This window comes from Eionea flava (assembly GCF_055393785.1).
The window spans coordinates 2734557-2792227 of sequence record NZ_AP036018.1; the positions used below are offsets into that span (position 1 = coordinate 2734557).

The 57671-nt window shown below is 43.4% G+C and carries 56 protein-coding genes and 1 pseudogene (1 of these 57 only partly in view); 16 read left to right on the forward strand and 41 right to left on the reverse strand.

Going from position 1 to position 57671, the window contains the following annotated elements:
* Positions 1-2: 2 nt before the first annotated feature.
* The 10 genes from pyrC to ftsY all read right to left on the reverse strand — a co-directional run bounded on the left by pyrC (position 3) and on the right by ftsY (position 9233).
* Positions 3-1037 (reverse strand): dihydroorotase, encoded by a 1035-nt coding sequence (gene pyrC / locus ACZ5O6_RS11845; RefSeq protein WP_447092737.1) that lies wholly within the window; start codon positions 1035-1037, stop codon positions 3-5.
* 17 nt (positions 1038-1054) lie between these two features.
* Positions 1055-2305, reverse strand: a complete 1251-nt coding sequence (locus ACZ5O6_RS11850) for a PQQ-dependent sugar dehydrogenase (RefSeq protein WP_447092738.1) — start codon at positions 2303-2305, stop codon at positions 1055-1057.
* 66 nt (positions 2306-2371) lie between these two features.
* Complete coding sequence (gene folE2, locus ACZ5O6_RS11855; protein WP_447092739.1) at positions 2372-3322, reverse strand: GTP cyclohydrolase FolE2; 951 nt, start codon at positions 3320-3322, stop codon at positions 2372-2374.
* Between the two features lie 76 nt (positions 3323-3398).
* Positions 3399-3818, reverse strand: coding sequence for a phosphoribosyl-AMP cyclohydrolase (gene hisI, locus ACZ5O6_RS11860; RefSeq protein WP_447092740.1), 420 nt, complete (start codon positions 3816-3818; stop codon positions 3399-3401).
* A 24-nt stretch (positions 3819-3842) separates the two neighbouring features.
* Positions 3843-4550, reverse strand: a complete 708-nt coding sequence (gene trmB, locus ACZ5O6_RS11865; RefSeq protein WP_447092755.1) for a tRNA (guanosine(46)-N7)-methyltransferase TrmB — start codon at positions 4548-4550, stop codon at positions 3843-3845.
* 53 nt (positions 4551-4603) lie between these two features.
* Complete coding sequence (locus tag ACZ5O6_RS11870) at positions 4604-4987, reverse strand: DUF423 domain-containing protein (protein ID WP_447092741.1); 384 nt, start codon at positions 4985-4987, stop codon at positions 4604-4606.
* Between the two features lie 118 nt (positions 4988-5105).
* Positions 5106-5966, reverse strand: a complete 861-nt coding sequence (rpoH, locus tag ACZ5O6_RS11875) for an RNA polymerase sigma factor RpoH (protein ID WP_447092742.1) — start codon at positions 5964-5966, stop codon at positions 5106-5108.
* Positions 5967-6195: 229 nt separating this feature from the next.
* The gene (gene ftsX / locus ACZ5O6_RS11880; protein WP_447092743.1) at positions 6196-7311 is read right to left on the reverse strand and encodes a permease-like cell division protein FtsX; all 1116 of its coding nucleotides are present in this window, start codon (positions 7309-7311) and stop codon (positions 6196-6198) included.
* Positions 7308-7997: a cell division ATP-binding protein FtsE gene (ftsE, locus tag ACZ5O6_RS11885; RefSeq protein WP_447092744.1), complete on the reverse strand. Its 690-nt coding sequence runs from the start codon at positions 7995-7997 to the stop codon at positions 7308-7310. Before ftsE ends, ftsX begins: the two co-directional genes overlap by 4 nt.
* A 12-nt stretch (positions 7998-8009) precedes the next feature.
* Entirely contained in the window at positions 8010-9233 is a 1224-nt protein-coding gene (gene ftsY / locus ACZ5O6_RS11890) for a signal recognition particle-docking protein FtsY (protein WP_447092745.1), read from the reverse strand.
* A gap of 151 nt (positions 9234-9384) precedes the next feature.
* On the opposite strand from ftsY, the gene rsmD reads away from it, so the two are divergent.
* A complete protein-coding gene (rsmD, locus tag ACZ5O6_RS11895; protein WP_447092746.1) occupies positions 9385-10020 on the forward strand; it encodes a 16S rRNA (guanine(966)-N(2))-methyltransferase RsmD in 636 nt (211 codons plus the stop codon).
* A gap of 35 nt (positions 10021-10055) precedes the next feature.
* Here rsmD and ACZ5O6_RS11900 read toward each other — a convergent pair whose 3' ends face one another.
* A complete protein-coding gene (locus ACZ5O6_RS11900; RefSeq protein ID WP_447092747.1) occupies positions 10056-10796 on the reverse strand; it encodes a DUF1223 domain-containing protein in 741 nt (246 codons plus the stop codon).
* A gap of 142 nt (positions 10797-10938) precedes the next feature.
* Between ACZ5O6_RS11900 and coaD the strand changes: the two genes are divergently transcribed.
* Positions 10939-11418, forward strand: a complete 480-nt coding sequence (coaD, locus tag ACZ5O6_RS11905) for a pantetheine-phosphate adenylyltransferase (protein WP_447092748.1) — start codon at positions 10939-10941, stop codon at positions 11416-11418.
* Positions 11419-11613: 195 nt separating this feature from the next.
* Here coaD and ACZ5O6_RS11910 read toward each other — a convergent pair whose 3' ends face one another.
* The 7 genes and pseudogenes from ACZ5O6_RS11910 to ACZ5O6_RS11940 form a co-directional block, all read right to left on the reverse strand.
* The gene (locus ACZ5O6_RS11910; protein ID WP_447092749.1) at positions 11614-12174 is read right to left on the reverse strand and encodes a YbhB/YbcL family Raf kinase inhibitor-like protein; all 561 of its coding nucleotides are present in this window, start codon (positions 12172-12174) and stop codon (positions 11614-11616) included.
* A 90-nt stretch (positions 12175-12264) separates the two neighbouring features.
* A complete protein-coding gene (locus ACZ5O6_RS11915; protein WP_447092750.1) occupies positions 12265-13068 on the reverse strand; it encodes a helix-turn-helix transcriptional regulator in 804 nt (267 codons plus the stop codon).
* Positions 13069-13133: 65 nt separating this feature from the next.
* Positions 13134-13349, reverse strand: a complete 216-nt coding sequence (locus ACZ5O6_RS11920) for a DUF6552 family protein (RefSeq protein WP_447092751.1) — start codon at positions 13347-13349, stop codon at positions 13134-13136.
* Positions 13350-13393: 44 nt separating this feature from the next.
* Positions 13394-15511: a RelA/SpoT family protein gene (locus tag ACZ5O6_RS11925; RefSeq protein WP_447092752.1), complete on the reverse strand. Its 2118-nt coding sequence runs from the start codon at positions 15509-15511 to the stop codon at positions 13394-13396.
* A 288-nt stretch (positions 15512-15799) separates the two neighbouring features.
* Positions 15800-16012, reverse strand: a pseudogene (rpoZ, locus tag ACZ5O6_RS11930) (DNA-directed RNA polymerase subunit omega); the annotation flags it as partial.
* A 145-nt stretch (positions 16013-16157) separates the two neighbouring features.
* Complete coding sequence (gene gmk / locus ACZ5O6_RS11935) at positions 16158-16772, reverse strand: guanylate kinase (RefSeq protein WP_447092413.1); 615 nt, start codon at positions 16770-16772, stop codon at positions 16158-16160.
* A 7-nt stretch (positions 16773-16779) separates the two neighbouring features.
* The gene (locus ACZ5O6_RS11940; RefSeq protein ID WP_447092414.1) at positions 16780-17649 is read right to left on the reverse strand and encodes a YicC/YloC family endoribonuclease; all 870 of its coding nucleotides are present in this window, start codon (positions 17647-17649) and stop codon (positions 16780-16782) included.
* 176 nt (positions 17650-17825) lie between these two features.
* On the opposite strand from ACZ5O6_RS11940, the gene rph reads away from it, so the two are divergent.
* On the forward strand, positions 17826-18545 hold the full coding sequence (rph, locus tag ACZ5O6_RS11945) for a ribonuclease PH (protein WP_447092415.1): 720 nt from the start codon (positions 17826-17828) through the stop codon (positions 18543-18545).
* 98 nt (positions 18546-18643) lie between these two features.
* On the opposite strand, the gene ACZ5O6_RS11950 is transcribed toward rph, so the two are convergent.
* From ACZ5O6_RS11950 to ACZ5O6_RS11965, 4 genes are all read right to left on the reverse strand, one after another.
* Positions 18644-19849, reverse strand: a complete 1206-nt coding sequence (locus ACZ5O6_RS11950; RefSeq protein WP_464283517.1) for a sensor histidine kinase — start codon at positions 19847-19849, stop codon at positions 18644-18646.
* Positions 19850-19884: 35 nt separating this feature from the next.
* Positions 19885-20589, reverse strand: a complete 705-nt coding sequence (locus tag ACZ5O6_RS11955) for a response regulator transcription factor (protein ID WP_447092417.1) — start codon at positions 20587-20589, stop codon at positions 19885-19887.
* A gap of 15 nt (positions 20590-20604) precedes the next feature.
* Positions 20605-21393, reverse strand: a complete 789-nt coding sequence (locus tag ACZ5O6_RS11960) for a MipA/OmpV family protein (protein ID WP_447092418.1) — start codon at positions 21391-21393, stop codon at positions 20605-20607.
* A 180-nt stretch (positions 21394-21573) separates the two neighbouring features.
* Positions 21574-22353 carry an exodeoxyribonuclease III gene (locus tag ACZ5O6_RS11965; protein WP_447092419.1) on the reverse strand — a complete coding sequence of 260 codons (780 nt, stop codon included), beginning with the start codon at positions 22351-22353 and terminating at the stop codon, positions 21574-21576.
* A 175-nt stretch (positions 22354-22528) separates the two neighbouring features.
* Between ACZ5O6_RS11965 and pyrE the strand changes: the two genes are divergently transcribed.
* Together pyrE and ACZ5O6_RS11975 are read left to right on the forward strand one after the other, a co-directional pair.
* Entirely contained in the window at positions 22529-23167 is a 639-nt protein-coding gene (pyrE, locus tag ACZ5O6_RS11970) for an orotate phosphoribosyltransferase (protein WP_447092420.1), read from the forward strand.
* A gap of 79 nt (positions 23168-23246) precedes the next feature.
* Complete coding sequence (locus ACZ5O6_RS11975; RefSeq protein ID WP_447092421.1) at positions 23247-23858, forward strand: hypothetical protein; 612 nt, start codon at positions 23247-23249, stop codon at positions 23856-23858.
* Positions 23859-23893: 35 nt separating this feature from the next.
* Here ACZ5O6_RS11975 and slmA read toward each other — a convergent pair whose 3' ends face one another.
* The 4 genes from slmA to coaBC all read right to left on the reverse strand — a co-directional run bounded on the left by slmA (position 23894) and on the right by coaBC (position 29416).
* Positions 23894-24505 carry a nucleoid occlusion factor SlmA gene (gene slmA, locus ACZ5O6_RS11980; RefSeq protein WP_447092422.1) on the reverse strand — a complete coding sequence of 204 codons (612 nt, stop codon included), beginning with the start codon at positions 24503-24505 and terminating at the stop codon, positions 23894-23896.
* Positions 24506-24649: 144 nt separating this feature from the next.
* Entirely contained in the window at positions 24650-25552 is a 903-nt protein-coding gene (gene argB, locus ACZ5O6_RS11985; protein WP_447092423.1) for an acetylglutamate kinase, read from the reverse strand.
* A gap of 100 nt (positions 25553-25652) precedes the next feature.
* Positions 25653-28184, reverse strand: a complete 2532-nt coding sequence (locus tag ACZ5O6_RS11990; protein ID WP_447092424.1) for a phosphomannomutase/phosphoglucomutase — start codon at positions 28182-28184, stop codon at positions 25653-25655.
* A 5-nt stretch (positions 28185-28189) separates the two neighbouring features.
* Complete coding sequence (gene coaBC, locus ACZ5O6_RS11995) at positions 28190-29416, reverse strand: bifunctional phosphopantothenoylcysteine decarboxylase/phosphopantothenate--cysteine ligase CoaBC (RefSeq protein ID WP_447092425.1); 1227 nt, start codon at positions 29414-29416, stop codon at positions 28190-28192.
* A 187-nt stretch (positions 29417-29603) separates the two neighbouring features.
* Here coaBC and radC point away from each other — a divergent pair, with 187 nt between their 5' ends.
* The 3 genes from radC to rpmG all read left to right on the forward strand — a co-directional run bounded on the left by radC (position 29604) and on the right by rpmG (position 31084).
* On the forward strand, positions 29604-30278 hold the full coding sequence (gene radC, locus ACZ5O6_RS12000) for a RadC family protein (protein ID WP_447092426.1): 675 nt from the start codon (positions 29604-29606) through the stop codon (positions 30276-30278).
* 378 nt (positions 30279-30656) lie between these two features.
* Positions 30657-30893, forward strand: coding sequence for a 50S ribosomal protein L28 (rpmB, locus tag ACZ5O6_RS12005; RefSeq protein WP_447092427.1), 237 nt, complete (start codon positions 30657-30659; stop codon positions 30891-30893).
* Positions 30894-30928: 35 nt separating this feature from the next.
* Complete coding sequence (gene rpmG / locus ACZ5O6_RS12010) at positions 30929-31084, forward strand: 50S ribosomal protein L33 (RefSeq protein WP_009669105.1); 156 nt, start codon at positions 30929-30931, stop codon at positions 31082-31084.
* 96 nt (positions 31085-31180) lie between these two features.
* On the opposite strand, the gene ACZ5O6_RS12015 is transcribed toward rpmG, so the two are convergent.
* Positions 31181-31882 (reverse strand): lipoprotein intramolecular transacylase Lit, encoded by a 702-nt coding sequence (locus ACZ5O6_RS12015; protein WP_447092428.1) that lies wholly within the window; start codon positions 31880-31882, stop codon positions 31181-31183.
* Between the two features lie 119 nt (positions 31883-32001).
* Here ACZ5O6_RS12015 and mutM point away from each other — a divergent pair, with 119 nt between their 5' ends.
* Positions 32002-32820, forward strand: a complete 819-nt coding sequence (gene mutM / locus ACZ5O6_RS12020) for a bifunctional DNA-formamidopyrimidine glycosylase/DNA-(apurinic or apyrimidinic site) lyase (RefSeq protein ID WP_447092429.1) — start codon at positions 32002-32004, stop codon at positions 32818-32820.
* A 153-nt stretch (positions 32821-32973) separates the two neighbouring features.
* The gene (locus ACZ5O6_RS12025) at positions 32974-33357 is read left to right on the forward strand and encodes a RidA family protein (RefSeq protein ID WP_447092430.1); all 384 of its coding nucleotides are present in this window, start codon (positions 32974-32976) and stop codon (positions 33355-33357) included.
* 42 nt (positions 33358-33399) lie between these two features.
* Here ACZ5O6_RS12025 and ACZ5O6_RS12030 read toward each other — a convergent pair whose 3' ends face one another.
* Positions 33400-33690 (reverse strand): YciI family protein, encoded by a 291-nt coding sequence (locus ACZ5O6_RS12030; RefSeq protein WP_447092431.1) that lies wholly within the window; start codon positions 33688-33690, stop codon positions 33400-33402.
* Positions 33691-33711: 21 nt separating this feature from the next.
* Positions 33712-34587 carry an NAD-dependent epimerase/dehydratase family protein gene (locus ACZ5O6_RS12035; protein WP_447092432.1) on the reverse strand — a complete coding sequence of 292 codons (876 nt, stop codon included), beginning with the start codon at positions 34585-34587 and terminating at the stop codon, positions 33712-33714.
* 191 nt (positions 34588-34778) lie between these two features.
* On the opposite strand from ACZ5O6_RS12035, the gene ACZ5O6_RS12040 reads away from it, so the two are divergent.
* From ACZ5O6_RS12040 to ACZ5O6_RS12060, 5 genes are all read left to right on the forward strand, one after another.
* A complete protein-coding gene (locus tag ACZ5O6_RS12040) occupies positions 34779-35705 on the forward strand; it encodes a hydrogen peroxide-inducible genes activator (protein ID WP_447092433.1) in 927 nt (308 codons plus the stop codon).
* Positions 35706-35736: 31 nt separating this feature from the next.
* Positions 35737-37905 carry an ATP-dependent DNA helicase RecG gene (recG, locus tag ACZ5O6_RS12045; RefSeq protein WP_447092434.1) on the forward strand — a complete coding sequence of 723 codons (2169 nt, stop codon included), beginning with the start codon at positions 35737-35739 and terminating at the stop codon, positions 37903-37905.
* 81 nt (positions 37906-37986) lie between these two features.
* A complete protein-coding gene (locus tag ACZ5O6_RS12050) occupies positions 37987-39405 on the forward strand; it encodes an HDOD domain-containing protein (protein WP_447092435.1) in 1419 nt (472 codons plus the stop codon).
* Positions 39406-39561: 156 nt separating this feature from the next.
* Positions 39562-40170, forward strand: coding sequence for a chorismate--pyruvate lyase family protein (locus tag ACZ5O6_RS12055; RefSeq protein WP_447092436.1), 609 nt, complete (start codon positions 39562-39564; stop codon positions 40168-40170).
* A 61-nt stretch (positions 40171-40231) separates the two neighbouring features.
* Entirely contained in the window at positions 40232-40573 is a 342-nt protein-coding gene (locus ACZ5O6_RS12060) for a hypothetical protein (RefSeq protein WP_447092437.1), read from the forward strand.
* Between the two features lie 74 nt (positions 40574-40647).
* Here ACZ5O6_RS12060 and ACZ5O6_RS12065 read toward each other — a convergent pair whose 3' ends face one another.
* The 5 genes from ACZ5O6_RS12065 to ACZ5O6_RS12085 form a co-directional block, all read right to left on the reverse strand.
* Positions 40648-41646, reverse strand: coding sequence for a hypothetical protein (locus ACZ5O6_RS12065; RefSeq protein ID WP_447092438.1), 999 nt, complete (start codon positions 41644-41646; stop codon positions 40648-40650).
* A gap of 318 nt (positions 41647-41964) precedes the next feature.
* Positions 41965-42381 (reverse strand): hypothetical protein, encoded by a 417-nt coding sequence (locus ACZ5O6_RS12070; protein WP_464283518.1) that lies wholly within the window; start codon positions 42379-42381, stop codon positions 41965-41967.
* The gene (locus tag ACZ5O6_RS12075; RefSeq protein ID WP_447092440.1) at positions 42368-44473 is read right to left on the reverse strand and encodes a putative bifunctional diguanylate cyclase/phosphodiesterase; all 2106 of its coding nucleotides are present in this window, start codon (positions 44471-44473) and stop codon (positions 42368-42370) included. Before ACZ5O6_RS12075 ends, ACZ5O6_RS12070 begins: the two co-directional genes overlap by 14 nt.
* Before the next feature lie 227 nt (positions 44474-44700).
* Entirely contained in the window at positions 44701-46911 is a 2211-nt protein-coding gene (uvrD, locus tag ACZ5O6_RS12080) for a DNA helicase II (protein WP_447092441.1), read from the reverse strand.
* Between the two features lie 135 nt (positions 46912-47046).
* Positions 47047-47544, reverse strand: coding sequence for a methylated-DNA--[protein]-cysteine S-methyltransferase (locus tag ACZ5O6_RS12085; RefSeq protein WP_447092442.1), 498 nt, complete (start codon positions 47542-47544; stop codon positions 47047-47049).
* Between the two features lie 185 nt (positions 47545-47729).
* Here ACZ5O6_RS12085 and ACZ5O6_RS12090 point away from each other — a divergent pair, with 185 nt between their 5' ends.
* Positions 47730-48584 (forward strand): SIS domain-containing protein, encoded by an 855-nt coding sequence (locus tag ACZ5O6_RS12090; RefSeq protein WP_447092443.1) that lies wholly within the window; start codon positions 47730-47732, stop codon positions 48582-48584.
* A 29-nt stretch (positions 48585-48613) separates the two neighbouring features.
* Here the strand turns inward: ACZ5O6_RS12090 and ACZ5O6_RS12095 are convergent, their stop codons facing one another.
* The 7 genes from ACZ5O6_RS12095 to atpA all read right to left on the reverse strand — a co-directional run.
* The gene (locus ACZ5O6_RS12095; RefSeq protein WP_447092444.1) at positions 48614-50167 is read right to left on the reverse strand and encodes a methyl-accepting chemotaxis protein; all 1554 of its coding nucleotides are present in this window, start codon (positions 50165-50167) and stop codon (positions 48614-48616) included.
* A gap of 229 nt (positions 50168-50396) precedes the next feature.
* Positions 50397-52226: a glutamine--fructose-6-phosphate transaminase (isomerizing) gene (gene glmS / locus ACZ5O6_RS12100; RefSeq protein ID WP_447092445.1), complete on the reverse strand. Its 1830-nt coding sequence runs from the start codon at positions 52224-52226 to the stop codon at positions 50397-50399.
* Positions 52227-52240: 14 nt separating this feature from the next.
* The gene (gene glmU / locus ACZ5O6_RS12105) at positions 52241-53608 is read right to left on the reverse strand and encodes a bifunctional UDP-N-acetylglucosamine diphosphorylase/glucosamine-1-phosphate N-acetyltransferase GlmU (protein ID WP_447092446.1); all 1368 of its coding nucleotides are present in this window, start codon (positions 53606-53608) and stop codon (positions 52241-52243) included.
* A gap of 109 nt (positions 53609-53717) precedes the next feature.
* Positions 53718-54143, reverse strand: a complete 426-nt coding sequence (locus tag ACZ5O6_RS12110; protein ID WP_447092447.1) for a F0F1 ATP synthase subunit epsilon — start codon at positions 54141-54143, stop codon at positions 53718-53720.
* Between the two features lie 135 nt (positions 54144-54278).
* Positions 54279-55676 carry a F0F1 ATP synthase subunit beta gene (atpD, locus tag ACZ5O6_RS12115; RefSeq protein ID WP_447092448.1) on the reverse strand — a complete coding sequence of 466 codons (1398 nt, stop codon included), beginning with the start codon at positions 55674-55676 and terminating at the stop codon, positions 54279-54281.
* Positions 55677-55791: 115 nt separating this feature from the next.
* Positions 55792-56652, reverse strand: a complete 861-nt coding sequence (gene atpG / locus ACZ5O6_RS12120) for a F0F1 ATP synthase subunit gamma (RefSeq protein WP_447092449.1) — start codon at positions 56650-56652, stop codon at positions 55792-55794.
* Between the two features lie 118 nt (positions 56653-56770).
* A protein-coding gene (gene atpA, locus ACZ5O6_RS12125) for a F0F1 ATP synthase subunit alpha (protein WP_447092450.1) crosses the window boundary here: on the reverse strand, positions 56771-57671 show its 3' portion. It continues 644 nt past the right edge of the window; only the last 901 of its 1545 coding nucleotides appear in the window; the start codon falls outside the window, past its right edge — the gene reads right to left on this strand; the stop codon is at positions 56771-56773.

The window sequence follows — 57671 nt, forward strand, 5'->3', positions numbered from 1 at the left end:
CTTTACACCAATTTCCACTGCAAGGTTTTACCCGCAAAAAAGGGTACGATGGGGCTGTCGTTAGGGAGGGTGATTTGTTCAGGGACTTGCCATTCTTGCTTTTCTAGGGTGATGGTGCCGGTATTACGAGGTAAGCCATAGAAGTCGGGGCCGTGGTGGCTGGCGAAGCCTTCGAGTTTGTCGAGTACATCTAGCTCGTCAAATACTTGTGCATACAATTCAATCGCACTCCACGCGCTATAGCAACCGGCACAGCCACAGGCGGATTCTTTGCGGTGTTTTTCGTGGGGAGCGGAGTCGGTGCCGAGGAAGAATTTTTTGTTACCGGTGGCCACCATTTCGCGTAGTGCTTGCTGGTGAGTATTGCGCTTGAGTACCGGCAGGCAATAATTGTGAGGATGCACACCGCCGACCAGTAAATCGTTACGGTTAAGTAATAAATGCTGTGGGGTGATGGTCGCGCCGACGTTATCGGGCGATTCGGCTACAAAATCGACGGCATCTTTGGTGGTGATATGTTCAAACACAATTTTTAGCGTCGGAAAACTCGCCACAATAATTGCCAAGTGGCGGTCGATAAAGGCTTTTTCGCGGTCGAAAATATCGATGTCGTGATCGGTAACCTCACCATGAATCAGTAGCAGCATGCCCTCTTCTGCCATGGTTTCAAAAATAGGCTGTAGCTGATCCAAAGCACTCACGGCCGCATCAGAATTGGTGGTTGCACCTGCAGGATACAACTTAGCCGCAGGAATACCTGCACGCTTGGCTTGGCGAATATCGTCGGGGGTGGTGGCGTTAGTGAGATACAGGGTCATTAACGGCTCAAAATCGGTGTTATCGCTAGGGCGTGCCGCTAAAATGCGTTCTTTATAGGCAAGCGCCATATCTGCGGTGGTGACTGGCGGCACAAGGTTGGGCATCACGATCGCACGACGAAAACAGCGGGCTGTGGCAGCAACGGTTTCTTGTAAAATATCGCCATCACGGAAATGTAAGTGCCAATCATCGGGGGTGCTTAGAGTTAGTGTGGTCATGTTGTTCTCGTTCGGTCTCATTGGGTCTGGGGAGAGTCATCGTCATGGTTCTGACCCTCATGTAAAAAGTGTAAGGGGAATTGTATCAGCTTGCCTTGGTCAGCGTCGGTCAGTAAGTAGAGGAATTCACCGTTAACGCGTACGTCACGAATACGACCCAATTGTTGTTCAAAGTAGCGTTGCTCGCTAAAACGCTGAATCAGTTTTTGTTCTTTTATGGCTGATGATTTTTGCGAAGCGGATGGCGCTTGGCTCTTAACAATATCGGCTTCGGAGCTTAGTGATGGTTGTGGCAACGGCGACAGCACCGACAATAACTGATATTTAAGTGCGCCTATCAACCACTGATTGTTATAAAACGCTAGACCCGATGGCGCGATCGATGGATCCCACATGTATTGAGGCTGTTGCAACCCCGGTTTATGCGTGCCTTCACCAATAGCAGTAGCAATACCGTAATTAACCCCATAGGTGATCACTGGCCAACCGAAGTTTTGCCCGGCTTGAATATGATTGAGTTCATCTCCGCCTTGCGGGCCATGCTCATGCGACCATAGGTCGCCGGTGACAGGATGCAGCGCTAAACCTTGAATATTACGATGCCCATAAGTGTATATTTCGGGCAACACTTCTGGCGTATTGACAAATGGATTATCAGCGGGGATAGCGCCGCTATCAAGCAAGCGTATTAGGCTACCATGGTGGTTATCACGCTTTTGAGACAGCGATTTAACGCCCCGGTCTCCCAAGCTCAGATAGAGATACGTCTGATTTTGCTGCTGCGTTAACAGCAAACGACCACCAAAATGTCGACCGCCTTTGGTTTTCGGCTGTGCGACAAACACGGTGTCGATGTTGATCAACGATTGCTGGTCTTGTGTTAGCGTACCGCGCAGGACTTCTGTGCTATAGCCTTGCACAGCACTACCCGCAACGTAGCTGAGATACACCCATCGATTGATTGAAAAGTTTGGATGTAATGCTACGTCCAGCAAGCCGCCCTGCCCTACAACGGCAATTTTTGGCAAACCGGTTATTGGCGGAAAGACCTCACCCGATGCTGATATACGGCGTAACTGCCCTGTACGTTCGGTGACTAAAAAGTCGCCATTAGGTAGAAATGCGAGCGACCATGGGCGGTCTAGTTGGTTGGTAATAACACGAGGAGTAATTTCAGCGGTTGCCACAACATCTGCGAACGGCGCAGCCAGAGGAAGGCTACAACAGAAGCTAACAACAAGCCGTGTAACTAATCGCCTGAATAACATAGTCCGACCCTTGCGCTGGGTAAACACCGTGCGAGTGTGAAATGGCTTTCGTGCAAAGGGCTCAAATTATCGATGCAATAATGGGCTATAGCCGCCAGCAATACCCTTGGTCGCAACCGCAACCGCATCATGGGCGTGCAAGCTTTCAATATGTTCGATGCGTACCCAAAAATCATCAACAGTAGTTTGTTGATTCAGTGCATGCTTAACGCGACGTGCGGCATCTTCGCAAAACATTTGGTTGGCGCCATTTAGGCGAGCAAATTCTTGTTCGTCTTCACGCTTTACTGCGGTCTGTACGGCGGTTTGCAAGACTTGTTCGATCGCATTAATAGTGGCACTGATCGGCAGATCATCGCACGAGGCATTTAATTGAATACGTACATCGGCATAACTACGCTGGCTATGTGGTGTAGCGACACTGCCACGGTCTGAGCGCAGCCACTGTTCCACAGTGGCTTTGTCAATGCTGTCGGTCTCGGCAAAGTCTTCAGAAAATGCCTGCTGCATTAATTGACGAGAAAGCGCTGCCGAACAAGGGCATGTTGAGGAGTAAGGCACTTTAACGCCGAGTTCGACCTTTACATCACGACCATCCCAGATGGCTTTTAGTGTTACGGGGTAGTCTTTCCAGCCACTATATTCACTTTTAAGTGCGGGCTGGTTGATCAGATAATCAAACTCAATGCTCAGGCAGGTTTGGCTACTGATTCCGTCGTGGCTAGCCAGTTTATCTTTAAGAAATGCTTTTAAAGTATCCATAGTCAACACATGCTGACGTGAGAACTCTGCCAACAATAGGTACAAGCGTGACATATGAATGCCCTTGACGTCGGGCTTTGCAAGGTCGACATAGGTCTCTACAAACGTATGCGCTTGATAATTACCTAAGTCCTGATCATTAATCACGAGTGGGAGGGCGATACGGCTCATACCGACCCAATCGAGTGTGCCATTGAACTGCGCTTTTTGCTGAGCAGCAACATCGGGCATGTCAGGCTTTTGTCGTGTTGTCATAGTCTTTTCTGCTTTGTGAAAATTTGTATATGAAATATATGGGGTCAGAGTCACGACTCTGACCCCATATATTTCTTTAATCAGTCATTGGTACGGAAATCGTTGAGAGTTGGTCGTCTTCTACCTGAAAATAGAAGCAATTTCTTCGATTGGTGTGGCAAGCGGGACCTTTTTGATCCACCAAGCACAATAGAGCATCACCATCACAGTCGATGCGCATATTCATCAACTGTTGCGTATTGCCCGAACTTTCACCTTTACGCCAAAAACTTTGGCGAGAGCGCGACCAGTAACATACCCGCTTGGTTTTCAAGGTTTCATATATGGATTCGCGGTTCATCCATGCCATCATTAATACTTCGCCAGTATCGTATTGTTGGGCAATAGCAGGAATGAGGCCGTTGCTATCGAATTGCAAGTGCTCAAGCGCTTTTTCCAGCGCAATGGTGTCATTAAGGCCGCTTTGCTCTAGATCCAAGAAAAAAGGGTTTTTCATAAAGATAACCTAAAAAATAATAACTTAAGGTGTTGCGGAACAACGGTCACTGCGCGTAAATAGCAAATCCCAAACACCATGCCCTAGCCGTTCGCCTCGTTTTTCGAATTTAGTTAAGGGACGATAATCAGGGCGGGGGGCAAAACAGTACTCCCCTTGTGGGTTGCTAAAGCCTTCTGCCGCTGACATCACTTCCATCATATAATCGGCGTAAGGTTCCCAATCGGTCGCCATGTGACTAACACCGTTCGCCGATAGCTTTTGACGGATCAACTGCATAAATTCGGGCTGCACAATGCGTCGTTTGTTGTGCTTTTTTTTGTGCCAAGGATCGGGAAAATACAATTGAAAGCGCTGAATACTGGCGTCGGTAAAGCAATCCTGTAATACATCAACAGCGTCGGCCATATAAACCCGCAAGTTAGTTAAACCCGCTTTTTCTGCGTTATTAATTAAACGCCCTACACCCGGCGGATGTACTTCTATACCAATAAAATCGCTCTCTGGCTGAGATTGCGCCATTTCTAGCAGTGAATCACCCATGCCAAAACCCACTTCAACCACTAATGGCGCTTGCCGCCCAAATACGGTTTGCGCATCAAAAACGCCATCGAACAAACTAAGACCGTAAGTAGCCCATGCACGGTCAAAGGCATTTTTTTGACCATCGGTCATGCGTCCACCACGAATCACATAACTGCGTATGGGCTTATCTTTATATTCGGGTTTCATTTCAAAGGTATCTGACATACCGCTCTCTATGTATCAGGATAAATAAAGGAAAACTACAATGATGATTGTGCAATGCCGATAGCGAAACACAACCACCCTATGATCAATAACACACCACCCATTGGCGTAATTGGTCCAAACCAGCTTGGTGCGCCTAAGGCTAAACCGTAGAGGCTACCGCTAAACAACACTATGCCTGCCATCCACAAACAACCCGCTGCTATCAACGCAGTAGGAACACCTTCAGATAGCCGCAATATCAATAGTGACAAGCCCAATAAACTCAACACATGAATAAAGTGGTAGTGCGTACCGGTTTGATAAGCGGCTAATAGCACAGGACTAATTTTAGCCTTGAGCGCATGCGCCCCAAATGCTCCTAACACCACCGCTAACATGCCGTTGATGGCTGCAAATAATAAAAATAGCTTTGTCATAAAAACGGTATTGTTGCCATTGAAGAGTTGGGGGAAATAAAAAAAGCCGCATTATAGCGGCTTTTTAGTAGCAAGGGGGCAATGAAGGTGAGTAAAAGAGTGCCCTAGCGTAGAAACCTTAAGCGGCTTCCATCGCTGTTTTAACCTTTTTCATCGCATTTTTTTCAAGCTGGCGAATACGTTCAGCCGATACGCCAAACTCGGCAGCAAGTTCGTGCAAAGTCGACTTGTTGTCGTCATTTAACCAGCGGCGCTGAATAATCACTTGGCTACGCTCGTCTAGCTTTTCAAGAGCTGCACGCAGGCGACTGGTATTGTCGTCACTCCAATCACTCGCTTCGATTTGCTGTGCTGGGTTGTAACGATGATCTTCTAGATAGTTTGCTGGTGCTTTGTAAGCTGACTCGTCATCTTCATCGTTGTCTGCATCAAAAGCGGCATCATAAGCCGATAGGCGGCTTTCCATCTCGTGAACATGTTTTACTTCAACGTTAAGGTCTGCTGCAACAGCGGTGGCCTCATCGTGAGTTAACCAACCGAGGCGCTTCTTTTGGCCGCGTAGGTTAAAAAATAATTTGCGCTGTGCTTTTGTCGTCGCAACTTTCACAATGCGCCAGTTACGTAAAATGAACTCGTGCATTTCTGCTTTGATCCAATGCACAGCAAAAGATACCAAACGCACGCCTTTTTCAGGGTTGAAGCGTTTTACGGCCTTCATTAAACCCACGTTGCCTTCTTGAATAAGATCCGATTGCGATAAACCATAACCCGCGTAAGACTTAGCAATATGTACCACAAACCGTAGATGAGACATGACTAAGCCACGCGCCGCATCAAGATCTTCGTGATAATACAGGCGTTCGCCAAGGTCTTTTTCTTCCTCGGCAGTTAATACCGCAAAATTGTTAACGGCTTGCATGTATGCATTAATGTTCGCACCTGGCGCAAGCATATCCACAGACTGTAAGCTAGTTCCCATTTCCTTCTCTCTCTTCTTTAATAAAAGATAACGTTTTGATATTACGCGCATTTTCTGTGATTGGTTTAATAACCACATGGCACTTTATTAGCCAATGCTATGATTTTAGCACGCATTGTCCATTGCGCGAGGGTATAGACTACTGATTATCGGCGATAGTTCAATAGCTTGGCAATATTATTGCGTTATATGATTAACCAGCTTTGGATATAAGCCAGATAAACATGTGTTACTCAGGCTCGATTTGTCGTAAATGACGCGACACGGATAGCCATGCGCCTAACCAGCCGAGACTACTGGCGACAACGATGACGAGCGCTATCGTTTCAATACTTAACAGCGATAGTGTGTATTCACTACCGTACAAAGCCGTCAAATGCTTAATAGGCTGAGCTAACCACATTTGCACGCCGCCCAAAATAAGTAGCGATAAAATAGCACCGCTAAGGCCATACCAAAACCCTGTGTACAAGAACGGACGCTTGATAAAACCATCGGTTCCGCCCACCATTTTAATGACGACGATTTCATTGCGACGGCTTTCTATAGACAGGCGTATCGTATTGCCGATCACTAGTATCACCCCCACTGCCAGTAATAGTGCCAACGCAAACACGATACGCTGGGCGAGGTTAGCCATTTCTTGTAATCGGCGTAGCCATTGCGTATCTAGCTGTGCCTCTTCGACAAGCGGTTCGGCGGCAAGCTGTGCTTGTAAATTCGCCAGTAGTTCTGGCGATGCATCTGCTTCATTATCGTTGATACGAGGCTTAACTAGCAGCACATAAGGCAGGGGGTTAGTTTCAAGAGACGATAGAATATTACCCAAACCGCTGTGTTGCTGAAAATCTTGCTTAGCCATCTCGGGGGTAACCACCTCAACCGCATTAATCGTGGGGGTTGCCAGCAAACGCTGCTGCAGTTTATCGACCGCCAAAGGCTGTGTTTTAGGCTCAATATAAAGAGAAATTTGGGTATTGTTTTGCCATGTATTTTGCAGTGGCCGTGCTTGTTCGAAGACGATATACAACAACGTGGGCAATACTAATGCAATCGCTACGACCAGCCCCGTGGCTAAGCTTTGCCAAGGGGTGTTGAGTAAGCGTTGCAAGCTATCGAGACATGAAAAGCGGTGATGTGCTAACCAAGCGTTTAGGGGTGCGCTTGAAGACCCACCGCTCTTTTTAGAGGATACAAGAGAAGAGGATGAAGCAAAAGACACTTGCGAAGAAAACCAAGAACCTTGGCTTTTACTGCTCGCCTTTTTATTAGCAGCTTTTTTGCTCGCACCATACGTATTGGCGGCAGGTTTAGCTGTAGCAGGACGACTGACTCGACGGTTCATACGAAAACACCGCCCGAAGCCACCGGCTCACTAACCATGCGGCCTTGATCAAGTGTCAGTACTCGTCGCTGCATTTGTTCAACAAGCGCGATATCGTGCGTTGCGATAAGAATGGTCACACCAACACTATTGAGATCTTGGAACAGTTGCATAATATCAGCAGACAACGCAGGATCGAGATTACCTGTTGGCTCATCGGCAAGCAGTATGGCGGGCTTATTGACAATGGCTCTGGCGATCCCTACACGCTGTTGCTCACCACCGGACAGTGCCAGAGGGAAATGCCCTTCTTTGCTCAATAAACCAACACGTTCAAGCGCTGCACGCACGCGACGCCCCTGATCTCGCGCCGACATACCACTAATCTGCAAGGGCAGAGCAACATTATCAAACACGGTGCGATCGACTAACAAATGAGGGTTTTGAAACACTACGCCAATCTGACGGCGCAAATAGGGGATTTGTGTGCGAGTGACCTGATCTAATCGGCGATTACCGATCAAGACCTGTCCGCGAGAAGCACGCTCAATCAACATAATCAGTTTAAGCAGAGTACTTTTTCCCGCGCCCGAATGCCCGGTCAAGAACGCCATATCACCGGTAGCTAGCTCAAAGTTAACGTTGAGCAAGGCATCGTGGCCTTCACCATCACCATAGCGCTTACTCACATTATCGAAACGGATCATCGCTGGCCAGCCTTATTGATCGGCATTGTCTTGCGGTGTCGTAACTGGCTGCGCACTAAATAGGGCATCAACAAAGTCGTTGGCCACAAAAGGTTGTAAGTCATCGATACCTTCACCCACACCAATAAAACGAATGGGTAATTTAAAACGCTCGCTTAAGGCGAATACAATGCCGCCCTTAGCAGTACCATCTAACTTGGTCAGCACCAAACCTGTAACACCAGCCGCTTTAATAAAATGCTCCGCCTGCGACAAGGCATTTTGCCCCGTGCCCGCATCTAGCACCAATAACACTTCATGGGGGGCGTTAGGGTCGAGCTTTGCCATGACACGTTTGACCTTAGAAAGCTCATCCATCAGGTGGCCTTTATTGTGTAAGCGGCCGGCGGTATCGGCAATCAACACATCGACACCCCTAGCCTGTGCCGACGACAGGGCATCAAAAATAACGGAGGCGCTATCGGCTCCAGTATCTTGTGCGACCACCGGTACATCGTTACGCTCGCCCCATATTTTTAACTGCTCAACAGCCGCCGCTCGGAAAGTATCACCGGCCGCTAGCAGCACTTGTTTGCCTTGATTTTGCAAACGCTTGGTGAGTTTACCGATAGTGGTCGTTTTACCCACGCCATTTACACCCACAACCAAGGTAACCATTGGCATTTTCTTACCATCAATCACTTGCGGTTCTGCAGCCAGTGGCTGCTGTGCATCGACCAATAAATCACGTAGCTGTTGCTGCAAAGCAGCGTACAGACTATCACCATCGCTTAGCTGCTTGCGTTCAACGGCTTTGGTCAGGTTATCAATAATTTGCGTGGTTGCATCAATGCCCACGTCGGCCATCAACAATTGCGTTTCTAACTCTTCTAGCAATTCGTCATCAATTTGTTTTTTGCCCAGCACCGCACTGGCGATACCTTCGACTAATTGGCTACTGGTACGAGACAAGCCCTGTTTGATGCGTTGAAAGAACCCACGCTTGGGCTTTTCTTGTTCTACAGGAGCAGAATGTACAGGAGCAGAGTGGCTTGGGTGTTGATCAGTATTTTCAGCGGTATCGTTACTATCGATAACATTGCCTACATCACCATGAACGGTGGTCGCTTCTGCAAAGATATTTTCTTTTTTTGCGGCATCGTCATCATGGCCTTCACTCACATGCTGGTGGCTATTATCCGCACTTTTTTGGGTATTTTCGGCCTTGGGTTTCTTTTTAAATCGATCAAAAAACATGGGTCTCTCTTATTCAAACGCATATTAGGCCGATAAAGATAACGGCAATGGCGTTGGGCAAACATAATGAAAGGCGGTATCCTACCATTGACCCAAAATAAAGTCTTAATCCTTTACGGTTTGCCCGATACTTTAGAAAAAATGATGCTAGATGCCTAAAAATACTCGTAAAAAAACAACTAAAAAACCCACTGCGGCCACGCAGAAAACGCGCGAGGGGGATCAGCAGTTGCGCATTATTGGCGGCCAATGGCGAGGCCGAAAGCTGAGTATTGCTAATGTTGATGGCTTGCGCCCAACGGGTGATCGCATCCGCGAGACATTGTTTAATTGGCTAACAGGCTATGTAGCCAATAGCCATTGCTTAGATTTATTCGCGGGCTCTGGTGCATTAGGGTTTGAATGTTTATCTCGCGGCGCAGCGCAGGTAACGCTACTTGAAAAACATCCGCAAGCAGCAGCGCAATTGCGTCAACACCAGCAACAGCTTTCATCTGAGCAAAACAGCGACGTGATAGAAACCGATACTCTCACATGGCTTAACGATAAACATCATCCATCAACGCCTGTTGATATTGTTTTTCTTGATCCACCCTTTGCTGGCGATCTATGGGATCAGGCAATCAAACAGTTAGAAGAAAACATTGCGTTGAGTAATAGGGCGATTATCTATATCGAAACCCCTAAAAATAAAGTGGTCGCCATTCCTTCGCATTGGTTAGTCTTAAAAGAGAAAACCAGTGGACAGGTGTGTTATCGCTTGTTTCAGCGTAATACGCCACCTTAAAATTTAAGTATTAACAAGACATACACAGTATGCAACTACTCACTAACACGAATACGGCCAGCCGCCACTATTTCACCGAGCGGCCATTGCTGGGCAAGCACTAACCATTCTCGTACTTGTGGCGCATTGGGTAACGACCACTCAATATTTTTTGAATCGCCATTCCATGGACCTTTATTCACAATATGTTCAACAGGGTTAATGTACGGTAAATGCTTTCCCGCATTCTCACCCGAAGCTATTGGTATGGCATGTTCACCACTGGTGCCAAATAAAAACAATTGCCACTCCTGATGCTGGGAAGACGATGGGAGCGCTGGTAGCATAACTTGTAACTGCTGTTCTTGCGCGCGCTGCCTTGTGGTCAATTGTATCGCCTGTAGTGAACGTTCGTATTGGTGGTCTGCGGCAATAACCTCATTGACCTTTCTCTGCCGCGAACCCACCACGCCGTACCGCCCGTTAATAATCATTTGCGGAGTGTAAACGCCACGCTCGCCGCCTTTTAACACGTGTTGATATTGGCGTTGGCGGTTATTACAAAAGGGGAGTGAAAAGGTATCTTTCCAGCCTAAATAATTCCAATACGTCACATGACAAGATAAGGCAATCACATGATCACTCTCAGCAAGCTCACCCAAAAAAGCATCCGCAGGGGGACAAGAATGACACCCTTGGCTGGTAAATAACTCGATAACAGTGACCGGCGGAGCGGTCTCTTCAGCAGAGGCTGTTAGCGAAGCGAGTAAAATCAGTATAAAAATTATGTGGTTCATAGTAATACCTAGCAGATAATCTGATTATAAGATCATCACTAGGATAAAAACGTTCAATTGTTTATGATGCAAACGCTTACTGATACTTATATTTACTAATACTTGTTGCTTTAACCTATTAAGCACTGCTGAGAGTTTACTCATGAAAAAAGTCGTTTACCCCGGTACCTTTGATCCCATCACTAATGGGCATGTTGATCTCGTTGAGCGAGCTTGTCGGCTTTTTGATCATGTCGTTATTGCCGTTGCCGATAGCCGCAGTAAAAACCCTTTATTTGACTTAAACGAGCGCGTTGCACTGTGCCAAGAGGTGCTGAAACATTTAGACAATGTGGAAGTGTTAGGGTTTAACGTCTTACTTGCTCAATTTGTAGAAGAGCAGGGCGCACAAGCGGTGATTCGTGGACTGCGCGCCGTATCAGATTTTGAATATGAGTTTCAGTTGGCGAATATGAACCGCGCTTTGCTGCCACATATGGAAAGCATCTTTCTCACACCCGCCGAACACTTATCCTATTTATCCTCATCACTCGTCAGAGAAATTGCCGCGCTAAAAGGTGATGTGAAACAGTTTGTACCTACCGCTGTCGAAGAAGCTCTGAAAGAAAAATTTACTCATTAATCAGCGTCTACACAAACTTACTATTGAGTCGGCAGAAAAGAATACACTTGAACTTCAGACTTTCGGAGGCAGGAGCCGACGTAAAGCGTATAGGGATATATTTACAGCGTGTTTGAAATTCAAATACCCCGTTAGTAACATGTCTAGCCACTAAAAAAATTAGCTTAGAAGCTAGAAACTTTACGCTATCCTCTTCTAATCTCTTTTGTACAACGCCTCTATAGTACTAGACGCTAAAGAGTTGGCATTCACAAAGTAACCTGTCAACGCAGCCGACGCATTATCGGGCAATGCTAACTTTTTTGATAAAGCGTGGATGGTAAATTGATAACGATGTGCGCCATTCTTCTTTGGCGGACATGCTCCACCGAAACTTTTTGAACCATAATCATTTTCGATTTGAAGGCTACCAGCGGGCATGCGCTTACCATCGACGGTGCCGGCGCCTGTCGATATAGCCGTTACCTCCGCAGGAATATTCACAACCTGCCAATGCCACCAGCCGCTGCCCGTTGGCGCATCAGGATCGTAAGCCAATATCGCAAACGCTTTTGTTTCTGCTGGCGCACCAGACCATGTCAAATGCGGTGATGCATTATCACCACTGCAACCAAAACCCTCAAATTCCTGAGCTTTGGCCATAAATTCTCCATGCGATATATCGTCACTGCTCAACTGTAAAGAATCAGCAAAAGCGACATGCGTTAACGCCGAAGAAAGTAGTACTGTAGAGATTATGTTTTTTAGTTGTTGCATATCATGCTCCATTTAAGATGATTGAAGAGAGCATAATAGGCGATGCCTACGGTTGTGATTAGTACATATCCGATCAAACATTCGCCTTAATCAGGCACGTGTTTTTCTTAACTCGGAGGGAGTCACGCCAAAAAGCTGTTTAAATTTTTGGGTGAAACGAGAGGGCGAATGATAACCACATTGCTCAGCAACGGCGCCAATAGAGATTCGGCTACTTTGCAAAAGATGCAGGCCATGACCTAACCGGACGTTTTCTTTGATGGATTGAAAACTTAAGCCTTCGCTGTGTAATTTTCGACGCAATGTAGACTCACTCATTGCGAGTGCCGATGCGAACTGCGTAATACCCATCTTTTGGGTGATGTCCTGACTGATTAACTTATGTAATCTGTACGAGATATTCGATGATATATAGGCAGACGTAATTTGGTGATAACCTAAATAAAACAATACTTGTAAAATTTCTTGCCGGCGGATATGCCACATCGCAGGAAGGGCTGTCGCAGACCATTCGACAAACTGTTGCAAAGTGTTTTCTAACACGCCATTAATACTACCTTGTATTAATGGCGTGACAACATTATCAACCGAGGCCGGAAGACAATCAAAATCGCTATCTTCAAATTCAACCAATAAAGCAAAATATTCGCCATCGCTAGGAATATTTCTCATGTCGATGGTGGGATTATTCGATAAAAAAACAAAGCTCTGAAAAGGGCAGATTATTTCACCCTGACGGCCCAGTTTTTTATTACCGCTTAATATACAAATAAGCAGTGGCTTAACAATAGGAACGTTAACAATATGCTGCTCTTTTACCGAAGTGTATACAGAGAAGGGAAGAGATTGCTGGCTAGCCGCTACATATCTTATCGTTTCTATTAACGTTTCCACTTACCGTCTCGCTTTACTTTTGCAGACAAAGAAGAGATTTTTTAGTGTTCATTGATTAGTGTCTTTTATGCATTTAAATAGCCGACCAATAATGATAAAAAGGCGCCAATATGTACGACCATAATCGCACGATCTTTCCACAACACACCGACAGCAAACCACAATACTATGCCTACAAGAAATGCATAAATATTGATAGGTGTGTAGCCCAACCCCGTCAAACCATATCCTAATAACTGAATAACAGTTGCTACCCATTTAACAATATCTACCGTTTTCATCGTACTAGCTCCAGATATATAGGCAAAAAAATAACAGGTTCTATTTAGTTTTTATCCCGACCAATTTTTTCTACCTGTCGCATGCCGCGAATACGACGCATGATGTCTGCTAGGTGAACGCGATTTTTAACACCAATGGTTAAGCGTAAAATATTGCGGCTAGGATCTTTTTCTTTATATAAAATTTTCTCAATGTTGGCGCCCATTTCTGTAATGCGGCTGGCAATTTTTGCGAACAAAGAGCGATCCGATTCAACATTGATAATTAAATCAACAGGGAACTCACCCTGCACCTCTTTAGACCAAGTGACATGGCTGGTTTTATCTGGGTTTTCACGTATATCTGCAATGTTTTTACACGTATCCACATGAATGACCAATCCCTTACCTGAGCTAATAACACCCATAATTTCATCACCAGGAATAGGGTGGCAACAGCGAGAAAGGGTAATCATAGTGCCATCGGTTTCATCGATGGTTAGCGGCGATAAGACTTGTGTAGAGATTTCATCAGCGCGCTCAGGCGCTAATAATTGGGCAATTTTGCTGCTCATCACATTACCCAAACCAATCTCACTCAGCAGCTCGTCAAGGTTACGATGGTCTAGTTCTTCACATGTGGTTTGTAGAACTGTCTGGTCAATATCGTCTAAACCAACATCCACTTGTCGCAACATACGATTAAGCATACGACGACCAAGATCGATGGCATCTTGCTGCTGGTGATTTTTGAGCGACTGACGAATAGCTACACGCGCCTTACTCGTTTTAACGGTATTAAGCCAATTAGCTTGAGGGCGACGACCTTCGGCAGTAATGATATGCACTTTTTGACCATTACTGAGCGGCTGATTGAGCGATGCCGTACGATTATTGATGCGACACGCGTAACACGTATCGCCAATTTCTGTATGCACCGCATAAGCAAAGTCGACAGCAGTGGCATCCATCGGCAATTCGATAATGCGACCTTTGGGCGTGAACACATAGATTTCATCAGAAAAGAAATCGTTTTTCACCTGCTCAATAAACTCAACCGGATCACCCGCATTTTGCTGTAATTCGAGCAAGTTATTAATCCATCGGCGTGCCCGCGATGCACTAACATCGTCGACACTATCTTCAGATTTGTAAAGCCAATGCGCTGCAATACCTGTACTCGCGATCTCATCCATTTCTTTAGTGCGAATTTGCACTTCAACAGGGACATTTTCTGCCCCATTGACGACAGTATGAATAGATTGGTAACCATTGACCTTGGGAATAGCGATGTAGTCTTTAAAACGACCGGGGATAGGTTTATACAGATTATGGACAGCGCCTAGTACACGATAACAGTCATCAATACTGCCAACGATCACACGAAAACCGAAGACATCGGTAATGTCACGAAATCGACGCTTTTTCTCACCCTTAAGCTCCATTTTTCGATAGATACTATAGAGATGCTTTTCACGTCCAATGGTAATTGCCGTAATGTCCCAACGCGCTAATTGGTTTTCAAGATTTTCTTGAATATGAGAGACGAGTTCTTTTTGCTTCGAACGCACCGCAGATACCGCGGCGCTTAAACGCCTTGCTCGCAACGGATAAAGCGCTTCAAAACCACGATTTTCGAACTCAACTCGAAACGATTGGATACCCAAGCGTGCTGCAATACGGGCATACATTTCGAGAGTTTCTTTTGCGACTCGCCGACGCTTTTCAGGCTTTAGCGGCCCTAGCGTGCGCATATTGTGTAATCGATCCGCGAGCTTAACGATAATAACGCGAATATCTTTCGACATTGCTATCGCCATTTTTTCAAAGTTATGCGCTTGTTTTTCTTCTTGGCTGGAAAACTCCATATGTGTGAGCTTACTCACGCCATCGACAATCTCGGCAACAACTTCACCAAACTCTTCGGTAATTTGCTCTTTATTAAACGCGGTATCTTCAATCACATCATGCAACATAGCAGCAACTAGACTGTGATGATCCATGTGCATTGTGGCAAGAATTTTAGCAACAGCAAGGGGGTGAGTAATATAAAGTTCGCCACTGCTGCGGGTTTGGTCACCGTGAGCAACTTCGGCATAATAATACGCTTTTTCGACAACGGCGATTTGATCAGGCTCTAAGTAGCTAGAGAGCGAAACGAGAAAATCATCAATTGTCGACATAGGTCATCACGCGATAGGCTTAGAAGAGGAATTAATGTTGTAAGCAATATATAGAATCATTACAAATGCGCGCAAGCTGGCGCGCACAATGCTATCGCCCATTCGATACAGGCGACAACAAAGGACAAGAGGTATTAAGAGTTACTCTGAATCTTCTTCAAGGTTGACTGCAGCAGGTGTAATTTCTACATCGCTTTCTGGTTGCGCAGCATCATCGGTTAAACCATCGCTAGCCGCCGCCGCAAGACTCGCTTCAATGGCAGCAATATCATCAACCATTTCTTCGTAATCATCTTCTTCTTTTTCAGTCAAAATGCCTGGCCCTATGTGGCCTTCTTCGATTTCACGTAATGCAATCACGGTAGGCTTATCATTTTCTTCAGGAACCATCGGATCCTTGCCACCTGTTGCGATTTGACGAGCTCTTTTTGTGCCTACCAATACAAGTTCAAAGCGGTTATCGACATGATCTAAGCAATCTTCAACGGTAATACGAGCCATAATAAATTTCCACAATCTTCAGAAGAGAGGAGGCACCCAAATGCCACCATTTTTACATTTTACGCCCACACCACTTAATCTGTGACAAGGGCAAATAAATCAGAACGCGCTAGTCTACGCAATACCTAGGCTGAACACAATATGCTCAATGCAATAAGTCGTCGAGTAAATCGCTATAATTACCTTCTTGCTTGTCAGTCTGTAAGCGCTGCGTTTGTATAATATCGTGGAGCTGTTGTAGGGCTAGTTCAAATTGGTCGTTGATTAACAACCAATGTGATTCATGATAATGCGACATCTCATCTATGGCCGCTTGCATACGTTGATTGATAACCTTCTCGTCATCTTGACCTCGCCCTGTCAGCCGTTCATAGAGCGCATCGCGCGACGGCGGTAGAATAAAGATACTTTGCGTAGCCGGCATAATCTCACGTACTTGTTGTGCGCCTTGCCAATCGATTTCCAAAATAACATCGATACCTTGGCTAAGAGCTTCTTCAACCCACGTTTTGGACGTGCCATACTGGTTTTCAAACACCTGAGCATGCTCTAAGAACACACGATCAAGAATCATATTATTGAACGTGTCATGAGAGACAAAGCAGTAATCCTTACCATCCACCTCCCCAGGCCTCATCGCACGCGTAGTATGCGAAACCGATACCTGAATGCGCGAGTCGCGCTGCAACAGGGCTTTAACCAAGCTTGTTTTACCCGCACCTGAAGGAGCCGATATTGTAAATAATGTGCCTTTACTCATGGATAACTTACTCTATATTCTGAATCTGCTCGCGCATTTGCTCAATTAATACTTTTAGTGATACTGCCGCTTGCGTGGTATCAGCGTGAATCGCTTTTGAAGATAGCGTATTCGCTTCGCGGTTAAGTTCTTGCATCATAAAATCTAGTCGGCGGCCTATTGCTCCCTGTTGGCGTAGTATATGACGAATTTCTGTAATATGAACGCTTAACCGGTCAAGCTCTTCATCAATATCAGCTTTGTTCGCGAGTATTGCCACTTCTTGTGCCAGTCTTTCTGGCTCTACATTCACTTCCATATCGCTCAGACGCTGCGACAGCTTTTCTTTTTGAGTGAGTAATATAATAGGCATTTGTTCTCGAATCGATGCAATGTATTCGTTAATCGCACCTAGACGCTCTTCTATATGGGACTGTAACGCCTCTCCTTCTCTAACTCTGTGGTCGACGAGCAACGATAGAGTGTTCTCAAAAAGGGCTTGTGCAGCTTCAGATATTACCTCTTTGTTGATTGTCGCTTTCGTTAACACGCCCGGCCATTGCAACACTTGTAAAGGGTCTAATGGGGCGATGGGATGTGTTGCTGCTTGGGCTATATCGGCGCTCGCTTTCATCAATTGCTCTACGAGAGCGGTGTTCACAGAAAGTTGCTGCTCTTGTGCGTCATCAAACGTCAACTGAAGAGTAATCTCTACTTTACCGCGCTGTAATTGGCGACGACAGGCTTCTCGAATAGCAGGCTCTAACGAGCGCAGCAATTCGGGTAAACGAATGGTTGGTTCTAGGTAACGCTGATTGACACTACGAATTTCACAACTTAGCACTCCCCATGTCGACTGAGATTCTTGGCGAGCAAAGCCTGTCATACTACTTGGCATCTACATTTTCCATTACTTGTTATGGCGGTTTTTTTATACGAGGTATCGATTAAAAAGTGAAGGTGATTCTACCATAGGCACAACGCCGATTCGCCTTTTGCTGTACACTGCGAAGCCATTTAAGGGCACACTCATACCCAATAATCACGTGTCAAAAATCTCAAGAGGCAAGCTATATGAATCGTCCTAGTGGCAGAGCAAATGATCAAACACGCAGCATCCATTTAACAAAAGACTTCACCAAACATGCGGAAGGCTCGGTATTAATAGCGTTTGGCGAAACCAAAGTTATTTGTACGGCCAGTATTGATAATCATGTGCCTAGTTTTTTACGGGGACAAGGAAAAGGCTGGATTACCGCTGAATATGGCATGCTACCCCGTTCAACTCATTCACGAATGAACCGCGAAGCCGCACGCGGCAAACAGACCGGACGCACCGTAGAAATTCAACGCCTGATTGGTCGTTCGTTGCGAGCAGCCGTTGATTTAGAAGCGCTTGGTGAGCGTACCATTACTATTGATTGTGATGTTATTCAGGCCGATGGTGGTACACGTACCGCTTCAATCACAGGCGCTTGTGTAGCCCTTGCACACGCGCTCAACAAACTCGTAGAGAATGGCACTCTTGCTTCTAGCCCACTGACGCGCATGATTGCCTCTATTTCTGTTGGTATTTATGAAGGAGAAGCAGTACTAGATCTTGATTACCCAGAAGATTCCAGTGCAGATACCGATATGAATATTGTGATGGCTGATGACGGCGGCATGATTGAGATACAGGGCACCGCTGAAGGCGAGCCGTTTAGTGAAACAGAGTTTATGCAAATGTTAACACTCGCCAAAAAAGGCATTAAGGAGCTCAATGCTGCTCAGTTAGCTTGTTTAGCTGAATAACAACGAGCCCGTATTACATTATTACCACATGGATAGTGGACTCCGATTACTGACCACTCTACGATGAGCGAAAAAAGCAAGCATCAACCAAAGACGGATTAGTTAAAACTAACCAAAGCCTGTGTTCCCTTCTCCTCTTCGTTATGCATAACATTAAAACACCACCCCATTTGCGCGCACACTTGATTCACTATATCGAGCCCATAACCAAACCCTTGATGAGTGTTTACTATTTTTTTATCAACAATCCCGGGGCCGGTATCAGTAACAGAAAATATATTATTCATTAGTGTAATCGTAATATTGCCTTCTTCGGTATAAGTGAAAGCATTACGTATCAAATTTGAGATAACAATATAAAAAATAGCGTCTTTACAAGTTATCATTACTGATTTTTCACAATTAACTACCAACGTAATTGGCTTTCCGCTTACGATATGTTGATAACGCTCAATGGCTTTATTCACTGATGTCGTACCACAACTTAAATGCTCTTCTTGACAATCACCTTCTCGCCCTAACCATAAAAATGCATCAATAGTTGCGGTCACATCATCAATCGCATATTGCATTTTTTGCATCATTTTTTCTTTATTCAACTTTCTTTTTTCGCTCACTTTCAGCAAACTCAACGAACTGCTCAACACAGTCATCGGTGTACGTAACTCATGACTGATATTTCGTATAGTATTTTTTTCGCGGCGAATAAATTTATTAATGCGCATCTCTCTAGTAATAATTTCCTGATGAAGCGCATTAATTTCATCGACCGGAGGCTTGTTACTAAATAAGTTATCAGGAATTCTTTTTCCTGAGACTGCTGCAGCTAATATTTCCAAAGGAATGGATGCTTTCTTAGATAAAACCCACGAAAACCAAAGTCCAAAACAAGCAACAATAGAAAAATATAATGCTATTAGCCAAAACATATCTCTGGTTAACAGGCTTTCACCCGAGCCGTCTGGAAGATTTGATATGAGATATATCGAAGACGTTGCGTTTTCTATATTAGCAACAGCGACTCTAATTTCTGCTTCTTCTGCAAAACCCGGCTGCCCCTCCAAAGACAATTCATAAACTCCTTCTGGTAATTCACGAACGAGTGTTTGATAATTTGAAGGCACATTTTCAATACCTTCAAACCCTTTTAACGTTCTACTTTTCGGTAATTTATTGACCTCTCCATATTGATAGCCATCCATTATCGCATCCATTTCTGTACGCAAAAAAGACTCATGAAATGTATCTTCAGCTTTAAAAAATAAGTCTATACAAAGCAATAAACTTAATATCACAATAATCATTTGCAAACTAAAAAATTTATTAAGCAAGACACTTCTTAATCGCACAGTTTTTTCTCAATTTGCAATGTAAAACCTATACCATGAACAGTTTTAATAACAGGTTGATAATGGACTTTGGCAATTGCTTTTCTCAACAAGAAAATATGGCTACGAAGAGAATCACTATCGGGTGGCGAATCAAACCATAATAATTTTTCTAATTTTTTTCGTGTAATAATATTAGGGTGATGCATCACCAATGCTTTAAATATATTAAAGCCTATTTTGGTTGTTTCAACTATTTTTTCATCATAGGTAATCATAAAGCTGCTTTCATTTACTGCCCACTTACCTAAAATTATCGTATCATTAGTTAAGCCATACGCTCGCCGATAAAGTGCCGATAAGCGCAGAGCCAACTCCTCCAAATCAAACGGTTTTGTCATATAGTCATCGGCACCAAGAGAGAATCCTCGTTTCTTATCTTCAAGAGAATCTCTGGCTGTTAGGAAAATAATAGGCGTTGTTTTTTTCAAATCCTCTCTAATTTCACGTGCCAATGCAAAACCGTCAGCATCAGGTAACATAATATCGAGAATAATAATATCATAGTGATTAACCGACAATAACGTACGTGCCTGACCCGCGCTATACGCATGATCAATCATATGGTTACGCTCTAAAAACAATACGATATTTTCTGCAATATCTTGATGATCTTCTACTAATAGCACATCAAATACATCGGTATTGATTGTCATATTAATCACTCATTATTAAAAATGGTAGCTCACGCCTAAGCTCACTTCAGCTTCTGTATCATCACCCGCTTGAATTAATGGGCTATCTACACTATCGCCGGCAAGTACTTCGTAGTCGATACCCGCATGCAAATTCCATCGAGGGGTTAACTCATAATTAGAGTGCACTTTGATACCATAAGACTTAATCCCTGAAGAAATCTTATAAGCACTATAGACGGAATTTGCTGCTTGAGTTTCACTGATGCCAAATTCTGTTTGCAAGTGCTCACTGTCTGCAAAGCTAATATCAGCATTGATATTTAAGGAGAATCGATCACTATCAATCAAAGCGTAATCGGCACCTAGAAAACCTACGCTGCCTTTTTTTACATCATCGCTAGCATATGTTTGTCCCGCCAAATAAAGATCTAACCGGTCTGTCGCCTTATAAATAAGGCCGGCTCCTAGCTCTATACTGCTATCAATATCGCCTAAGCCCGCCAATTTACCCTTAGAGCTGTCCGACTCTTTACGCCCTTCCTCATAGTTTATCCATAAGGCTTGGGTCCATCGGTCTGACAAGGTAAAGCGTAATTGATTATGAAGAATATTCGATGAAAATTCCCACCCATTTCCCGATTGATAATCCGCTTGAATACCTACGTCTGCTTCGGTTTCATGTTCACTAGAACCATGATATTCAACCTCGCGCTCAACACCCAAATCCACTGCAAACGACCAGCCCTCTTTGTTGTCTTCAGCATAGAGCCAGCACGGCATTAAGCTAGTCGCTATTAGTGTACTTGCAATAACTATTTTCATATCTACTCTCCAATAAATTAATATTGGCCAAGCATACGAAAAAGAGTGTCAAAACATTGTGATATAGATGTGAAATAGATGTGAAATTGAAAAATAAAGGGAAGTTGGGTAGGTGACAATCCTTCGCCTTAAACAGAAAGCGATAAGGCAATACACCTTACCACCCTTTGTTAATTTCCACTAAAAGTCAGGCTCTAGCTCAAAATCGTAATCAACAATAACGGCTAAGTGACTAGAAAACTGCTGTTTTTTATAGATGACCGCGTATTCAACTTGGTTCTTTAACGATGCTGATGCAATTTGCAAATCTGTTCGCCATGCATCGCCTTTTCCTTGCTCACCACTCGGCCACCAGCTGTATTCGTCAGCATCGGCATTGCCTTGGCGAAACGCATCAACATAGCCAATACCGCCTAGTTGAGACATCCATTGTTTTTCTTCCGGAAGAAAACCTGATTGATTTTTTTGTTGCTCAGGGTTTGATACATCCTGCTCTTTGGGTGCAATCGCCCAATTACCACAAAAGATGAAGTCGCGTCGCTTACGAGAAATTTTGGTCAGGTGCGCCTGTAAATCATCAAAAAATTGCGCTTTAACCTCATGTGACTCGATATTCGAAAACGCTGATGGTGCCAATAACGAGCCGATACTGATTTGGTCAAAGTCAATCTGTAGGTAACGGCCTTCCATATCCACACCGCTAGAAAACCCTAAACCATAGATAAGCGCCTTAGGCATAGCGCGAGAATAGATAGCGACGCCATTATAGTGTTTCGTCCCTGAATCAAAGAAATAAGCGTTATAGCCTTCCGGATGAAAAATATCATCATCGGTTTCATATTCAAGACAACGCAAATCCTGCAGACAAATGATGTCTGCATCTTGTTCTGCCAACCAATCATAGAGGCCTCTTTGAGCAGCCTGATGGAGGCCATCGACACTGAGACTAATTATTCGCATAATGTACCCTTATTATAAGGCGCGTATAATACCGAAAATAGTGAAATTGCAAAGCGCAAACTGCCTGTGCGCTGTAAAAATACTGAAATAGACGGTATGTCTGGATCACACTACTTTTAAAATATGCCTTATTGTTTTTATTACATTTAATTTAGTCGAATTCTAGGATTTTACAATGCAGCCGTTCCAACAGCAGTTTATAGAGCTAGCCATTAAACACGAAGCACTGTGCTTTGGTGAGTTTACCCTAAAATCGGGTCGCATTAGCCCTTATTTTTTTAATGCAGGACGCTTCCAAACCGGCGCAGCGCTGGCGGCACTGGGAGAAGCCTATGCCGCAGCATTGATAGCTGCTGATGTTGACGTTGATATGATATTTGGCCCAGCCTATAAAGGCATTCCTCTTGCAGCGATAACTGCAGGTACGCTCGCCTCAAAATATAACAAAGACCTTCCCTTTTGCTATAACCGTAAAGAAGCAAAAAACCATGGAGAGGGTGGCTCATTGGTGGGGGCACCACTACAAGGTAATATTGCTATTATTGATGATGTAATTACCGCAGGAACCGCTGTACGCGAGGTTATCGATATAATCCATCAAGCAGATGCCAGACCCGCTGCCGTCCTCATCGGTGTGAATCGACAAGAACGAGGCAATGGTGAATTATCTGCCATTCAAGAGGTCGAACAAGCGTATGGTATGCCTGTTATCAGTATTGTTAGCCTAGATAACATCATTGAATATATGCGTAAGAAAGGCAATGACCACTTTGTCGCAACGATGGAAAGCTATCGTGAGCGCTACGGTGTTTAGGCTGTAGATGGCTATATGATGCTTATAGTAACAACCTCTGCATATCGACAATCGATAAAACATTAACTAGAGTGATACCATGATAAATAGATACCGTGAACACCTTTTAATGCTAATCGCTGCTTTGGTGCTATGTGTAATCACTAGCGCAATACAGGCAAACAATACACTCTATCGCTATGAAAATGATCAGGGCACAAAAGTTATTTCAGATGTGATATCACCCTATTATGCTGCCAAAGGATACGATGTCATTGACAGTCGAGGCAATATTGTAAAAACCGTGCCTGCTGAGCTAAGCCCCGCTGAAAAGGAGCAAAAAAGAAAAGCACGTGTCGAACAGGAAAGGCTCGATAAGTGGGATCAAGAGCTACGCTCTCGATACCATAGCGTGAAGGATATCGAGTCAACAAAAAAGCGACGTTTAAAAGGTATCGATAATAGCATCACTTCACTTCAACTAACGCTGGAAAATATTTCAAAAACTATAAAGTATTATCAAGCAGAAGCCGCAGCCAATGAACGTCAAGGTGAAACTATTCCAAAAGAAACTCTGGCATCAATGGCGAGACTGCAAGCAGATCGTGATTTCATTGAACAGGAAATCGGAAAAAGACAAGCAAGAAGAACTGATATTGTCAGTAAATATCAAAAAGACATTGATCGATTTAAAGTAATCATCAACCAATAGTATAAGTATACCCCACTTAAAAATCGATCAATCAATTATTTTACCAATGCCTTCTCACGGAAAAAACTAGTCATCACTACCGCAAGTTGTTCTGACCAATGAGTAGTGGGCAAACGCTTAAACTCACTACGCACATATTGTGCAATTCGGCCTTCAGCAATCGCTAGCAAACTATTGGCTGCTATATTTGGAGGAAGCACTGTTCTTAGACCTTCCTTCATTTCTGCCTCTCTCAAAATCTGCTTAAGCTGTGTCTCTAAGCGCTCAAAAAATTGTATTACGCGCTGACGCAAACGGTCTGTTTCGCCCGTGATAGCATCACCGGTCAGTATACGAGTAATACCCGGATTGCGCTCACAAAATACTAGTAAGAGTAAAAGCACTTGCTCACATTGTGCTGCAGCACCAGCATCACTTTTATGGATAGTGTTCACATTAGTGAAAATCGTGTCTTCTATAAATTCAATTAAGCCTTCAAACATTTTTGTTTTACTGGGAAAGTGGCGATACAGCGCCGCCTCTGATACACCGACTTTTTTAGCTAATGACGCCGTGGTAATTCTGGCACCGGGAGACTCTTCTAACATCGCAGCTAGCGACTCTAAAATTTGCTGGCGACGAGACACTTTCTTTTCTGGTTTATTCATTTTAATTATTGTCATGTATTGTGTTAGTCAGACACTTCTTATACAAAAGCACAAAAAGCAACCTATTTACATACGATATACGCTTTAATACAGTTTGGTCGAAAGAATATAATGTACTGCGGGCATATATAGCGAAAGCCTACGTTATACTTGGTTAGTAATGAGTGTCCCAACACCAACATCAGTAAATACCTCCAATAATACCGCATGAGCAACTCGACCATCGATAATATGCGCGCTTGAGACACCGGCTTTCACTGCATCTAATGCACATTGAATTTTGGGTAACATACCACCATAAATGGTGCCATCATCAATCAAGTGATCAACTTGTTGCGTACTTAGTCCTGTCAACACCTCACCAGACTTATCCTGCAAACCAGCAACATTAGTTAACAACATGAGCTTTTCTGCTTTTAACACTTCTGCAATTTTACCCGCAACTAAATCGGCATTAATGTTGTAAGATGCACCATCATCCCCCACGCCTATTGGTGCAATAACTGGAATAAAATTGCCTTCAGTTAATGTGCTAATAACATCCACTTTGACAGAAGCGACTTCACCTACTTGGCCAATATCAATAATTTCAGGCGCGTTCATGCCTTCTTTTGCGTCTTTTTTAAGTGACAGTTTTTTTGCACGAATAAGGTTGCCATCTTTTCCAGAAATACCGATAGCTTGACCACCGTTGCTGTTGATAAGACTCACTATTTGCTTGTTAACAGAACCACCAAGTACCATCTCAACAACATCCATTGTTGCACTATCCGTGACACGCATACCGTCAATAAAATTAGACTGAATATTTAATTTTTCCAACAGCGAACCAATTTGTGGGCCGCCTCCGTGCACAACAACCGGATTCATTCCAACCAATTTCATTAGCACAATATCTCTTGCAAAACTTTGTTGTAATGATTCATCACCCATCGCATTGCCGCCAAACTTTACCACAATCGTTTTATTGGTAAAACGTTGAATATATGGCAAAGCCTCGGTAAGCACTTTGGCAACATTTTTTGCATTATCAAGACTTAATGTCATTGAAGGTTTCCTTATTTTTAAATAATTAATAGGGTTTGTTTCATCAAATTATTTGGGTGCGTTCTCGAAATAATAAAAAAGGCGCAACAAGTCGTACTTTCTAAAAATCCGTACATAGATTGTCATCGACACTGCTCAATGCTTGAGAAAACTGTTGCTTAATGGCATCAAGCGACTCTTGGTTTTCTGCCTCAAAGCGTAATGTTAGTGCAGGCGCAGTGTTTGAAGCACGCACAAGGCCCCAGCCATCGGCAAAATCAACACGCAAACCATCAATGGTAATTTTTTGTCCATTAGAAAATGTTGCCGTACTAATGAGCTTTTCTATCACCTCAAATTTTTTATCTTCTGCAACAGGAATTTTAATTTCAGGGGTCGATAATCGTGTGGGTAACTCAGCAAGTAATTCGTCCGCTGTTTTACCCGTTAGCGTCATAATTTCTAATAAACGAGCAGCGGCATATAAGCCATCATCAAAACCATACCAACGTTCTTTGAAGAAAATATGCCCAGAGAACTCTCCGCCTAATAATGCCCCCGTTTCTTTCATCTTTGCTTTAATATGCGAATGGCCCGTTTTCCACATCACTGGGCGACCACCGTGCTCACTAATTGTTTGAGCTAATAGCTGTGTACATTTGATATCAAAAACAACATCACAGCCGGGATTACGCGCAACAATATCTTGAGCAAAAAGCATCATCAACTGATCAGGCCACATAATATTTCCTGAACCTGTAATCGCGACAATACGATCACCATCACCATCCAATGCAAAACCAATGTCGGCTTGCTTTTCTTTTACTCCTTCAATTAATGATTGAAGATTTTTTTCAACGGAAGGATCCGGATCATGATTAGGAAAAGCACCATCAAATTCGCCAAACAAACTATGCGTCTGACATTGCAAAGCATTAAATAGACGGGGAGCAAGTTCACTAGATGCACCATTTGCAGTATCCACCACCACACGCCAGCCATCAATAACAGCAACGTCCCCCACGATCTTATCAATATATTTTTGTGATAAATCGATCGTTATCGACTGTCCTTTTTCAGCTGTATTCTTTTGTGCTTCACCAGACGTAATATGGTTCTTTAGGCGTTGAATATCTTCATCCACCAATGTTCGGCCTTTGATCACCATTTTGCAGCCATTATACTCTTTCGGATTATGGCTGGCCGTAATAATAATGCCACTACTTGTAGCATCGCATTCTTGCGCTGTAAAATTCATCAGCGGGGTAGGCACAACACCGATAGGTAAAGTATGGCAACCCGTCGAATGAATACCTTCAATTAAGCAGACGGAAAACTCTTGGGAATGCATTCGTGCATCCCAACCAACAACAACGGTAGTATCCCCTGCCTGTAATACTTCTGTTGCATAAGCTTGACCAATAGCATATACAAGATCTAATGATAGCTCTTCGTAGGCTATTCCCCGTATATCATAAGCACGAAAAATGCTGCTTGGAACGATAACACCTGAGGCTTCTGAAACATTTTCTGTAACGGCATGCTCTGCTGTAAGTGTTGTGTGATCGACTGCCACATCAATATTTTTGATGCTTTTACTAGATAACGGCTTAGTACTTACGTCTGAGTTTTTATTTTTTGCAGCACGCTGCAATTCTTCAGCTACTTTACTTGAGCCATAAGAACGTAAAAGAGGTATGCCGCCTATGCATATAACAAGCAAAAAGCTAATCGTTGTAATAATCCATACTCTTAATGGAATCAATTTTTGACTGCGCCGTAATTCCTTTGATGGCTTATATGTGATTTGCCAATAGCTTTGAGGAATATCTACTGTAACAGTATCTAAGTTATTACTCGCTTGGCCAATATTGAAAAAACTTAGTGGTGCTCTCTGATCAACCTTTTGTTGCAACATTATGTGTCCAAATAATGTATTGACCATGCCCCAAGATTTATAAAGTCCATCAATGGTTAATACCGTATATAGAATACCCTGTGTATTATTGATGCTATTATCTATCGCCGTTACATGATGCAATTGCCATTGATGAGTCCCAGGCACTTTTGCCACTTCGGTATAAACAACTTGACCATCGTTGAGGCGATTCACCATATCTAAAAATAAAAAACTCACACCGTATTCGACTAGCGTGCTTGCGATTTCTTCTCTACCAAATCGCAATGATGACGTCATTGTTTCAATTTCTTGATGAGAAAATATTTTAAAGTCTATAGCTTCAGGCAGGAGGCCTTGCCATTCGGGTGTCTTTTCATTCAACCATTGTTGTGATGTTTGAGCATCTGTTTCAGGTAATTCAGTTACACCGGCAACCCCTGTTGATATTTGAGCACTCAAACTATTATCGGCGGTAGAAATATTCTGCGAGGGCAATAGTAGAGACTCAGGAACAGAGTCTGAGAATTCAGATAATGTGTTATTCAATCGGGTTAAATAGGCTTGTGTTTTTTGGCTGTATTCTTCTACGTTGCGCTCAACAATCTGCGAAAATCGTTGTTCACTTTCGGGGTGAGCGATCCACAACCACGACAAATAATAAGCAATACCCGCACTTAAACATGCGACTAAAAATACCACTATCGCTTGCTGCCAAATAGGGCGCTGTGAGCTAATGTTTTTTATAGGCTTCATGGGTATTACCCTTTATTACAAATGCCTTTCGCTTCAGCAATATGCGTCATAATTTCTGTAGCTAACTGACGTTTGCTGGCTTCAAGTGTTTGCGTATTATTATTTTTTGTAATGATAGTAATGGCATTATTATCGCTGTTAAACCCGATTTTTGAATCAGAAACATCATTAGCGATAATCATATCGAGATTTTTGCGCTGTAGTTTATTACTAGCGTACTCCAATACATTTTGTGTCTCTGCAGCAAAACCAACAACAAATGGCCGATTTTCGGCGCCCCCAATATCGGCAATACTCGCCACAATGTCAGGATTTTTAACCATATGAATAGTCATGGTTTCTTCCGCGCTGGTTTTTTTCATTTTTTGCTCTGCAACCGTTGCGGGACGAAAATCCGCCACTGCGGCTGAAGCAATAAAAATATCACAAGCGCCTAACGTTGCTTGACTCGCGTTAAACATCTCTTCAGCAGAAATAACGTCGATGCGCTTTACGTGATCTGGGCAGGGTAGATTGGTAGGGCCGCTAATCAGTGTGACATTCGCACCCGCATCTACCGCTGCTTGCGCCAATGCATAACCCATTTTTCCGGAACTGTGGTTACTAATGTAACGTACCGGATCAATGGCTTCACGAGTAGGGCCCGCGGTAATTACCACCGATTGACCTGCCAAACAGCCACTCTCAAAGTGGCTGGCAATTTCTTGAGCTAACACCGACGGCTCCGACATCCGCCCCATTCCCACATCCCCACAGGCTTGACCACCGGATGCTGGACCTATTTGATGGACACCACGAGCTTGCAACTGCGCAAGATTGTCTTGTGTTGCTTGGTGGTGCCACATCGCTTCATTCATGGCGGGGGCGACAATCAACTCACAGCGTCGTGCTAAGCAAGCCGTTGTCAGCAGATCATTGCCGTTGCCTTGAGCGATACGCGCAATCACGTCCGCACTAGCAGGAGCAATCACCACCACATCAGCCCAACGAGCCAACTCAATATGCCCCATAGCCGCTTCAGCGGCTGGATCTAACAAATCGACATGGACTGGGTTACCAGACAACGCTTGCAGCGTTAACGGCGTAATAAACTCTTGTGCGGCACGCGTCATAACAACACGAACATCAGCGCCCAAATCTTGTAGACGACGAATTAATTCCGCACTTTTATAAGCGGCAATACCACCTGATACACCGAGTAATACCCGCCGGTTTGTCAATGTTGCTGCCATAGCTTGCCTTATCTCATTGCCCATCACTGTATTAGCCTGCTACGATAACATTTTGTTAGCAGCGCCGACACTATTTCATGGCATATTTTGCTATTGATTAGGCTCAATCATCAGGTATTTAGATGATTACTCGGTAAGCAGTCGCTATCAAAAGACAACAAACAATAATCACTTCAAGGATGAAATTATGGCAATTAACGATTGGCCTGTGGCCGAACGCCCTCGCGAAAAACTACTCACAAGTGGCGCCTCGACACTATCAGATGCCGAACTCTTGGCTATATTTTTACGAACGGGCTGCGCTGGCTTATCCGCCGTTGACCTCGCTCGTCGCTTACTCAATGATTTTGGTGACTTACGTGCCATTCTCAGCGCAGATCATCGGACTTTCTGCCAAGGTAAAGGCTTGGGTGACGCGAGTTATGCACAACTACAAGCGGTGCTAGAAATGGCGAAACGCCATCTGGCAGAAAGCCTGACGACTGGAGATATTTTCAGCCAGTCAGAAAAGGTAAAAGATTACCTATCCTCACAGCTTCGCCATCGACAGCAAGAAGTTTTCGCAGGGCTTTTTTTAGATAGCCGACACCAGTTACTAAGATATCAAGAAATGTTTTTTGGCACAGTCAATGCCGCGAGCGTCTACCCCAGAGAAGTGGTGAAATTAGCACTTGATTGCAATGCCGTTGCCGTTATTTTTGCCCATAACCATCCGTCAGGTGTTGCAGAGCCTAGCCAATCAGACCGTCATATCACTCAACAATTGATTGATAGCTTACAGCTAATTGATGTTAGCGTACTTGACCACATAGTTGTCGGCGATGGACAGCTATGTTCTTTTGCTGAACGAGGTTGGCTATAGCGGGTATATTCAGTTACAACAACAAAGAGTGTCACAATGACCGAAAACCAACCATATCTCGGTATATACGCAAAAAATCTGGCTGTTTTTTAACTATTTATTGCTATTGCCCAGACATTTTGGTATAAAACGCGGCTCTTTTTGAGGGTAGTCTCTAACTAGGCGAGAATATACTGTTTTTTACAGTATTGGTGCAGGTTATCTTAATCGATAACAATAAGCAGCGGCATTGCCTTAAGTTACGATTTATGACGACTCTAAAAACTGGAAAGACTACGACTTTCACCCATTTTACTGTGCGGCGTATCGGCTTTAGCAAACTCTACGACGCGACAATGGTTTATTTAAAACGATTAGCTCATTAATAGAGGCAATATCATGTCTAAAGTATGTCAAGTTACTGGCAAACGCCCTGTAACGGGAAACAATGTTTCTCACGCAAAAAACCACACTAAACGTCGTTTTTTGCCTAATCTACACTCTCACCGTTTTTGGGTAGAGTCTGAAAAACGTTTTGTTAAGCTACGTGTATCCACTAAAGGCATGCGTATCATTGATAAAAAAGGTATCGAATCGGTACTAGAAGATCTTCGCTCTCGCGGCGAAAAAGTGTAATTAACCGAAAACGAGCCTAAAAAGAGGATAACACCATGCGTGATAAAATTCGTTTGAACTCAAGTGCAGGCACTGGCCATTTTTATACTACGGATAAAAATAAGCGCAACATGCCTGAGAAAATGGAAATCAAAAAGTACGATCCTGTTGCTCGCAAGCACGTGATCTACAAAGAAGCAAAAATCAAATAATTTTTTGCTGACTCGCCACACAAAAAACCCGACTTGTTCGGGTTTTTTTATGCCTGCTTACTCTTGATTTATCAAGCTAATCTAGAGTTTAAAAATCTATAACAAGCGCCGATAAAACATCAACACAACACTCCACAATAAAAAAGTACCCGACAATAACACTAGCATAATCGGCAAGAAAATCACCGGCGCTTGCATCAGTGTCGACATCAACGAATCTTGATAATAAAAAAACCATGGGTGTTCTTTTGGAAAAATCAGCGTATGTAGCCAATAAAAAATATTTTTAACACCAAAAATCATACTCGCGGTAACTAACAGCAATAATAAAAAACCTGCATACTGCCAATGCTTATATAAGGGTGCTATAACACTATTTTTTTGGCGTAAGAAAAATGAAGAAGCCATAAAAACAATCGCAACCCCTTTCATCACTATGGTTAAAACAGCAATAAGTGAGGCCACATCCTGCAAGTGTAGTATTTCATTATTGGTTAACAACGGTGTCGTAGTGTTATCGGGCAAGCGGTACTCAATAGATGATAAACCATTACCCTCTTGATGAATCGCCACAACAATTTCTGCAAATAATCGCTCACGTTCATCATCATCTGTTAACGTAAAATTATGACGACCAAAACGATTTTGTGGCGCGTACTCTTCGATGGTTTGATCAATGTTCAGCAGCTGATACCACTGCGCATACAAAAAGGAATGCTGAGCTAAAACAAGCCATACAAATAATAGTGATAGTAACCAGAGCGAGACACTCCATATCCCTTGAACTGTTTTATTCATTATTTGATCGACTATCATTGCTGTCTAGAATCCATAAACCCTGTGAGTATAGCGTTGATTCAATGCTATCATAAGAAACACATTGCACATGCACTCATAGAACAGAAAAAGATATTCCGATGCCAGAACTACCCGAAGTTGAAACAACCCGACGAGGCATTGCCCCGCATATAGAAGGCAAGCGTGTGAGCCACATCGTGATACGACACCACCAATTACGTTGGCCTGTCGATCCGCAATTACCCACCTACTTAGCCAAAAAAACCTTACGCGCTGTACACCGCCGAGGAAAATATTTATTGCTAGAGTTTGTGCAGGGGCACCTACTCATTCACCTGGGCATGTCGGGTAGTTTACGCATTGTGGATAGTAAAAAAGAGCCACCACAAAAGCACGACCATATTGATATTGTTTTTTCAGCGAATATTGCTTTGCGATTTCATGACCCCCGACGGTTCGGTTCCGTATTATGGACAACTGATGATCCCTTCCAACATAAACTCATTGCCAAACTAGGCCCCGAACCCCTATCAGATGACTTTACCAGCGAGTATCTTTTTCAGCGCAGCCGCAAGCGTAAAAAAGAGGTTAAAACCTTTATTATGGACAGCCACATCGTGGTGGGCGTGGGTAATATTTATGCCAATGAATCATTATTTACCGCCGGTATTCGCCCCACAAAAGCCGCGGAAAAACTCACACGAAAACAATGTGAACGATGGGTGACGGATATAAAAACGGTACTGCAACGATCCATCACCCAAGGGGGAACCACATTGCGCGATTTTGTCGGCGGCGATGGCAAACCGGGCTACTTTGCTCAGCAATTACATGTTTATGGTCGCGGTGGTGAGCCTTGTACCCAATGCACAAAACCTCTCAAGGAAATACGGCAGGCGCAACGGGCAACGGTGTATTGTACGCAATGCCAACAGTAAATAAGCTGTCACCAAAATAGGCCGTATAACGTGTGGTTATTGATAAGCGGTTTTCGCCACATCTATCGAATGATACACTGCTGCTACTTTGTTCAACGGCATCTGATGATGCTCGATCACTCATTCGTCTAACTGATTTATTTCGAGAAAATTATGACTAATAAAGCCATCATTAATACCGATAAAGCCCCTAAAGCCATCGGTACTTATTCGCAGGCCGTTAAAGCCAACAATACTGTTTACTTATCAGGGCAGATTCCATTAAACCCAGAAACAATGGAATTAATGGAGGGTGATTTTGCAGCACAAACCCATCAAGTCTTTAAAAACTTACAAGCGGTCTGCGAAGCGGCCGACGGATCACTGGCCGATATTGTTAAGCTCAATGTATTTTTGACTGACCTCAGCAACTTTGCCACCGTCAGTGAAATCATGGCTCAATATTTTACAGAACCTTATCCTGCACGTGCCGCCATCGGCGTTAAAGAGCTGCCCAAAGGCGCAGTGGTTGAAGCTGACGGTATTATGGTTATTTAAATCGTCACGTCATCAGCCATGTCGTTTAGCATGGCTGACACTTCATTCTTTCATAAACCGCTCAAACCCCTCTGCCATTTTAGTCGGCAAAAACTCAGTAATGTCATAATCTGCAATGCCGGCTTTTGCAAAGGGGTCTTCCGCTAAAATTTGCTCTATCACTTGTCGACTCTCAGCGTTGGCAATAATAACGCCGCCTGTTCTAGGTTCTTTTCTGCCCGATGCAATAAAGTGGCCTGAAGCATAATACTTTTCTAAGAACGCCACATGCTCTGGGATATGGGCATCGACAGCCGATAGCTCGACACGGTAACTGATAGATACAATAAACATTTTTCTTCCTTTATTACTCGATTAGATATTTGCCAACCAAGGCGCATAGCCCTCTTTAAAACTGGGATACGTCAATACATAACCACTATCCAGTAACTGCTGATTACGACAGCGCTTATTACTGCGACGGGTGCGAGCAGCTAATGGCGCGCATTCGGTAAAGTGATTCTCAGGCAAGCCCAGTGCACTGCGCATCCAGTCTTTGACTTCGTGTAATGGGGCGGGGTGGCTATCACTGGCGATCATTACCGGCGGTAATCGCTTCTCTGTGGATAGGTGAATAAGATGCGCAAGTACCCCTGCACAATCATCCGCGTGAATACGATTGGTGTAAATAGGTGGCTCGAAAGGCGATCCTTTGCCCGCGATCACCTGTTCGACGACATGGCCTCGGCCGCGACCATAGATACCCGAAAATCGTACGTGGCAATAGGGATAACCGCTGTCGGCAATTAAGCGCTCCGCTTCTAGCAAGCGTTGACCGCTATAACTGTCGGGCTCGGTAGGTGATTGCTCGTCGATCCAGCGACCATCTTGCTGGGCATAGACGCTGGTGCTTGATACAAAGAGCAGTAAGCGTGGCTTGCGGACACCCACAGCCACCTGCTTTTCAAGCGCATGTAGTATATTACTGACGGGAGCGACATAGCCTTGATGGTAACCCGCATCACTCATCTCGGTAGGAGTGAATGTCATTACTAACACATCAAACCCCTGAGACAACACTTGCTGTATTTCCTTGGCATCACAACAATCGGCTGTGGTGATCGTTGCCGTTGGGTGTTCGAGAGGGGAGCGTTTAACACCGACAAGTTCATGGTCTGTTAAATGAGCCGACAGACGATTAGCAATATCGCCAAAGCCTAGCAGGGCAATTTTTTCTTTTGGCACAGTCATGGGTACTCTTCTGATTAACCTTTATGATTAGCTGATAGGGCTCTTTGAAACAGATTCAATAAGTATTAATAAGCTCTAGCACTATGCATTCAAGATATTTTAAATTACTATTGGATAAAGGCGACTGTTAGTTTTTAACAATCGATAGCCGCCAACGTTCATTCGCAACCATTATTACATGAGCCAACCTTATGACACTGACCGAGTTGAAATATATTGTTACCTTGGCACAAGATCAGCACTTCGGGCAGGCCGCTGAGCGCTGTAATGTATCACAACCCACACTCAGTGTTGCCGTAAAAAAGCTAGAAGAAGAGCTAGGCGTAGCACTTTTTGAGCGCTCAAAAACCCGTGTGCAACCGACGCCGATGGGTGAGCAAATTGTGGCTCAAGCCCAAAATGTGTTAGAACAAGCGTCACGTATTAAAGATATTGCCACCTCTGGCAAAGATCAGCTCGGTAGCCCGTTAAAAGTAGGGGCTATTTTTACCATCGGGCCTTATTTGTTTCCACAGTTTATTCCTCAATTACAATCTATCGCGCCTAAGATGCCGCTGTTTGTTGAAGAAGGATTTACCGCAACGTTACGACAGCAATTACGTAAAGGGGATCTGGATGTCATCATTGTTGCGCTTCCATTTACCGAAGCGGATGTCGTCACACAAGCATTGTATGAAGAACCTTTTGTTGCACTGTTACCTGCAACACACCCACTAGCCGATAAACCCGCGCTATCTGCTACCGATCTTGCGGAAGAAAATGTTTTATTACTCGGTGAAGGGCATTGCTTTAGAGATCAGATACTAGAAGCCTTACCCGCGATAAAGACCCATGCAGCGGACGATAGCGGTAATATTCGTACCGCAACAGCCGGCAGTTCGCTGGAAACCATGCGGCACATGGTCGCTTCAGGTATCGGTATTACGATATTGCCTAAATCAGCCGCCATGAGTAATTACGCACCCGATACCTTAGTAATTCGCCCACTCACCGAAGTGAATGCAAGACGTACTGTGGGTTTAGCGTGGCGCGCTAGCTTCCCTCGCCACAAAGCAGTTGATGTGTTGCGAACAGCCATCCAGCAAGGACAAAAAGCGAACCGAACGGATAAGACATAATTTGTCATAACACTTTACTCGCCACCCTTATATGTCTAATTCAAGCCGTAAGCCTTTATCAGCACTCCATGTGCTATCACCGGTTACCGTACTTAAGGGGGTAGGGGCGCAGCTTGCTAAAAAATTAGAAAAGCTCAATATTTACACACTACAAGACCTCTTATTTCACTTGCCTCGTCAGTATGCTGACCGCACACGTGTGACACCGATTGGACAACTTCAACCTAACCAAAGTGTCGTAATAGAAGCAGATATTCGCAATACCACGATTGCCTTTGGCAAGCGGCGCAGTATGATCTGCCGCGTACAAGACCACACAGGCACCATCAGCTTACGCTTCTATCATTTCTCCAGTGCACAGCGAAATACCATGACCGAAGGCACGCGTATTCGCTGCTATGGTGAAACCCGTCGAGGTGCCTCTGGACTAGAGCTATACCATCCAGAGTATCAATTACTCTCAACCACTGCGGGTAGCAAGCCGCTAGAAGAAACGCTCACCCCCATTTATCCAATCACAGAAGGCATTACCCAAAGCCGTTTACGCTCGTTAATAAAGCAAGCGCTTACTCTCTCTAAAAGCCTTGAATTTATTAGCTTTATTGCTTTATTACCTGAAACCTTATTACTAAAACAAGACGCAAAACAAACACTATCAACCAGCACGCATAGCCTCTTTGAGCCACTCGCCTATTTACACTCGCCACCAAAAGAAGCCGACTTAGCTGAACTGTTAGAAGGGCAGCACCCTTATCAACAACTGTTGATTATGGAAGAACTCACCGCTTATCAACTCAATTTGCTGCAATTGCGCGAACAGCGCCAGCAGCAAGCCGCGACCCCATTGCCGGCCCATCTCGGACTTGAACAACAGTTTATTGATTCACTGCATTTTTCACTGACCAGTGCGCAACAACGGGTGATTGACGATATAGGTAAAGATATAGCCTGCTCTGTGCCCATGATGCGGCTGTTACAAGGTGATGTGGGCTCAGGAAAAACCGTTGTTGCTGCAATAGCAGCGTTACGTGCCGTCGCTAATGAGCAACAGGTCGCCATTATGGCGCCAACAGAAATACTCGCTGAACAACACCGTAATAATTTTGATGCGTGGTTTGCGCCTTTAGGTATATCCGTCGGCTGGCTCACCGGCAAACAGAAAGTCAAAGAGCGACGAGAACAATTAGCGCAACTGGCCAGTGGAGAAACACAACTCGTTGTGGGGACACATGCGTTGTTTCAAGCAGACGTGATGTTTCATCAGTTACGTTTGGTGATTATTGATGAACAACACCGCTTTGGCGTACATCAACGTTTAAGCCTGCGCGACAAAGGGCAAGACGATCAGCAAAGCGAGAACTCAAACAGCTATTCACCGGTGCCTCACCAGCTCATCATGACAGCCACCCCAATACCCCGCACCTTGGCTATGAGCGCATACGCCGACTTAGATTACTCGGTCATTGATGAACTACCCAAGGGTCGTATACCCGTAGAAACGGTGGTGATTAGCCAGCAACGACGTGCGGATATTATTACGCGTATTAATCATGCCTGCCAACAAGGTCGGCAAGCCTATTGGGTTTGCACACTGATCGAAAACTCTGATAGCCTCGAAGCGCAAGCCGCAGAAGAAGCTGCTGAACTACTCACCCAATCGCTGCCTGAACTCAGCATTGGCTTGGTACACGGACGTTTAAAACCCGCCGAAAAAGAGGCGGTGATGCAAGCATTTAAAGCCGGAGATATTGATTTACTCGTAGCAACCACCGTCATCGAAGTTGGGGTTGATGTACCTAATGCGAGTCTAATGATTATCGAAAACCCAGAACGCCTAGGCTTAGCCCAGCTACATCAGTTACGTGGTCGCGTAGGCCGCGGCAGCGAAGCCAGCCACTGTGTATTGCTATACGGTGAAAACGTTTCATTACAAGGCAAGGAGCGCCTGCAAGCCATGCGCAGTACACGCGATGGATTCAAAATAGCCGAGATCGATTTAACGCTGCGCGGCCCCGGTGAAGTATTGGGTACACGACAGACTGGCGATATTGATTTTGCACTAGCCGACCTGCGTCGCGATCTCTATTTAATGCCGCAAGTGAATGCCTATGCGCATGCCATCATCAACGACCACCCACAACATATCAGCGCCCTGAGCGCACGCTGGCTAGGTAAAAATGCCCAATATGCTCAAGCTTAACTAAATCACCCTATTTGCTAGCAGCGCGTCAATCTTCAACTACACTTAGGGGAGAATGATATTGACCCCCGAGGAATCAACGTGACTGTCCCTGCTAGCATCGAACAACTCTTAAAAAAACATAATGTCTCCTATTCATTAGCGACATTATCTGCTGCACCCATTGTGAAAAACGGTAGCGATGTGCAGTCCATTACACCGCAGCACTATGCGCAAAGTGCTAATGCACATTTATTGCAGAGCAGCCACGGTGAAAAGCTATTGGCCATCACCCCCAAACAAACCATTTTAGATTTAAGCGCTGTAGAAAGTGCCTTAGGTGAAACCTACAAGCCGATTGTAGGTGACAAGTTAAAAACGTTTATTCACAGTCTTGGGCTAGATACCATGGTAGCGATGCCGAAGCTCGGCAACCTACCCACCATCGTTGATTCTCGCTTATTAAAAACCGACACCCTACTACTCAGTGTTGGCGTGGATAATGAACATATTGAAGTCGATGGAGAGTCATTTAAAAAGTTGCTCGAATCGACCATTATTGAACGTATTTCTATACCCCTTGATCAACTGAATCGTGCTACCCCTAAAAACCTTGATGAAAAAGCGATTAGCCAAAGTGTCGAGACGTTTACCGAACGCCGCATCAAACAACGTTTAGACGAAACCTTAGAATTACCGCCTTTACCTGCTACCGCAAAGGCCATTATTAAACTACGTGTTGACCCCAATGCCGATGTGAGTGACCTGTGTGAAGTTATTGAAATGGACCCCTCACTCGCCGCCCAAGTGGTTAGCTGGGCATCTTCACCGTACTACTCTGCACCAGGCACCATCAAATCTATCCACGATGCTATCGTAAGAGTACTAGGCTTCGAAATGGTGCTGAGTTTAGCGCTGGGCTTAGCCTTAGGCTCAACACTAAAATTACCTAATCGACGCCCCGAGGGTTGTTTATCCTACTGGCAACAAGCCGTATATGTCTCCACCTGCACAGAGGCAATTATTAGTTGTATGCCTCGAGAACAGCGCCCAAGCTACGGTTGCTCATATTTGTCAGGGCTATTACACAATTTTGGTTACTTAGTGATTGCCGAAGTCTTTAGCCAGCAATTTGATGACATTTGTGACGAAATAGACACAAACACCCATACAAACCCCCAATCGGTTGAGAAACACATGTTAGGGGTTAGTCGAGACCAACTGGCAGGATGGCTGATGGAAATGTGGCATATGCCAGAAGAAGTATGCGCCGCTATTAGACATCAAAGTGATCCTACTTACAGTGAAGAGCATAGCGAATATGCGAAGCTAATCTATCTGACCCGTAAACTACTCAATGAAAAAGGCGTACGCACAGGTGTGTCGGGTGAGCCTATTCCTGACGAGTTATTTGCTGAATTTAAGTTAGATAGAGCAGAGGCGGCAGATGCGATTGATATTATGTTGGAATCAACCGAAATGCTGGAAGCCATGACCCAACAGATGAACCCGGATACTTAGGGCGACGACGCCCTTTGCCAATAAATGCCCGTAACTAATGCCTTTAGTTAATATAAGTATCGAGAATTCGTCGCTGAATAGTCATTCTAGTCTTTACCTTTCTTTATCGCACAATCTACAATAGCAGCCTCTATTACAACTATAGGTTGCCTTCCTTTGCCCGTTTTTGACTCCTCTTGCTTGCCCGTCCATTCAGCAGCAGAAAAAAAGGCATTTTGTAACCATAAAGAGCCCGCCTGGAAACCGATTACCCATCAGCGACACACCATTCCCACAGACTACCTGCATTGGGTAGAAGACAGCGGCTCTCTGACTAAAAAACTCGTCAACAAAGCTAACGGGCACTTCTCTGTTTCGGTGTTAAGGCAATCCATTCGGTCTATTCCCTTATCCGAAAAAAGTTTATTGCAGAACCCCCTCCAACAGTGGGCTCTTGTCAGAGAAGTGGTACTTTATGGAAACAATATTCCATGGGTATATGCACGCACAGCGATCCCTATAGGTACACTAAAAGGCCCGCTAAGACGATTGCATTATTTAGGTAATCGTCCACTAGGCGAGCAATTATTTACCGACCCCACCATGCAACGTGGGCACTTAGAAGCCGCTAAAATATATCCACATCATATACCTGATACGATAGCGAAGAGCGACAACGCTTTACCAGAAACGACTTGGGGGCGGCGATCTGTTTTTTATTTGTCTTCCCAACCATTACTCGTCAGCGAAATTTTTTTACCGGCGCTTGTAAACGCAAGCCCTTAATACGCTAACTTAACGCCGGTTAACACTCACACAATAACGACGGATGTTTGAAAATAAGACTATGAAATTATCAACACGTGCTTCGCTACTTTCACTTTTTGTTTTTCCTGGCACAGGGCATATTGTGCTAAAAAGATACCTATCTGGATGGACATTTATTAGCATTGCCGCTGCTGCAGCGCTTGTTATTTTTATCAGCATGATGAAGCGTGCGTATATTCTTTCCGAACAATTGGCAACCGGAGAAATTCCCTTTAACATTAAACACATTGTCGAGACTATTACCGCAACACCACCGGGTGTTGAGGGCAACATGCTTAATATTGCAGTCAATATAGTCGTTATTGTCTGGGTGGCAAGCACGGTAGATGCTTACCGTATAGGGAAAAAGATGGATTCATAATAAGAGTTAAGTACGCTTAACATCCATTTTTCAATCGCTGACAATACGAAACTTCATCATCTTTTTGTAATAAATCAATCATATAGCCGACCATAAGGAAGCTTACGAGGTTTGCCTGTAAACGATTGTTTTTCCTTTGGTACTGTAACCTCAACTGTCTCACCTTCAATAATTTTAAACCCTGAATCTCCTGATTCAAAAGGGCGTATTGTCGTATGTTCTTTATCCATAATATTTACACCCGAAAAAACGACTGCATCACCCAGCAATGGCAGATAACCAATATAACTTTCATCTTGAAAAAGCTCATAACCAAAAGTTTGAAACTTTTTCCGCATATAGGGATGGTGGCCTTGTACGGTTATTTTCTTCTCTTCATCACGAATATACGGTGATGATATATCGCTCAACATCACCTCAATCGCTTTCTTTAAATTCTGTGAAATATTTTCTCTTAGCAACTCTCCACTATTAGACTCCCAACTATTGTCACCAACAAGGGGCTTGCCTTGTCCTAACGAAGCTATATATCGACTATTCCACAATAATTTTTGAGATGACTCTTCTTTTAACGAAACTTGCAATAAGACATAAGGCTTTACCTCATCATCAGCGTGATAGGTAAAAACCAATGCTGGTTGTATATCTAGCGTTGTATCAGATTCAGAGTCAATATCAGTAAAGACACCAGAAAATTGTGGCAACGATGTTAGTTCTTGGGTAATTTCTTTAGCTTCTTTAGTTAACGTTATTGTTAATAGCTCACGACTTTTTTCGACTTTAGTTTTACCCTTAGATGACTCGATCGAACTCTGAATGGCAACACCAAGAACACCAAAAAGTATACCAAATGAAGCATTGGATTGATGACCAGAAATTAACGATTGACTATTAGGCACCCGGTATACACCTATAGGTAAATCAGTCCAACCTGACAGCTCATCTTCAATATAATTGATTTTTACTTTATCTAACTGGGGCGGTGGAGGTAAGGTTCTTGATGATGAACATCCTATAATATGAATAATAACGGTGGATACGATAATGGTTTTCACTAATGAAGAAAAATTCATATTTATTCTCTAAAATAATATTTATTAAAAATCTAAAAGATAGGTATATTTTTTAATTGTATAAGCTACCGTTATGTCGAAAACCGTCAAAAAAGGGTGTTATCTTATATAAGAAGTGAGCTTTAATTACTAAATAATATAATACAATATTATACCCAAGCAGATTACATTTAAATAGAGAGACTCGACATATAAAAATCTCTATCAGCTATCCCAACAGCAAAGCATACGGTAATTTGGTATACGCTATTTTTGACATAAAATTATATGAGTTTAGTTATTTTGGGTGATATTTATAAAAAGTATAGGAAATAATTATTATAAAAACTGTAAAGTCATGTATACAAGTTTGGGGGTTTCTGAGCTCGCTAAAAAAAAGTAGGATTCTGTGAGTGAAAGTCGTGAATATTTCACTTCATAAGTAAATACAACGTAACTAATAAGCCCTTCGCTAATTTGATTTCGACGTACCGTGCGAGTGGATATGTGCTTAGCCAATAAAAATTGGCCCGCACCGCCAATAACGGTTTTTAGGGTAATGGCGACATCCTCAAAAGGGACTATTTTGAATTCGTCTTTATCATAATTTTTAAATTCTTTATAAAATGAGCCTCTTTTTCTAGCTTCATAAACATTATCCATAACACCATAAGCTTTTTCTTCATCAAGGTTAACACCGCAAGATACTAAACCGGGCACTATTATCAATAATAAAAGCCGATTAATCCATGTCACGGTGACGACCTGCTGCATTTTTTGATGCGGTATTATGATCAATAACAATACCTTTTTCAGCAATAGACTTTTCTTCCCACCTTTCTAAAAAATCAACCATATCTGATACCGGTAATGGCCTAGCAAAGAAATAACCTTGTGCGTATTCACAGCCAATTTTTCGCAACAGATCCACTTGCCCTTCCTCTTCAACGCCTTCAGCAAGTACGGACAGGCCTAAACTATCGCTGAGCATCATAATGCTTTTTACAAAGGCAATATCGAAATCTGTTTCTAGTATTTCGTTAATAAACATTCTATCTATTTTTATTTTTGACAAAAGGTGGCTAAATTTTTTGATGTAACCTAATGATGAGTAGCCCATACCAAAATCATCAATGCTGAAATGAATACCTTTTTGACGAAGCTTATTAATACCCTCAAGCACGATAGGGTCGTCATTAAGAATCAGTCGTTCTGTTACTTCTAATTCTATCCAGTCAAGACATTGTGATGTAATAATTTGGTTGTTAGACATCCACGTCGAGAAATCATTATGATAAAAATTACTCGGACTAAAATTAATAGAAAGAATAAAAGGTTGATTTAGCCGGGCACGCCATAACGAAACTTGTTCTATAGATTTTTCAAAAACCCAACGATCAATTTCAAAAACAATGCCCATTTTTTCGGCGATAGCAATAAAAATATCAGGCCTTACCCAACCAATATCTTCATCATGCCAACGTATTAGCGCTTCAAAACCAATTACTGATTGTGTTTGAATATTAACCAAGGGTTGATAGTTAATACTAAACACTTTATTTTCTATCGCATTATGTAATTTGCTTTTAATTTTATTTTCTAACTCTTGTTCTTCACGAGCAGAATCATCGAAACAATAAAACGTATTTTTCCCCGATAACTTTGCTTTACATAAAGCATTATCAGCATAGTTTAAAATAGTTTTAGGGTCATGCGATTGGTGATCCGGATAAACCGTTACACCTATACTACAGCCCAATTTTACATGAATATCTTGCGTACTAATTTTTTCATCGAAGCTGTCAATAATTGCTTCACTTGCATCGATGTAAGATTTGTTTTCTTCGGTGTAAAAACAAATGACAAATTCATCGCCACCTAATCGAGAGATATAGGCGCCAAAAAGGCGGGACACTTCTTGTAAACGTACCGCACAAGCATTAAGAACACGATCACCAATACTATGGCCCATACTGTCATTAACTTGCTTAAAGCCATCGAGATCTACAAATAAAATGGCTAAAGCGCCTTTATCAGAATGATATTCAGATAGTTCTTTGTAGAGATAATCATAGAGGTGGCGCCTATTAGGTAGGCCGGTTAATAAATCATAATTAGCTTGATAAGCCATTTGCTCTTCATATTCTTTTTTTGTATGTAACAGTTCAACCGCTGATTTTCTACCTTCATTTATTACATCAACAAGATCTGTTATTTCATCATTTTTGGGTGTTCTTTGAAGGGTAACAGGAAAAAATTCTTCTGCGTCATAGAAAGAAAATAACTTGGCCATTCGACTAATCGCTGTAATGTGATTAATAATTTCTCGATTAACAATCACATAGAAAACCAATGACATCAACGCAATAATGAATAGTACGATAAAAACTGTCGATCGATGTTTAATATAAGCCTGAGCCTTAAACTCTTCAACATCATAACCGACCGTTAAAGTACCAAGTTTTTGCTCATAGAGAGTAATATTGCGAACTATTTTGTCCGGTGTTGATTGCAAACCAGCATAAAAATGATTATCTAACCCATCCAACCCACGCTCTGCTTCGATACGTGCTCCTTTGACATAAGGCAACTCGACCACACTTTGCAGTGTCGATTGAATCGCGCTTTCATTAACATCCCAAAGACTTTGTCCTATTTGCTGGTCGATAGTATCTATGATTTGTGATGTTTTACGAACGAGTTCTTTCTCTGCCTGGCTTGATTCAATCAAAATTAACGAGGCAACGCCAATCGAGGCAAAAAATAATGAAACCATCACGACATAAAAAGACAGGCGCAACCCAATATTACTGCGCGTCGGCTTTTTTATAGGTGAAGAATCAGGCATGAACAACTCATCAGCGATCTACGATTTATGGTTAGCTGCCATCGGGCGATTCAAAAACCATAAAATAGGGTTAGTAATGTAGCTGCGTTGCTGCCTATCATTCAACATAAATAAGCAGTAAACACAGAGACTCTCTATAAACTATAGCTGATAAGTACCGCTTGGCAAGGCTAGACAGTGCGCGGGTTAACGCGTATTTTTTATGGGCAAAAATGTTTAAAAAGGCGTCACAACGCTTGTAGATTGGCATACTGTAAAACGAGCCATTTACTCCCCTGATTAGCAAAATTAACTTGTACACGCATATTATTTTCTTGTCCTTCGAAATGCGTGATGACGCCATCGCCAAACATATTGTGGTGTACTTTTTGACCAAGGTAATAACCTGAATCTTCACCTTTATCCTGTAATACTGGCGCAGTGGCTGGTTTTTTATAACCTAAAGGTCGTTGAATTTGTGTTTTTAAGCGTACTTCATTGATACACTGGCTGGGAATTTCTTTAACAAAACGTGACACGCGGTTAATATTTTCTGTGCCGTGCATACGGCGTGTTTCTGCATAGCTAATCGTCAATTTAACCATGGCTCGTGTAATACCAACGTAGCATAAACGGCGTTCTTCTTCTAAACGCTCAGGATCATCTGCAGACATCCGGTGTGGAAACAGATTCTCTTCAACACCGGCCATAAACACACGAGAAAATTCGAGCCCTTTAGCGGAGTGAAGCGTCATTAACTGTACCGCGTCATCAAACTCATCTGCTTGGCCATCACCCGCATCGAGAGATGCGCTATCTAGGAATTGAACCAACAGCGGTACATCTTCTGTGATGTCTTGATCGGTTTGTGTCGAAACATCATCAGGGTTAAACGCACGGCACGCATTGACCAGCTCATCTAAGTTCTCAGCACGTGCTTGACCCTTCTCGCCTTTTTCATTTTTATGAAAATCATAAAGCCCTGACTGATTAACGACTTGCTGGGCTTGCTCATCGAGGCTCTGCTCTTTTGTCTGTAATTGTAGTTGGCGAATCAGTTGTAAAAACGTGTTTACCGCGCCCGATGCGCGAGCGGTCAGTATTTTTTCATCGACCATGCGCTGCGCCGCAGCCCATAAAGAACAGCCTTCTTGGCGGGCAAACAGCCGCACTTGTTCAACCGTTTTACCACCAATACCTCTTGTGGGGGTATTGATCACTCGCTCAAAGGCCGTGTCATCATGGTTATTAACGAGTAGACGCAGATAGGCGAGGGCATTTTTTATTTCTAAACGATCATAGAAACGCTGACCGCCATAAATACGGTAGGCAATATGCTCTCGTAATAGGCCTTCTTCTAGCACCCGTGATTGCGCGTTAGAGCGATAGAGAATGGCAATGCTATCGTAGCGATTACCCGCCCGTACCCACTGCTCTATAGACTCCACAATAAAACGGGCTTCATCATGCTCATTAAAAGCCGCATAAAGGCTAATAGGTTCGCCATCGCCAGCATCGGTGCGTAATTCTTTGCCCAAACGGCCAAGGTTATTTTGAATAACACCATTAGCTGCTTCTAAAATTAAGCCCGTAGAGCGATAATTTTGTTCAAGTCGGACAGTTTGCGATTGCGCAAAATCATCTGTGAAACGCTGTATATTTTCTATCTTTGCACCACGCCACCCATAAATAGACTGATCATCGTCACCTACCGCTGTTACACAGCCTGTATTACCTGTCAGCACTCTAAGCCATGCGTATTGTATGGTGTTGGTATCTTGAAACTCATCAACAAGAATAAACGGGAAACGCTGTTGATAATGCTGCAATATGTCAGGGTTATTGAGTAATAGCTCGTGCGCACGTAACAGTAGCTCACCAAAATCTACTAGGCCACCGCTACGACAAATCTCTTCGTAGGCAGTGTAAATTTGCAGCATAGTCATTTCATAAGGATCACCTCCGGCTTGTATATACTGCGGACGTTGTCCTTCATCTTTCTGAGCATTGATGTAGGACTGCGCTTGGCGAGGCGGCCATTTCGTATCATCTAATTGCAAGGTTTGGCAGACGCGCTTGACTAAGCGCAGTTGATCATCGCTATCAAGAATTTGGAAATTTTGCGGTAAATCAAGCAACTTCCAATGCGCTTTTAACAATCGATGAGCAATACCATGAAACGTACCCACCCACATTGAGCGGCTATTACCCACCAACCGACCATCCAGCAACTCTTCTAAACGACCACGCATTTCACGGGCAGCCTTATTAGTAAACGTAACCGACATGATGGAATGGGGCGATACATTCTCGACCTGAATCAGCCAAGCAATTCTATGTACGAGCACACGCGTTTTACCGCTGCCCGCACCGGCTAAAATGAGTTGATTGCCAGCAGGAGCCGATACGGCTTCACGTTGTGCATCGTTTAACTGGTCTAAGAGATAAGAGACATCCATACTAAGCCTGAGGGTCAAATTTACGAGAATCAATGGAATAAAATTAAAAAGTTATTCTACCAATACTGTAAATTTATTCAGCCTTTTTATTATTCATAAACCCATGAAAATATAGTGAGCACTAACTCATATTTTTTAGACTAACGCTCGATGCTTGGCTTCATGCTCCAATAACCACGCTTTTGCGTCTACACCCCAGGCATAACCAGTTAGCGATCCATCTTTACCGATCACCCGGTGGCAGGGCACAATAATAGCAATAGGATTTCGGCCATTAGCAGCGCCGACCGCACGTACTGCTTTTGGATTATCAATACTATTAGCAATATCTTGATAAGACACCGACTCGCCAAAAGGAATCTGCGATAAGCACTGCCAAACTGCACGTTGAAAGTCCGTTCCTTTAGGGTCAAGTCGCACGGTAAATTGCTGTAACTGACCAGAAAAATATTCAGCTAGTTCTTTTTTTGCGTGGTTTGTATGCGAGTTAACAACGTTTTCGCCATCTGGAGAACCGTGTTTGCCAGACGGTGCTGGTTCGGTATCGATAAACACGAGACGGGTCAGCCCCTGATCAGAAGCTTCGATAAGCAATGTACCCAACGGCGAAGAATAGGTGTCAGTGAATAACATCGATAAGCCCTGTTTTAGTGAATCATATAAGTGATCATAACGTGTTAACACCCGAATGCTAGCCAACTTCGGTACTTAATGTTGAGCGAGACCGCTGAGAGCTGACACCATATAAAATATATCTTACCGATAGGTTTTTGTAGTTTACGTTGATTTTCTGTAGTTTTGCTACAAAAAGTGATTAAATGGCGATTATGAAACCCGCACTCCTTAGCCAGCATATCGCCAATACCATGGGACGACTACGTAAGTCTGAACGGAAAGTGGCAGAGTATATTCTTAATCACCAACAAGATGTGATCCACTTGCGAGTCATCGATGTGGCTAACCGCTCAGAAGTGAGCGAACCGACGGTCATTCGTTTTTGTCGTGCGATTGGCTGTAATGGCTTTCAAGATTTTAAACTCACGCTGGCTCAACAACTGGCATCTAGCCCCAGCTTTGGGCAAATTGCAGTCACTGACACAGACTCAACGGCCGACTTTTCTAAAAAAGTATTTGATGGCGCCATTGATACCTTATTGAATGTACGCGACAGTGTAGATATTGAACATCTACATCAGGCCGTAACGGCAATTACCGCATCTTCTCGTGTTGAATTTTTTGGCTTCGGCGCTTCGGGGGCTGTCGCTGCGGATGCTTACCACAAGTTCTTCCGTTTACAGTTATCAGCAGCCGCACACTCTGATCACCACTTTCAAAATATGTCAGCCGCATCGCTATCACCCGGCGACGTGGTCGTGGCCATCTCCCATAGTGGGCGTACTAAGGCTTTATTAGATTCGAGCCAATTAGCAAAAGAGGCGGGAGCAACGGTCATTAGCATTTGTCCTAATCAAACACCGATCGCTGAGTTGGCTGACATTCCTATTTATGTTGATGTCGAAGAAGACATAGAAATGTATACGCCTTTGTGTTCTAGACTGGCGCACCTTGTTGTTATTGATGTGCTGGCAATGGGGGTTGCCCAACAAAAAGGCGAGGGGCTTAAAGAGCACCTTTACAAACTAAAGCAGGCATTAAGTAACGTGCGCGTATAGCACGCATGTTACTTAATGCTAAAACCACCCTAAGCGATTTTATATTGCTCCAATTGCACACGTAATTGCTCTGCCATGTTAGTCAGCCCATCGACCTTATCAATCGATGTATTGACTCGCGATAACGTTTTGGAAGATTGATCCTCAACATTTTTCACATTATTGGTAATTTCTTTTGACACCATGCTCTGCTCTTCTGCTGCCGTGGCAATGCTTTGGTTAAGATGAACGATGTGATCGACAGACGAAATAATACTACCTAATGCTTCGCTCATGTCTTTTGACTGCGATACACACTCTTCGGATTGCTCTTGACTATTTTCCATTGAGATCACCGATGCCTTAGTACTGTCTTGCAGGTCACTAATGAGCGTGTGGATCTCACTCGTTGCAACTTGTGTTCGTTGCGCAAGCGTTCGCACCTCATCGGCAACAACGGCAAACCCACGACCTTGCTCTCCGGCACGAGCAGCTTCGATGGCAGCATTCAGAGCCAGTAGGTTTGTTTGCTCCGCAATATTGCTAATCGTATCGGCAATACCACTGATTGATTCTGACGCCTTAGCCAAGCTCTCGATATTTCCCGAGGCTTTGTTGACTTCATTCGCTAGGCTGTGAGTTAAGCGAATCGACTTTTCAACTAGCTCACTACTAGACGCCGCTGACTCCTGAGTATCTCCTGCAGCACTAGCTGCAGACTGTATATTTTCAACAACTTCGTTAATGGACTCGGCCATCTGACTCATTGCTGTAGACACTTGTATGAGTTCTCCTTGCTGTCCATCCATATCGTTACGATTTTTCTTCGCATTACTGACTACATTACCAAGCTGTTTTTGTAACTGTATTTCTAATGCTTTGGTTTCGCTCGTTGATTGTGCAAAAGCATCAATTAGGTGATCAAACGCTTGCGCAGTTAAATCTAGCTCATCCTTGCCTGTAAAGTTAACCCGAAGCGTAAGGTCTTTTGAAGCGATTACCCGCTGCGATATTCTCTGAATACTTTTCACTTTCTGAATAAGTTTTTTATCAATAATCAAATAAGCAATAGCCGCATTGATGATGCCTATAATCAGAAAAACAATGGCTTCTAATTCCAAAAAAGTGATTTTTTCTTGACTAATTTTTTCCATCATTTTAACAGCCGCATTCATTTCCTTTAAAATGGTGACTGAATCCGCCGTTAGCATAGCTAATAATGCAGGGTCGTTAGTTGCCAAGGCTTTATCTAAAGACTGGCTAAAGGGCTGCCACAGATTTTTAACGACGATTAATTGCTTTTCAATATCAAGAGATGACGCTGGAGGTAAATTGATTTCAGGGTCTCCATTAATCAAGCCATTTAGCGTTGTTTGAAACAGTGTTTTGGTTTTTTCAAGCGCTTTACGCTGATCTTGCCCTGCTAGAGTAAATAGCATCTCTTTCGTCATTTTCTGCGTTAACATGCGCTGACGACCGGCCATATTGATCACATTAGAATCAAATTTTGCATCGGCTGCCCATAAGTGAATACCCACAACCGAACAGGCGATCAGCCCGACAAAAACTCCAATCAATAAAATTAATCGTAACTTTATACTCATACCACATCCTCACACGACATCTTTTGGTGAAACTTTTTAAAGTATAGGTGAGCATGAAAGGACTGCTGGGGTGTTAATAGACCGTTTACGCATAGAATTTGTAAACGTTATCACACTATTAACATCTCAATGTAAACGCTTACATTGAGATGTATGTGAAATGCTGCATATGTCTAAAAGAAAACTCGCTGACTTATTTACTAATAGCGTCAGTGATCTGCAGGAACTTTTATTCTACCGTTACCGACTTAGCAAGGTTTCTTGGCTGGTCAACATCGGTGCCTTTAAGAACAGCAACATGATAAGAAAAAAGCTGTAAAGGAATGGTAAATACGATCGGAGAAATACTTTCTGGTACTTTGGGAAGGTCTATTACTTGACACTCTTGTGTGCTCTTAAAATTCGCTTGTGTATCTGCAAACACAAAAAGTTGACCGCCCCTTGCTTGAACTTCTTCTAAATTGGATTTCAGTTTATCCAATAACTCATCATGAGGAGCAACGGCAATAATCGGCATATCACCATCGACGAGAGCCAAAGGTCCATGTTTAAGCTCACCAGCAGGGTAAGCCTCTGCATGAATATAGGAAATCTCTTTGAGTTTAAGCGCGCCTTCTGCCGCAATCGGGTATTGAATGCCTCGACCTAAAAATAGCGCATGGTGTTTTTCTATAAATTGTTCGCTGAGTTTTGCAATTGCGCTATCTAACGCTAACACCTCTTGGCATAAAGAGGGGAGTTGCTGTAATTCTGCCACCATCTTGCTCTCTTGCTCAATAGAAACACCATTGCGTCGCCCTAACACAAGAGTCAGTAGTTTTAGTGCCACCAATTGCGTGGTAAATGCCTTGGTTGAAGCCACACCAATTTCTGGGCCTGCCTCTGTCATCAGCGATAAATGAGACTCTCTAACAAGTGCGCTGTTAGGAACGTTGCAGATGGTAAGTGCTGCCAGAATACCTTGTTGCTTCGCTTTTTGTAGTGCCGCCAAAGTATCTGCTGTTTCACCCGACTGAGAAATTGTCACCACTAAAGTATTGTCAGGAATAAACACTTTTCGGTAGCGAAACTCGCTCGCAATCTCTACGCTACAATGAATATTAGCAATGGATTCTATCCAATACTTAGCCACGAGGGCTGCATGATAACTAGTACCACACGCTAATATTTGTACATGTTTTGTTTGGTCAAAAATCGCCGGAGCCTCTGATCCAAAACATTCTTCTAGTACTTTAGTTTTTCCCAGGCGCCCTTGTAAGGTTTGCTTTATTAAGTGGGGCTGCTCGTAAATTTCTTTCAACATATAGTGGCGATAATCACCACGGCTTGCTGACTGCTCAGCGTCACTAAGTTTAATTTTTTCTCTATCGACAATATCACCACTATCATCATAAATAGTCATACTATCGGAAGACAAGGTCGCAATATCACCTTCTTCTAAATAAATAAATTGATCCGTCACCTGACGTAATGCCAATTGGTCGGACGCTATAAAATTCTCTTCAATGCCTACGCCGATAACCAACGGGCTACCTTTTCTTGCCGCAACTAGTGTCTCCGGCTCTTGCTGACAAATTACTCCGAGCGCATACGCACCTTCGCATTCTGCAACACTTAACTTAACCGCTTCTTGAAGAGAGCCTGTAGCAGAAAAAAAATCAGCGATTAAATGGGCAACCACTTCCGTGTCGGTTTCACTTAAAAAATGATATCCCTTCTTTTGTAGACCTTCACGAAGCGCTTCGTGATTTTCAATAATACCATTATGAACCACGGTAATATTGGAAGAGCGATGCGGATGAGCGTTCGCTTTTGTGGGTTTACCATGAGTCGCCCAACGGGTATGAGCTATACCTATTAAACCTTCGGCGGGGGAAGATTGAAGGCTTTGTTCAAGGTTAACAACTTTACCCACCTCCTTGCGTACCGCTATTTGCTGATTAGCCTCAATGACTGCAACACCTGCTGAGTCATAGCCTCTATATTCTAAGCGACGAAGACCCTCTAATAATATTTGGGTGACATTCCTTTTCGCAACAACACCAACTATTCCGCACATAATTTTTCTCTTGATTACTTTTTAATTTTTTCTGGACGAGTCCACGATGCATGACTTTTTTGTATCGCTCGCGAAAGGGCTAAGGTATCTTTTTCTACAACTTTTGTAATTGTAGAGCCAGCTCCCACTGTACACCCATCATTTAATTGAACAGGTGCAACTAGGCATGTGTTAGATCCGACAAACACATTGTTACCGATCTCTGTTTGATGTTTATTAACTCCGTCATAATTACAGGTAATTGTACCTGCGCCAATATTTACATCTTCACCTAATATTGCATCACCCACATAACTGAGGTGGTTGACTTTACTGCCTTGGCCGATAAGCGCTTTTTTTGTTTCAACAAAATTTCCAATCTTTGCTTGAGCACTGAGTACTGTTCCTGGGCGTAGACGAGCAAAAGGCCCTACAGTACATTTTTCACCGATGATCGTATTTTCTAAAATACAATGATCTTTTATGATCGATCCCGAGGCAATACGCGTATTTTCTATTACGCAATTAGCACCAATCGATACATTATCACCAATAAAAACATCGCCTTTAAAAATACAATTAACATCAATGGTCACATCATGACCAACGTCTATTATTCCACGACAATCGAAACGCGCAGGATCAATAAGTGTAGCCCCTTCGGTCATTAGTTTTTCTGCAAGTCTTGACTGATAAATTCTCTCAAGCTGCGCCTGCTGGCGTCGATCATTAACACCAAGGACTTCCCACTCACTTTCAGGTTGTTCAGTATTGACTGAAACACCATGAGCCTTAGCCATGGCAATAATATCTGTTAGATAGTACTCTGATTGTGCATTGTTATTTGATAACGCAGGAAGCCACGATTTCAGGTGTTTTGCATGAACTGCCATGATTCCTGTATTGACTTCCGTAATATCCAGCTGCTCTGTCGTTGCATCTTTTTGTTCTACAATAGCTGTTACTAAACTATCCTCATCTCTTACAATACGACCATAGCCTGATGGATTTTGTAAGGAGACGGTCAAAAGTCCAAGGCTAGACTCATCAACTAATGCTGTCAGTTTTTCTAAGGTAGACGGTTTAATAAGAGGCACATCACCATAAAGAATTAATACAACGGTATTATCTGCAAGATAGGGCAGTGCTTGTTGTACGGCATGGCCGGTTCCTAACTGTTCTGTCTGCTCGATAAAATTAAGGTTTTCATTGTTATTGAGTGCTTCTTTTACATTTTTCGCACCATGGCCAACAATAATATTAATTTTTTTAGACGATAGATGACTTGCCGTATCTATCACGTGAGATACCAAAGGTTTAGCTGCAATCGGGTGCAATACCTTGGGTAAGGCTGACTGCATACGCGTACCTTTGCCTGCGGCAAGAATAACAATGTCTAACATGAAAAAATAATCTCTTGAGTTACCGTTTGAGTATCGATAGACGAAAAAAAAGGTAGCTAATGCTACCTTTTTTACAGTAAATATTCATTAAGTTACTAACGACTCTGATTTATTTACCCATTTTTTTACGAATAGCCTGAAGTGTTCTTAATTGAGCAGACGCTTCTGCCAATTGAACCGCTGCTGCAGAGTAGTCAAAATCACCGCTACGATTAGCTATATCTCTTTCAGCATCATCTTTTGCTTGTTGAGCAGCTGCTTCATCCATATCTTCTGCCCGCAAAGCGGTATCCGCGAGAACCGTTACACCATGTGGCTGAACTTCAATATAACCGCCAGAGATATAATAAATATCTTCTTCGCCTGATTGGTTAATCACACGAATAGGACCAGGCTGTAAGCCAGATAGAAGAGGGGCGTGGCCGTAACCAATACCCAAGTCACCTTCTGTGCCCGCAGCAACAACCATTTCAACTAACCCGGAAAAGATTTGTTTCTCTGCACTAACGATGTCACAGTGAACTGTCATCGCCATAACGTAACCTCTTTAATAAATGAAATGTAAAGTGTAGAAATTGGGGTCAGATCAACATTTCCCCAACTTTTAATAAAATATGAAATCAGATCAGCGGAAACCTTGATCTGACCCCAATTTTTCAATTTTTCATTTTTACATGCTTTTCGCTTTCTCAATCGCTTCGTCGATACTACCAACCATGTAGAACGCTTGCTCTGGAAGACTATCGTACTCACCCGCTAAAATTCCCTTAAAGCTACTAATGGTATCTTTTAAAGAAACGTATTTACCGGGTGCGCCAGTAAACACTTGTGCAACCGTAAAGGGCTGTGACAAGAATTTTTCGATTTTACGTGCACGAGATACCGTTTGCTTATCTTCTTCTGATAGCTCATCCATACCTAGAATCGCAATAATATCTTTCAACTCTTTATAACGCTGAAGTACTGTTTGAACACCACGAGCCACTTCATAGTGCTCATTACCAATAATGAGCGGATCTAGCTGACGTGATGTTGAATCTAGAGGATCAACCGCAGGGTAAATACCTTTTGCAGCGATATCACGAGACAATACAACGGTTGAATCCAAGTGAGCAAATGTTGTTGCTGGTGATGGATCGGTTAAATCATCCGCAGGAACATAAACTGCCTGAATAGAAGTAATAGAGCCTGTCTTAGTTGAAGTAATACGCTCTTGCAATACTCCCATTTCTTCAGCAAGTGTTGGTTGGTAACCTACCGCTGATGGCATACGACCTAGTAGTGCTGATACTTCAGTACCTGCAAGCGTGTAGCGATAGATATTATCTACGAATAAAAGAACGTCTTTACCTTCATCACGAAATTTTTCAGCCATGGTTAGACCGGTTAGGGCAACACGTAGACGGTTACCCGGTGGCTCATTCATCTGGCCGTAAACCATTGCCACTTTTGAGTTGCTAAACGTTTCAACGTCAACAACGCCAGCTTCTTGCATCTCGTGGTAGAAGTCATTACCTTCACGTGTACGCTCACCAACACCCGCAAATACTGACAAACCACTGTGTGCCGTTGCAATGTTGTTAATTAATTCCATCATGTTAACGGTTTTACCAACACCGGCACCACCGAATAGACCGACTTTACCACCCTTAGCAAAGGGGCAAACAAGATCGATGACTTTAATACCCGTTTCTAATAATTCTTCAGATGCAGATAGCTCATCATAAGCGGGTGCTTTACGGTGAATAGGCATGCGCTCTTTTTCACCAATTTCACCACATTCGTCAATCGGATTACCTAACACATCCATAATGCGACCTAGTGTTTCAGTACCAACGGGTACAGAAACTGGCGCTTCGGTGTTAGCTACTTCTAAGCCTCGACGAATACCTTCAGAAGAACCCATGGCAATCGCACGTACAACACCATCACCCAGTTGCTGTTGCACTTCGAGTGTTAAGCCTTTTTCGCTCACTGTCAGCGCGTCATAGACCTTAGGTACTGCATTTCGTGGAAATTCCACGTCAATCACGGCACCAATAATTTGTACGATACGTCCGCTACTCATTTCCGAGTCCTCTATGGTTTCTTTTCGATGAAGTTAGAATCAATAGATTCTTAACTCCTGAATTTTAATTAAATATTAATAAGATCAGAATCAATCGGCTCTGATCTTATTCAAATTAAACAGCTGCTGCTCCGCTCACGATTTCTGAAAGCTCTTGAGTAATTGCTGCTTGTCTTGCTTTGTTATACACCAACTGAAGATTATCAATCATATCTCCAGCATTATCCGTTGCACTTTTCATCGCTATCATTCGAGCGGCTTGTTCACAGGCTGCATTTTCAACAACCGCTTGATAAACCTGAGACTCAATATAACGTATGAGCAAACCATCCAATAGGTCTTTTGCTGTAGGTTCGTAGAGATAATCCCACGCGTGCTTTAGCTTTTCATCTTCGTCAGCTTGAAGAGGCAACAATTGCTTAACTGTAGGCTTTTGCGTCATAGTGTTAACAAACTCGTTACTCACTAAGAACAAACGATCAATTTTGCTTTCTGCATAAGCATCCAACATGACTTTTACGGTACCGATAAGGTCGGATATTGAAGGGGCTTCACCAATATCACGCACAGCAGCTTCTACATTACCGCCAAAGCTATTAAAGAACGCTGAACCTTTTGCACCAATCAAGCAAAGGTCTATTTCGACCTCTTGATCAGACCACTCTTTCATTGACTTAACAGCCGACTTAAACGCATTAATGTTTAAGCCACCACAAAGCCCACGATCAGTAGAAACGATAATAAAGCCAACACGTTTTACTTCTCGCTCTTGTAAGTATAGGTGCTTGTACTCTGGATTCGCATTAGCAATATGACCCACTACGCTACGGATATGTTGCGCATAAGGCTTGCCCAGCTCCATACGATCTTGAGCTTTACGCATCTTACTTGCTGCAACCATTTCCATTGCGCTAGTAATTTTTTGCGTACTTTTGATACTCGAAATCTGAGTACGTATTTCTTTTCCGACTGCCATCTTAGTTTTCCAAGTTTCGTCGTAGTGTAAAAGGAAAGATAAACACTTACCTCTCCTTCACAACATTTCAAAGCCAAACCAAAAAGCTTATTGATTTGGCCCCTGTTTTATCTTGAGATTACCAAGTCTGAGTAGACTTAAAGGCTTCTAATGCTGTTTTAAAGCTAGCGGCGATATCATCATTGTAAGTGCCACTATCATTAATATCACTCATTAGTTGACCATGTTCGCTTGCCATATAAGAGAGTAGGGCATCTTCGAATGAGCCAATTTTTGCAACATCTACATCGCTTAAATAACCTTCGTTAGCCGCAAATAGTACAACACCCATTTCTGCAATCGAAAGTGGTGAATACTGCTTCTGCTTCATCAGCTCGGTAACACGCTCACCTTGGTCAAGCTGTGCTTTTGTTGCATCATCAAGATCTGAAGCAAACTGAGAGAACGCAGCCAATTCACGGTACTGAGCTAGTGCTGTACGAATACCGCCGGATAGCTTCTTAACAATCTTGGTTTGTGCAGAACCACCCACACGTGATACCGAAATACCGGCATCCATTGCTGGACGAATACCTGAGTTAAACAAGTCACTGTCTAAGAAGATCTGACCATCGGTAATTGAGATTACGTTTGTCGGTACAAATGCAGATACGTCACCCGCCTGTGTTTCAATAACCGGTAAAGCAGTTAATGAACCTGTTTGGCCTTTAACTTCACCTTTAGTGAAGTCTTCAACGTATTTAGCACTTACACGTGATGCACGCTCTAATAGGCGAGAGTGCAAATAGAATACATCACCCGGGTAGGCTTCACGGCCCGGTGGACGACGTAATAATAGAGAGATCTGACGATACGCCCATGCTTGCTTGGTTAAATCATCATATATTATTAGCGCATCTTCACCACGGTCACGATAGTACTCACCCATGGTACAACCGGCGAACGGTGCTAAAAATTGCATAGCTGCCGGATCTGATGCCGAAGCAGCAACAACAATTGTGTGCTCCATTGCGCCGTGT

Bases quoted from the DNA above. Each gene is read 5' to 3' on its own strand.
- pyrC (WP_447092737.1), bottom strand. From the start codon at position 1,037: ATGACCACACTAACTCTAAGCACCCCCGATGATTGGCACTTACATTTC.
- ACZ5O6_RS11850 (WP_447092738.1), bottom strand. From the start codon at position 2,305: ATGTTATTCAGGCGATTAGTTACACGGCTTGTTGTTAGCTTCTGTTGT.
- folE2 (WP_447092739.1), bottom strand. From the start codon at position 3,322: ATGACAACACGACAAAAGCCTGACATGCCCGATGTTGCTGCTCAGCAA.
- hisI (WP_447092740.1), bottom strand. From the start codon at position 3,818: ATGAAAAACCCTTTTTTCTTGGATCTAGAGCAAAGCGGCCTTAATGAC.
- trmB (WP_447092755.1), bottom strand. From the start codon at position 4,550: ATGAAACCCGAATATAAAGATAAGCCCATACGCAGTTATGTGATTCGT.
- ACZ5O6_RS11870 (WP_447092741.1), bottom strand. From the start codon at position 4,987: ATGACAAAGCTATTTTTATTATTTGCAGCCATCAACGGCATGTTAGCG.
- rpoH (WP_447092742.1), bottom strand. From the start codon at position 5,966: ATGGGAACTAGCTTACAGTCTGTGGATATGCTTGCGCCAGGTGCGAAC.
- ftsX (WP_447092743.1), bottom strand. From the start codon at position 7,311: ATGAACCGTCGAGTCAGTCGTCCTGCTACAGCTAAACCTGCCGCCAAT.
- ftsE (WP_447092744.1), bottom strand. From the start codon at position 7,997: ATGATCCGTTTCGATAATGTGAGTAAGCGCTATGGTGATGGTGAAGGC.
- ftsY (WP_447092745.1), bottom strand. From the start codon at position 9,233: ATGTTTTTTGATCGATTTAAAAAGAAACCCAAGGCCGAAAATACCCAA.
- rsmD (WP_447092746.1), top strand. From the start codon at position 9,385: ATGCCTAAAAATACTCGTAAAAAAACAACTAAAAAACCCACTGCGGCC.
- ACZ5O6_RS11900 (WP_447092747.1), bottom strand. From the start codon at position 10,796: ATGAACCACATAATTTTTATACTGATTTTACTCGCTTCGCTAACAGCC.
- coaD (WP_447092748.1), top strand. From the start codon at position 10,939: ATGAAAAAAGTCGTTTACCCCGGTACCTTTGATCCCATCACTAATGGG.
- ACZ5O6_RS11910 (WP_447092749.1), bottom strand. From the start codon at position 12,174: ATGCAACAACTAAAAAACATAATCTCTACAGTACTACTTTCTTCGGCG.
- ACZ5O6_RS11920 (WP_447092751.1), bottom strand. From the start codon at position 13,349: ATGAAAACGGTAGATATTGTTAAATGGGTAGCAACTGTTATTCAGTTA.
- ACZ5O6_RS11925 (WP_447092752.1), bottom strand. From the start codon at position 15,511: ATGTCGACAATTGATGATTTTCTCGTTTCGCTCTCTAGCTACTTAGAG.
- gmk (WP_447092413.1), bottom strand. From the start codon at position 16,772: ATGAGTAAAGGCACATTATTTACAATATCGGCTCCTTCAGGTGCGGGT.
- ACZ5O6_RS11940 (WP_447092414.1), bottom strand. From the start codon at position 17,649: ATGCCAAGTAGTATGACAGGCTTTGCTCGCCAAGAATCTCAGTCGACA.
- rph (WP_447092415.1), top strand. From the start codon at position 17,826: ATGAATCGTCCTAGTGGCAGAGCAAATGATCAAACACGCAGCATCCAT.
- ACZ5O6_RS11950 (WP_464283517.1), bottom strand. From the start codon at position 19,849: ATGATTATTGTGATATTAAGTTTATTGCTTTGTATAGACTTATTTTTT.
- ACZ5O6_RS11955 (WP_447092417.1), bottom strand. From the start codon at position 20,589: ATGACAATCAATACCGATGTATTTGATGTGCTATTAGTAGAAGATCAT.
- ACZ5O6_RS11960 (WP_447092418.1), bottom strand. From the start codon at position 21,393: ATGAAAATAGTTATTGCAAGTACACTAATAGCGACTAGCTTAATGCCG.
- ACZ5O6_RS11965 (WP_447092419.1), bottom strand. From the start codon at position 22,353: ATGCGAATAATTAGTCTCAGTGTCGATGGCCTCCATCAGGCTGCTCAA.
- pyrE (WP_447092420.1), top strand. From the start codon at position 22,529: ATGCAGCCGTTCCAACAGCAGTTTATAGAGCTAGCCATTAAACACGAA.
- ACZ5O6_RS11975 (WP_447092421.1), top strand. From the start codon at position 23,247: ATGATAAATAGATACCGTGAACACCTTTTAATGCTAATCGCTGCTTTG.
- slmA (WP_447092422.1), bottom strand. From the start codon at position 24,505: ATGAATAAACCAGAAAAGAAAGTGTCTCGTCGCCAGCAAATTTTAGAG.
- argB (WP_447092423.1), bottom strand. From the start codon at position 25,552: ATGACATTAAGTCTTGATAATGCAAAAAATGTTGCCAAAGTGCTTACC.
- ACZ5O6_RS11990 (WP_447092424.1), bottom strand. From the start codon at position 28,184: ATGAAGCCTATAAAAAACATTAGCTCACAGCGCCCTATTTGGCAGCAA.
- coaBC (WP_447092425.1), bottom strand. From the start codon at position 29,416: ATGGCAGCAACATTGACAAACCGGCGGGTATTACTCGGTGTATCAGGT.
- radC (WP_447092426.1), top strand. From the start codon at position 29,604: ATGGCAATTAACGATTGGCCTGTGGCCGAACGCCCTCGCGAAAAACTA.
- rpmB (WP_447092427.1), top strand. From the start codon at position 30,657: ATGTCTAAAGTATGTCAAGTTACTGGCAAACGCCCTGTAACGGGAAAC.
- rpmG (WP_009669105.1), top strand. From the start codon at position 30,929: ATGCGTGATAAAATTCGTTTGAACTCAAGTGCAGGCACTGGCCATTTT.
- ACZ5O6_RS12015 (WP_447092428.1), bottom strand. From the start codon at position 31,882: ATGAATAAAACAGTTCAAGGGATATGGAGTGTCTCGCTCTGGTTACTA.
- mutM (WP_447092429.1), top strand. From the start codon at position 32,002: ATGCCAGAACTACCCGAAGTTGAAACAACCCGACGAGGCATTGCCCCG.
- ACZ5O6_RS12025 (WP_447092430.1), top strand. From the start codon at position 32,974: ATGACTAATAAAGCCATCATTAATACCGATAAAGCCCCTAAAGCCATC.
- ACZ5O6_RS12030 (WP_447092431.1), bottom strand. From the start codon at position 33,690: ATGTTTATTGTATCTATCAGTTACCGTGTCGAGCTATCGGCTGTCGAT.
- ACZ5O6_RS12035 (WP_447092432.1), bottom strand. From the start codon at position 34,587: ATGACTGTGCCAAAAGAAAAAATTGCCCTGCTAGGCTTTGGCGATATT.
- ACZ5O6_RS12040 (WP_447092433.1), top strand. From the start codon at position 34,779: ATGACACTGACCGAGTTGAAATATATTGTTACCTTGGCACAAGATCAG.
- recG (WP_447092434.1), top strand. From the start codon at position 35,737: ATGTCTAATTCAAGCCGTAAGCCTTTATCAGCACTCCATGTGCTATCA.
- ACZ5O6_RS12060 (WP_447092437.1), top strand. From the start codon at position 40,232: ATGAAATTATCAACACGTGCTTCGCTACTTTCACTTTTTGTTTTTCCT.
- ACZ5O6_RS12065 (WP_447092438.1), bottom strand. From the start codon at position 41,646: ATGAATTTTTCTTCATTAGTGAAAACCATTATCGTATCCACCGTTATT.
- ACZ5O6_RS12075 (WP_447092440.1), bottom strand. From the start codon at position 44,473: ATGCCTGATTCTTCACCTATAAAAAAGCCGACGCGCAGTAATATTGGG.
- uvrD (WP_447092441.1), bottom strand. From the start codon at position 46,911: ATGGATGTCTCTTATCTCTTAGACCAGTTAAACGATGCACAACGTGAA.
- ACZ5O6_RS12085 (WP_447092442.1), bottom strand. From the start codon at position 47,544: ATGTTATTCACTGACACCTATTCTTCGCCGTTGGGTACATTGCTTATC.
- ACZ5O6_RS12090 (WP_447092443.1), top strand. From the start codon at position 47,730: ATGGCGATTATGAAACCCGCACTCCTTAGCCAGCATATCGCCAATACC.
- ACZ5O6_RS12095 (WP_447092444.1), bottom strand. From the start codon at position 50,167: ATGAGTATAAAGTTACGATTAATTTTATTGATTGGAGTTTTTGTCGGG.
- glmS (WP_447092445.1), bottom strand. From the start codon at position 52,226: ATGTGCGGAATAGTTGGTGTTGTTGCGAAAAGGAATGTCACCCAAATA.
- glmU (WP_447092446.1), bottom strand. From the start codon at position 53,608: ATGTTAGACATTGTTATTCTTGCCGCAGGCAAAGGTACGCGTATGCAG.
- ACZ5O6_RS12110 (WP_447092447.1), bottom strand. From the start codon at position 54,143: ATGGCGATGACAGTTCACTGTGACATCGTTAGTGCAGAGAAACAAATC.
- atpD (WP_447092448.1), bottom strand. From the start codon at position 55,676: ATGAGTAGCGGACGTATCGTACAAATTATTGGTGCCGTGATTGACGTG.
- atpG (WP_447092449.1), bottom strand. From the start codon at position 56,652: ATGGCAGTCGGAAAAGAAATACGTACTCAGATTTCGAGTATCAAAAGT.